The 55622-nt window shown below is 60.4% G+C and carries 60 protein-coding genes and 2 pseudogenes (1 of these 62 running past the window's edge); 24 read left to right on the top strand and 38 right to left on the bottom strand.

Annotated features, from left to right (window positions below; genetic code table 11):
* The first annotated feature begins 3 nt into the window (after positions 1 to 3).
* From OSJ75_RS13455 to OSJ75_RS13410, 10 genes are all read left to right on the top strand, one after another.
* Positions 4 to 864, top strand: coding sequence for a carbohydrate ABC transporter permease (locus OSJ75_RS13455; protein ID WP_267228426.1), 861 nt, complete (start codon positions 4 to 6; stop codon positions 862 to 864).
* Entirely contained in the window at positions 861 to 1709 is an 849-nt protein-coding gene (locus tag OSJ75_RS13450) for a carbohydrate ABC transporter permease (RefSeq protein ID WP_267228425.1), read from the top strand. The genes OSJ75_RS13455 and OSJ75_RS13450 overlap by 4 nt, the downstream gene beginning before the upstream one ends.
* Positions 1710 to 1721: 12 nt before the next feature.
* The gene (locus OSJ75_RS13445; RefSeq protein WP_250014991.1) at positions 1722 to 2537 is read left to right on the top strand and encodes an aldo/keto reductase; all 816 of its coding nucleotides are present in this window, start codon (positions 1722 to 1724) and stop codon (positions 2535 to 2537) included.
* A 23-nt stretch (positions 2538 to 2560) separates the two neighbouring features.
* On the top strand, positions 2561 to 3631 hold the full coding sequence (locus tag OSJ75_RS13440; RefSeq protein WP_256473323.1) for an ABC transporter ATP-binding protein: 1071 nt from the start codon (positions 2561 to 2563) through the stop codon (positions 3629 to 3631).
* A gap of 2 nt (positions 3632 to 3633) precedes the next feature.
* Positions 3634 to 4389: an SDR family NAD(P)-dependent oxidoreductase gene (locus tag OSJ75_RS13435; protein ID WP_267228424.1), complete on the top strand. Its 756-nt coding sequence runs from the start codon at positions 3634 to 3636 to the stop codon at positions 4387 to 4389.
* Between the two features lie 33 nt (positions 4390 to 4422).
* Positions 4423 to 5172: a ribonuclease activity regulator RraA gene (locus tag OSJ75_RS13430; protein ID WP_250014995.1), complete on the top strand. Its 750-nt coding sequence runs from the start codon at positions 4423 to 4425 to the stop codon at positions 5170 to 5172.
* A 30-nt stretch (positions 5173 to 5202) separates the two neighbouring features.
* Entirely contained in the window at positions 5203 to 5664 is a 462-nt protein-coding gene (locus OSJ75_RS13425; RefSeq protein ID WP_267228423.1) for a heme-degrading domain-containing protein, read from the top strand.
* Positions 5665 to 5726: 62 nt separating this feature from the next.
* Complete coding sequence (locus OSJ75_RS13420) at positions 5727 to 6224, top strand: 2,4'-dihydroxyacetophenone dioxygenase family protein (protein ID WP_267228422.1); 498 nt, start codon at positions 5727 to 5729, stop codon at positions 6222 to 6224.
* Positions 6202 to 6966, top strand: a complete 765-nt coding sequence (locus OSJ75_RS13415; protein ID WP_267228421.1) for an SDR family NAD(P)-dependent oxidoreductase — start codon at positions 6202 to 6204, stop codon at positions 6964 to 6966. Before OSJ75_RS13420 ends, OSJ75_RS13415 begins: the two co-directional genes overlap by 23 nt.
* A gap of 45 nt (positions 6967 to 7011) precedes the next feature.
* Complete coding sequence (locus OSJ75_RS13410; RefSeq protein WP_267228420.1) at positions 7012 to 7443, top strand: DUF5086 domain-containing protein; 432 nt, start codon at positions 7012 to 7014, stop codon at positions 7441 to 7443.
* A 69-nt stretch (positions 7444 to 7512) separates the two neighbouring features.
* Here OSJ75_RS13410 and OSJ75_RS13405 read toward each other — a convergent pair whose 3' ends face one another.
* The 7 genes from OSJ75_RS13405 to OSJ75_RS13375 all read right to left on the bottom strand — a co-directional run bounded on the left by OSJ75_RS13405 (position 7513) and on the right by OSJ75_RS13375 (position 13920).
* Positions 7513 to 8634: a LacI family DNA-binding transcriptional regulator gene (locus tag OSJ75_RS13405; RefSeq protein ID WP_267228419.1), complete on the bottom strand. Its 1122-nt coding sequence runs from the start codon at positions 8632 to 8634 to the stop codon at positions 7513 to 7515.
* 14 nt (positions 8635 to 8648) lie between these two features.
* Positions 8649 to 9656 carry a succinylglutamate desuccinylase/aspartoacylase family protein gene (locus tag OSJ75_RS13400; protein ID WP_267228418.1) on the bottom strand — a complete coding sequence of 336 codons (1008 nt, stop codon included), beginning with the start codon at positions 9654 to 9656 and terminating at the stop codon, positions 8649 to 8651.
* Between the two features lie 93 nt (positions 9657 to 9749).
* Positions 9750 to 10529: a transporter substrate-binding domain-containing protein gene (locus OSJ75_RS13395; RefSeq protein ID WP_250015007.1), complete on the bottom strand. Its 780-nt coding sequence runs from the start codon at positions 10527 to 10529 to the stop codon at positions 9750 to 9752.
* Between the two features lie 39 nt (positions 10530 to 10568).
* A complete protein-coding gene (locus OSJ75_RS13390) occupies positions 10569 to 11300 on the bottom strand; it encodes an amino acid ABC transporter ATP-binding protein (RefSeq protein ID WP_267228417.1) in 732 nt (243 codons plus the stop codon).
* Positions 11287 to 11937, bottom strand: coding sequence for an amino acid ABC transporter permease (locus OSJ75_RS13385; protein WP_250015012.1), 651 nt, complete (start codon positions 11935 to 11937; stop codon positions 11287 to 11289). Before OSJ75_RS13385 ends, OSJ75_RS13390 begins: the two co-directional genes overlap by 14 nt.
* A gap of 9 nt (positions 11938 to 11946) precedes the next feature.
* Positions 11947 to 12615 carry an amino acid ABC transporter permease gene (locus tag OSJ75_RS13380; RefSeq protein ID WP_267228416.1) on the bottom strand — a complete coding sequence of 223 codons (669 nt, stop codon included), beginning with the start codon at positions 12613 to 12615 and terminating at the stop codon, positions 11947 to 11949.
* A gap of 9 nt (positions 12616 to 12624) precedes the next feature.
* The gene (locus OSJ75_RS13375; RefSeq protein WP_267228415.1) at positions 12625 to 13920 is read right to left on the bottom strand and encodes an amino acid deaminase; all 1296 of its coding nucleotides are present in this window, start codon (positions 13918 to 13920) and stop codon (positions 12625 to 12627) included.
* Positions 13921 to 14050: 130 nt separating this feature from the next.
* Here OSJ75_RS13375 and OSJ75_RS13370 point away from each other — a divergent pair, with 130 nt between their 5' ends.
* Positions 14051 to 14446, top strand: coding sequence for a RidA family protein (locus OSJ75_RS13370; protein ID WP_267228414.1), 396 nt, complete (start codon positions 14051 to 14053; stop codon positions 14444 to 14446).
* 132 nt (positions 14447 to 14578) lie between these two features.
* On the opposite strand, the gene OSJ75_RS13365 is transcribed toward OSJ75_RS13370, so the two are convergent.
* Positions 14579 to 15268, bottom strand: a complete 690-nt coding sequence (locus OSJ75_RS13365) for a FadR/GntR family transcriptional regulator (RefSeq protein WP_267228413.1) — start codon at positions 15266 to 15268, stop codon at positions 14579 to 14581.
* Positions 15269 to 15429: 161 nt separating this feature from the next.
* Between OSJ75_RS13365 and OSJ75_RS13360 the strand changes: the two are divergent.
* From OSJ75_RS13360 to OSJ75_RS13345, 4 genes and pseudogenes are all read left to right on the top strand, one after another.
* Positions 15430 to 16223, top strand: a pseudogene (locus tag OSJ75_RS13360) (ABC transporter substrate-binding protein).
* Between the two features lie 56 nt (positions 16224 to 16279).
* Complete coding sequence (locus OSJ75_RS13355; protein ID WP_267228412.1) at positions 16280 to 16951, top strand: amino acid ABC transporter permease; 672 nt, start codon at positions 16280 to 16282, stop codon at positions 16949 to 16951.
* Positions 16951 to 17676, top strand: a complete 726-nt coding sequence (locus OSJ75_RS13350) for an amino acid ABC transporter ATP-binding protein (protein ID WP_323748401.1) — start codon at positions 16951 to 16953, stop codon at positions 17674 to 17676. Before OSJ75_RS13355 ends, OSJ75_RS13350 begins: the two co-directional genes overlap by 1 nt.
* A 24-nt stretch (positions 17677 to 17700) precedes the next feature.
* Positions 17701 to 18978 (top strand): cysteine desulfurase-like protein, encoded by a 1278-nt coding sequence (locus tag OSJ75_RS13345; RefSeq protein ID WP_267228467.1) that lies wholly within the window; start codon positions 17701 to 17703, stop codon positions 18976 to 18978.
* A gap of 28 nt (positions 18979 to 19006) precedes the next feature.
* On the opposite strand, the gene OSJ75_RS13340 is transcribed toward OSJ75_RS13345, so the two are convergent.
* From OSJ75_RS13340 to OSJ75_RS13275, 14 genes are all read right to left on the bottom strand, one after another.
* Entirely contained in the window at positions 19007 to 19945 is a 939-nt protein-coding gene (locus tag OSJ75_RS13340; RefSeq protein ID WP_267228411.1) for a dihydrodipicolinate synthase family protein, read from the bottom strand.
* Positions 19946 to 19985: 40 nt separating this feature from the next.
* A complete protein-coding gene (gene hydA, locus OSJ75_RS13335) occupies positions 19986 to 21395 on the bottom strand; it encodes a dihydropyrimidinase (protein WP_267228410.1) in 1410 nt (469 codons plus the stop codon).
* A gap of 30 nt (positions 21396 to 21425) precedes the next feature.
* Positions 21426 to 21839, bottom strand: a complete 414-nt coding sequence (locus OSJ75_RS13330; protein WP_256473325.1) for a DUF3830 family protein — start codon at positions 21837 to 21839, stop codon at positions 21426 to 21428.
* A complete protein-coding gene (locus OSJ75_RS13325) occupies positions 21836 to 22594 on the bottom strand; it encodes an HpcH/HpaI aldolase family protein (RefSeq protein WP_267228409.1) in 759 nt (252 codons plus the stop codon). The genes OSJ75_RS13330 and OSJ75_RS13325 overlap by 4 nt, the downstream gene beginning before the upstream one ends.
* Positions 22595 to 22646: 52 nt before the next feature.
* Positions 22647 to 23420 carry an amino acid ABC transporter ATP-binding protein gene (locus OSJ75_RS13320; protein WP_250015033.1) on the bottom strand — a complete coding sequence of 258 codons (774 nt, stop codon included), beginning with the start codon at positions 23418 to 23420 and terminating at the stop codon, positions 22647 to 22649.
* A 22-nt stretch (positions 23421 to 23442) separates the two neighbouring features.
* Positions 23443 to 24144: an amino acid ABC transporter permease gene (locus tag OSJ75_RS13315; protein ID WP_250015035.1), complete on the bottom strand. Its 702-nt coding sequence runs from the start codon at positions 24142 to 24144 to the stop codon at positions 23443 to 23445.
* A gap of 108 nt (positions 24145 to 24252) precedes the next feature.
* A complete protein-coding gene (locus tag OSJ75_RS13310; protein WP_267228407.1) occupies positions 24253 to 25092 on the bottom strand; it encodes an ABC transporter substrate-binding protein in 840 nt (279 codons plus the stop codon).
* A gap of 113 nt (positions 25093 to 25205) precedes the next feature.
* Positions 25206 to 25502, bottom strand: coding sequence for a DUF4286 family protein (locus OSJ75_RS13305; protein WP_250015040.1), 297 nt, complete (start codon positions 25500 to 25502; stop codon positions 25206 to 25208).
* Positions 25503 to 25512: 10 nt separating this feature from the next.
* Positions 25513 to 26457, bottom strand: coding sequence for a dihydrodipicolinate synthase family protein (locus tag OSJ75_RS13300; protein ID WP_267228405.1), 945 nt, complete (start codon positions 26455 to 26457; stop codon positions 25513 to 25515).
* A 17-nt stretch (positions 26458 to 26474) separates the two neighbouring features.
* On the bottom strand, positions 26475 to 26909 hold the full coding sequence (locus tag OSJ75_RS13295; protein WP_250015044.1) for a MaoC family dehydratase: 435 nt from the start codon (positions 26907 to 26909) through the stop codon (positions 26475 to 26477).
* 4 nt (positions 26910 to 26913) lie between these two features.
* Positions 26914 to 27327, bottom strand: a complete 414-nt coding sequence (locus tag OSJ75_RS13290) for a MaoC/PaaZ C-terminal domain-containing protein (protein ID WP_250015046.1) — start codon at positions 27325 to 27327, stop codon at positions 26914 to 26916.
* Positions 27328 to 27339: 12 nt separating this feature from the next.
* Positions 27340 to 28503 carry an acyl-CoA dehydrogenase family protein gene (locus OSJ75_RS13285; RefSeq protein ID WP_267228404.1) on the bottom strand — a complete coding sequence of 388 codons (1164 nt, stop codon included), beginning with the start codon at positions 28501 to 28503 and terminating at the stop codon, positions 27340 to 27342.
* 26 nt (positions 28504 to 28529) lie between these two features.
* Positions 28530 to 29750, bottom strand: a complete 1221-nt coding sequence (locus OSJ75_RS13280) for a CaiB/BaiF CoA transferase family protein (protein ID WP_267228403.1) — start codon at positions 29748 to 29750, stop codon at positions 28530 to 28532.
* Entirely contained in the window at positions 29750 to 30937 is a 1188-nt protein-coding gene (locus tag OSJ75_RS13275; protein ID WP_267228402.1) for a CaiB/BaiF CoA transferase family protein, read from the bottom strand. Before OSJ75_RS13275 ends, OSJ75_RS13280 begins: the two co-directional genes overlap by 1 nt.
* Positions 30938 to 31126: 189 nt before the next feature.
* On the opposite strand from OSJ75_RS13275, the gene OSJ75_RS13270 reads away from it, so the two are divergent.
* Positions 31127 to 32050 carry a LysR family transcriptional regulator gene (locus tag OSJ75_RS13270; RefSeq protein WP_267228401.1) on the top strand — a complete coding sequence of 308 codons (924 nt, stop codon included), beginning with the start codon at positions 31127 to 31129 and terminating at the stop codon, positions 32048 to 32050.
* Positions 32051 to 32144: 94 nt separating this feature from the next.
* On the opposite strand, the gene OSJ75_RS13265 is transcribed toward OSJ75_RS13270, so the two are convergent.
* Entirely contained in the window at positions 32145 to 33572 is a 1428-nt protein-coding gene (locus tag OSJ75_RS13265) for an MFS transporter (RefSeq protein WP_267228400.1), read from the bottom strand.
* A 120-nt stretch (positions 33573 to 33692) separates the two neighbouring features.
* Between OSJ75_RS13265 and OSJ75_RS13260 the strand changes: the two genes are divergently transcribed.
* The 4 genes from OSJ75_RS13260 (at position 33693) to OSJ75_RS13245 (ending at position 37843) form a co-directional block, all read left to right on the top strand.
* On the top strand, positions 33693 to 34592 hold the full coding sequence (locus OSJ75_RS13260) for a LysR family transcriptional regulator (protein ID WP_267228399.1): 900 nt from the start codon (positions 33693 to 33695) through the stop codon (positions 34590 to 34592).
* A gap of 273 nt (positions 34593 to 34865) precedes the next feature.
* Positions 34866 to 35498: a pyridoxamine 5'-phosphate oxidase family protein gene (locus OSJ75_RS13255; protein ID WP_267228397.1), complete on the top strand. Its 633-nt coding sequence runs from the start codon at positions 34866 to 34868 to the stop codon at positions 35496 to 35498.
* A 566-nt stretch (positions 35499 to 36064) separates the two neighbouring features.
* Complete coding sequence (locus tag OSJ75_RS13250; RefSeq protein WP_267228396.1) at positions 36065 to 36493, top strand: hypothetical protein; 429 nt, start codon at positions 36065 to 36067, stop codon at positions 36491 to 36493.
* Between the two features lie 15 nt (positions 36494 to 36508).
* Positions 36509 to 37843: an MFS transporter gene (locus OSJ75_RS13245; RefSeq protein WP_250015065.1), complete on the top strand. Its 1335-nt coding sequence runs from the start codon at positions 36509 to 36511 to the stop codon at positions 37841 to 37843.
* A gap of 30 nt (positions 37844 to 37873) precedes the next feature.
* On the opposite strand, the pseudogene OSJ75_RS13240 reads toward OSJ75_RS13245, so the two are convergent.
* The 9 genes and pseudogenes from OSJ75_RS13240 to katA all read right to left on the bottom strand — a co-directional run.
* Positions 37874 to 37986, bottom strand: a pseudogene (locus OSJ75_RS13240) (IS630 family transposase); the annotation flags it as partial.
* Between the two features lie 37 nt (positions 37987 to 38023).
* A complete protein-coding gene (locus OSJ75_RS13235; RefSeq protein ID WP_267228395.1) occupies positions 38024 to 38836 on the bottom strand; it encodes a YoaK family protein in 813 nt (270 codons plus the stop codon).
* A gap of 419 nt (positions 38837 to 39255) precedes the next feature.
* Entirely contained in the window at positions 39256 to 40812 is a 1557-nt protein-coding gene (guaA, locus tag OSJ75_RS13230) for a glutamine-hydrolyzing GMP synthase (RefSeq protein ID WP_267228394.1), read from the bottom strand.
* 103 nt (positions 40813 to 40915) lie between these two features.
* A complete protein-coding gene (locus tag OSJ75_RS13225; protein WP_250015072.1) occupies positions 40916 to 41245 on the bottom strand; it encodes a type II toxin-antitoxin system HicB family antitoxin in 330 nt (109 codons plus the stop codon).
* On the bottom strand, positions 41242 to 41502 hold the full coding sequence (locus tag OSJ75_RS13220) for a type II toxin-antitoxin system HicA family toxin (RefSeq protein ID WP_267228393.1): 261 nt from the start codon (positions 41500 to 41502) through the stop codon (positions 41242 to 41244). The genes OSJ75_RS13225 and OSJ75_RS13220 overlap by 4 nt, the downstream gene beginning before the upstream one ends.
* A 43-nt stretch (positions 41503 to 41545) precedes the next feature.
* The gene (locus OSJ75_RS13215; RefSeq protein WP_267228392.1) at positions 41546 to 42184 is read right to left on the bottom strand and encodes a 5'-methylthioadenosine/S-adenosylhomocysteine nucleosidase; all 639 of its coding nucleotides are present in this window, start codon (positions 42182 to 42184) and stop codon (positions 41546 to 41548) included.
* Between the two features lies 1 nt (position 42185).
* The gene (locus OSJ75_RS13210; protein WP_250015076.1) at positions 42186 to 42644 is read right to left on the bottom strand and encodes a TspO/MBR family protein; all 459 of its coding nucleotides are present in this window, start codon (positions 42642 to 42644) and stop codon (positions 42186 to 42188) included.
* Between the two features lie 36 nt (positions 42645 to 42680).
* Positions 42681 to 43970 carry an RsmB/NOP family class I SAM-dependent RNA methyltransferase gene (locus OSJ75_RS13205; RefSeq protein ID WP_267228391.1) on the bottom strand — a complete coding sequence of 430 codons (1290 nt, stop codon included), beginning with the start codon at positions 43968 to 43970 and terminating at the stop codon, positions 42681 to 42683.
* A 119-nt stretch (positions 43971 to 44089) separates the two neighbouring features.
* The gene (katA, locus tag OSJ75_RS13200) at positions 44090 to 45586 is read right to left on the bottom strand and encodes a catalase KatA (RefSeq protein WP_250015081.1); all 1497 of its coding nucleotides are present in this window, start codon (positions 45584 to 45586) and stop codon (positions 44090 to 44092) included.
* Between the two features lie 131 nt (positions 45587 to 45717).
* On the opposite strand from katA, the gene OSJ75_RS13195 reads away from it, so the two are divergent.
* Complete coding sequence (locus OSJ75_RS13195) at positions 45718 to 46647, top strand: hydrogen peroxide-inducible genes activator (RefSeq protein ID WP_267228390.1); 930 nt, start codon at positions 45718 to 45720, stop codon at positions 46645 to 46647.
* 4 nt (positions 46648 to 46651) lie between these two features.
* Here the strand turns inward: OSJ75_RS13195 and OSJ75_RS13190 are convergent, their stop codons facing one another.
* Positions 46652 to 47077, bottom strand: a complete 426-nt coding sequence (locus tag OSJ75_RS13190; protein ID WP_267228388.1) for an MAPEG family protein — start codon at positions 47075 to 47077, stop codon at positions 46652 to 46654.
* A 17-nt stretch (positions 47078 to 47094) separates the two neighbouring features.
* A complete protein-coding gene (locus tag OSJ75_RS13185) occupies positions 47095 to 48009 on the bottom strand; it encodes a LysR family transcriptional regulator (protein ID WP_267228387.1) in 915 nt (304 codons plus the stop codon).
* 97 nt (positions 48010 to 48106) lie between these two features.
* Between OSJ75_RS13185 and OSJ75_RS13180 the strand changes: the two genes are divergently transcribed.
* Positions 48107 to 49174, top strand: coding sequence for an SDR family oxidoreductase (locus OSJ75_RS13180; protein ID WP_267228386.1), 1068 nt, complete (start codon positions 48107 to 48109; stop codon positions 49172 to 49174).
* Here the strand turns inward: OSJ75_RS13180 and OSJ75_RS13175 are convergent.
* Complete coding sequence (locus OSJ75_RS13175; protein ID WP_267228385.1) at positions 49165 to 49698, bottom strand: DinB family protein; 534 nt, start codon at positions 49696 to 49698, stop codon at positions 49165 to 49167. The two genes, OSJ75_RS13180 and OSJ75_RS13175, sit on opposite strands and share 10 nt — an antisense overlap.
* A 17-nt stretch (positions 49699 to 49715) precedes the next feature.
* Complete coding sequence (gene guaB / locus OSJ75_RS13170) at positions 49716 to 51218, bottom strand: IMP dehydrogenase (protein WP_250015093.1); 1503 nt, start codon at positions 51216 to 51218, stop codon at positions 49716 to 49718.
* 301 nt (positions 51219 to 51519) lie between these two features.
* On the opposite strand from guaB, the gene OSJ75_RS13165 reads away from it, so the two are divergent.
* Positions 51520 to 52854 (top strand): chloride channel protein, encoded by a 1335-nt coding sequence (locus OSJ75_RS13165; protein WP_267228384.1) that lies wholly within the window; start codon positions 51520 to 51522, stop codon positions 52852 to 52854.
* Positions 52855 to 52872: 18 nt separating this feature from the next.
* Here OSJ75_RS13165 and OSJ75_RS13160 read toward each other — a convergent pair whose 3' ends face one another.
* Positions 52873 to 53856: an MBL fold metallo-hydrolase gene (locus OSJ75_RS13160; RefSeq protein WP_416362563.1), complete on the bottom strand. Its 984-nt coding sequence runs from the start codon at positions 53854 to 53856 to the stop codon at positions 52873 to 52875.
* Positions 53857 to 54064: 208 nt separating this feature from the next.
* On the opposite strand from OSJ75_RS13160, the gene OSJ75_RS13155 reads away from it, so the two are divergent.
* Complete coding sequence (locus OSJ75_RS13155) at positions 54065 to 55468, top strand: MFS transporter (protein WP_250015100.1); 1404 nt, start codon at positions 54065 to 54067, stop codon at positions 55466 to 55468.
* A 9-nt stretch (positions 55469 to 55477) separates the two neighbouring features.
* Here OSJ75_RS13155 and OSJ75_RS13150 read toward each other — a convergent pair whose 3' ends face one another.
* On the bottom strand, positions 55478 to 55622 hold the final stretch of the coding sequence (locus OSJ75_RS13150; RefSeq protein ID WP_250015102.1) for an RlmE family RNA methyltransferase. The gene runs 560 nt beyond the window's last position; only the last 145 of its 705 coding nucleotides appear in the window; the start codon falls outside the window, past its right edge — the gene reads right to left on this strand; it ends in the stop codon at positions 55478 to 55480.

The raw sequence follows: 55622 nt of genomic DNA, 5'->3' as shown, positions 1-55622 counted from the left end.
CGGATGCAGAAACAATCCACTGGCTATCTGTTCGTTCTACCCGCGCTGATGGTGCTGGGCATGCTGATCGCTTATCCGGTTGCCTATACCGGGTTGCTGAGCGTCACGGACAATGCCGGCAACTATGTCGGACTCGACAACTTCCGGCGCGTCCTGTCCGCGCGCGCCACGCCGACGGCGTTCTGGAACACTCTCTGGTGGGTGTTCGGGTCGATCGTCCTTCAGGTCGTTCTCGGCGTCCTGACGGCGATCCTGCTGAACCAGAACTTTCGCGGCAGGGCCATCGTGCGCTCCGTGACGCTGGTCCCCTGGGTGGTGCCGGGCATCGTTGCCGCGACCACCTGGGCATGGATGCTCCACACCGAATTCGGCATCATCAACTACATGCTCACGGCCCCGGAACTGATCGACGAACCGGTCGGCTGGCTGACGAATGGCCGCACCGTGATGCCGGTGATGATCGCGATCAACATCTGGAAGATGTTTCCCTTCGTCGCCATCATGGTCCTGGCCGGACTGCAGGCCATTTCCGACGATCTCTACGAAGCGGCCCGCATCGATGGGGCGAGCTTCTGGGAGGAGGTCCTCTACGTCATGCTGCCGCAGGTTCGGACGGTGATCGTCGCGGTCACGCTTCTCCTGGTCATCTGGGCGTTGAACCACATCACCATCATCTATGCCATCACCCGCGGAGGACCGGCGAACCGAACCCTGATCACACCGATCCAGATCTTCAGGACAGCCTTCGAGAGCGTCCAGTTCGGACAGGCGGCGGCTCTTTCCGTCATGTTCTTTGCGGTCGCGATCGTGGTGGTGTTCATCTACATCCGCACGCTGGCCTCCAACCCGGAGGAAACACGTTGAACAAGCTACCGACACTCAAGCGCCCGGGCCTGCCGGGCTGGCTGATCCTCTCCGGTTCGGTTCTGCTGGTCCTGGTCTGCCTGTTTCCTTTCTGGTGGATGGTGCTGTCTTCGGTGAAGACGCTGCGCGAGCTCTACACGGTTCCGCCGATCTGGTGGCCCGCAGCGCCCACATGGGAGAACTATCGGACGGTCCTGTTCGATTCGAACATCCCGCGCTACTTCCTCAACAGCATCATCATCTCGGTCGGATCGACTGGACTGGCGCTCATCCTCGCGATCTTTGCTTCCTACGGGTTTGCCCGCTTCAACTTCAAGGGAAAGCCGCTGCTCCAGTCCTTCGTGCTGGTGGGCCAGCTGCTGCCGACGGCCGCCATCATCGTGCCCCTGTTCGTCACGCTTCGGGTGCTGAACCTGGTCAATACCTACTGGGGCCTGATCCTCGTCTACATGATCATCACGCTGCCGCTGTCGGTGTGGATGCTTACCAGCTACTTCAAGAACATTCCCGTCGAACTGGAAGAAGCAGCGATCATCGATGGCGCCAGCTGTCTTGAATGCCTGTTCCGCATCACGCTTCCCCTCTCCTTGCCGGGTCTCGCCTCCGTCATGGTCTACGCCTTCGTCACGACCTGGAACGAGTTCATCTTCGCGCTCTGCTTTGCCACCGATTCCTCGGTGAAGACGCTGCCGATCGGCCTCGCGGAGTTTTCGACGGAGTTCAACACCGACTGGGGTGCCGTCATGGCAGCCTCCGTCGTGATGACCTTGCCGATCGCCATCCTGTTTCTATCCATGCAGCGGCTCTTTGTCGGTGGCCTGACCGCCGGCGCAACGAAGGGCTGAGAAAGGAATGCAATGACCTATACGTCCCCAATCCCCCAACTTGGCCTCGGTACATTCGGACGCACGGGCGACGCCGGGATCCAGGCGATCCTCTCGGCCATCGAGGTCGGCTATCGCCACATCGACACGGCCCAGAGCTATGATACCGAAAGCAGCGTCGGCGAAGCCATTCGCCGTTCCGGACTGCCGCGATCCGACTTCTTCGTCACTACCAAGGTTGCAGACACCAATCTGTCGAAGGCCGATTTCCTGCCGAGCGTCGAGAAGAGCCTCGAAACGATCGGCACCGACCAGGTGGACCTGCTGCTCATCCACTGGCCTTCGCAGAATGACGAGGTGCCGTTCGATGACTACATGCTGGCGCTGGCCGAAGCACGGCAACTCGGATGGGCTCGCCATATCGGCGTGTCCAACTTTCCGATCGCCCTGCTCGACAAGGCCTTTGCTCTTCTGGGCGACGATATGATCGCCACCGATCAGGTCGAGATCCACCCCTACCTGCAGGCTCCACGGCTCGTGAACCACTGCCGCGGCAAGGGGCTGGCGCTGACTGCCTACCAGCCCCTCTACAAGGGAGCCGTCAACGACGACCCGCTGCTGAAGGCCATCGCCGAGACGCACGGCGTTACCGCCGCTGCCGTTGCGCTGGCCTTTCTCATGGCGGAGGGCCATGCGGTTATCCCGGCGTCCTCCAGCCCGCAAAACCTGAAGAACAACTTCGCGTCGAAAGACGTGAAGCTCACCGCCGACGAGATTACGCGGATCCGCACGCTGGACCGCTCGGCGCGGCACATCAATCCGGCCAAATCACCCCGCTGGGATGATTGAGGCGCGCTGACAGGAGATCGCAATTGGCATCGGTAACGATCAACAACGTTCGAAAATCCTATGGCGAACTGGAGGTTCTGCACGGCGTGTCCATCGACATAGCCGACGGCGAGTTCGTGGTTCTCGTCGGTCCGTCCGGCTGCGGAAAATCGACCTTGCTGCGCATGCTGGCCGGGCTCGAGGACATCTCGGGAGGCGAGATCGCCATCGGCGACCGCGTCGTCAATGGCCTTCAGCCGAAGGAGCGCGACATTGCGATGGTTTTCCAGAGCTACGCACTCTATCCGCATATGACGGTCGAGAAGAACATGGGCTTTTCGCTGAAGCTTGCCCGCGCACCCAAGGAGGAGACCCGCGATCGGGTCGCCAAGGTTGCGGCCATGCTCAACCTCAGCGACTATCTCGACCGCTATCCGCGTCAGTTGTCCGGCGGCCAGCGGCAGCGTGTTGCCATGGGGCGCGCCATGGTGCGCAATCCGGAGGTCTTCCTCTTCGACGAACCCCTGTCCAATCTTGATGCGAAGCTGCGGGTGCAGATGCGGTCGGAGATCAAGCAGAACCACCATCGGCTGAAGACGACGACCGTCTACGTCACCCACGACCAGATCGAGGCCATGACCATGGCTGACAAGATCGTCGTGATGCATGGCGGGATCGTCGAGCAGGTCGGCTCCCCCCTCGATCTCTACGACAACCCGGCGAACCTCTTTGTCGCGGGCTTCATCGGCTCCCCGGCGATGAACGTCATCGGCGGCAAGATCCGCGGCGGCGGCTTCGTCGGCGAAGACGGCACCCGCATTGCCCTGCCCTTTGCGGCGACGGACTTCGAGGAAAGGAATGTTACACTCGGCATTCGGCCCGAACATCTCCTGCTCGATGCGAAGGGGCATGCCGCCGAGATCATCACGGTCGAGCCGACCGGCGCGGAGACACAGGTTCTCCTGCGGCTTGCCGGCCACGAAATCGTCGGTGTCTTCCGCGACCGCATCCTGCACAAGCCCGGCGAGACATTGCATGTCTCCCTCATCCCCGAGCGTATCCAGCTTTTCGACGGCAAGAGCGGGCAGCGCATCGACTTCCGGGAGGCGGCGTAGCGATGGCTATCTATCCGGACCTGAAGGGAAAGACGGTACTGATCACCGGGGGCGCAAGCGGTATCGGCGCAGCGCTGGTCGAAGCTTTCGCCGAGCAGGGAGCCAAGGTCGGCTTTCTGGATCGGGACGAGGCGGCTGGCACAGCTCTGGCCGATACACTGACGGCGCAAGGTCGTCAGGCTCGCTTCGTGCCCCTCGACCTGCGCGATACGGAAAAGCTGCGCGCCGGCATCGAAACTGTCAGGGCTGAGCTGGGCCCCATCACCGTACTCGTCAACAACGCCGCACATGACGAGCGCCATGCGACGGAAGAGGTGACCGAGGCCTATTTCGACGACCGCATCGCCACCAACTTCAAACACCAGTTCTTCGCGTCGCAGGCCGTTCTGCCCGACATGAAGGCGGCAGGCGGCGGCGCGATCATCTGCATGAGCTCGATCTCCTGGATGGCAGGATTTGGTGGCATGGCGCTCTATACCGCCTCCAAATCCGCGGTAATCGGCCTCATCCGGTCGCTCGCCCGGGATTTTGGCCCGTTCAACATCCGGGTCAACGCCATCTCGCCGGGCTGGATCATGACGCAGCGGCAGCTGGATCTCTGGCTGACACCGGAGGCTGACGCCATGCGGCAGGAGCGCCAGGCTCTCAAGCAACGGCTGATGCCGGCAGATGTCGCCAAGCTCGCTCTCTTCCTGGCATCCGACGACGCCCGGGTGATCACCAGCCAGAACTATATCATCGACGGCGGCTGGGTTTGAACGCCGCCAAATCCCTACATCGAGGTACATAACATGCAGTCTCCCGCAGATATCAACGACATCACCCGTCCGGCCCGCGAGCTGTGCGACGCTCTGGCTGTCATCGGCACCGCCACCGCCAGCAGCGAACTGAGCCTCATGGGAATCCGCGATCCGCAGATCCGCGGTCCGCTCCCCCTGAAACATGGCCGCTCGGTCGCGGGCCCTGCGCTGACGCTGCAATGTATGCCGAAGCGGGAGGACCTCTACGGCTCCAACGAATACGACAACCCCGAACTGCAGCTGCATCGCCACGTCCTCTATCCGGCCCAGACCGGCGACATGGTGGTCGTCGACGCCCGCGGCGACATGGCGAGCGGTATCTTCGGCGAGATGATGCTGACTTTCCTGGCCGGCCGCGGCGGCGCGGGCATCGTCGTCGACGGCTGCATCCGCGATTCCGCCAAGGCCAAGGAACTCGATCTCGGCATCTGGGTGCGAGGAGTGACACCCAACTACCATGCGCAGACAGGGCTGATCCCCTTCGCGGTCAACGTGCCGGTGGCGTGCGGCGGGGTTCTCGTCATGCCCGGCGACATCATCGTCGCCGATGATGACGGGGTGATCGTCGTACCGGTCGCGCTTGCAGCCGAAGTGATTGCGCGGTCTAGTGAGCATGCCGAATGGGAGGAGTTCGCCCGGTTCCGCCTGTCGCAGGGCGGCGATCTGCGCAAATACTACCCGCTCACGGAAGGGGTACAGGATGAGTATGTCGCCTGGCGCAATGCCCAGCCGGCCGACTGACCAACACATGTGCAAGGAAACGACATCACCATGGCAACGGCACCGACAATCGAAGAGCTGATAGCCGAAGAGGACGCCCACCAGCTTGCCGGCTTCGACTATGAACTGGCATGGCGTCTCGGCTGCGCCATTCGTGAGACGGCCGCGGCAGGGAGCTTGCCGATCGCCATTGAGATCAGCCACCACGGCACCGCCATCTTTTCCGCGCTGCTGCCCGGAGCCTCTCCCGACAACCTGGCTTGGGTGCGTCGGAAGCGGGCGGTGGTCGAACGGTTCAACCGCAGCTCGCTCTACATGCGCCTGCTCTGCGAACGCAATGGCACGGACTTCCACGCCCGCTATCGTCTTCCTGCCGCGGACTTCGCAGCCAGCGGTGGCGGGGTTCCCGTTCGCATTCGAAATGTGGGGATCGTCGGCACCGTCGCCATCAGCGGCCTGCCGGATGTGGAGGACCACGCCTTGGCCATGCGATCGCTGGAAAATCTCGCATGAAGCCGCTACCCCTTTTGCAGCGGCGGTAAGTGACTGGGACAGCCTGAAGAAAGGTTACGAACATGTACAAGTTCATGAAGGGCTCGACTCACGAGCTCGCCTCGACTGAAATCGCCATCAAGGCCATACCGGACGATCCGCGCGTGTGGGTACCTCAGGCGCCGGACGTCTTCTTCCGGCCAATGTTTCTCAACACGCTGACCGGGCAATGGTGCAACCTGCTGAAGGTGACGCGCTCGGGTATCCTGTCCCGGCATGTGCACCCAGCGCCGGTCTTCGGCATGGTGATGAAGGGCAAATGGCACTATTTCGAGCATGACTGGATGGCGGAGGAAGGTTCGTTCGTGTTCGAGCCGCCCGGCGAGATCCACACGCTGAATGTCCCCGAAGATTGCGCCGAGATGATCACCTTCTTCAATATTTCGGGCTGCATGGTTTATCTCGACAAGGACAACAAGCAGATAGGCTACGAAGACGTCTTCACCAAGATCGACATGTGTCGCGCACATTATGAAGAGGTCGGACTGGGGGCGGACTATGTCGATCAGTTCATCCGCTGACACCGCCGCGTGGGCACGCGGCTGGATGGAAGGTCGCTCGGTCCTCGTGACCGGAGGCACCGGCGGCATCGGCGGGGCCATCGCCGAATGCTTTCGTGACGCCGGGGCAATCGTTCACGCCACCGGCGTCACGGACGCCGAATGCGCCGAGGCACGAAGCAACGATCCCTCCGGCGCGATACGCTACGGCGTTCTGGATGTACGGTCCAATGATGCCACCCGGGCCTTCATCGCGACACTCGACGACCTCGACGTCGTCGTCAATTGCGCCGGCATCATCCGCCGGGGACAGGAGCGTGATCCGGAAGTCTTCGACACGGTCGTCGACATCAACCTGAACGGCACGATGCGCGTCAGCGAGGCATCGCTCGACCGGCTGGCGGCAAATAGCGGTTGCATCATCAATGTCGCCTCCATGCTGAGCTTCTTCGGTGGCGGGCTGGTACCCGGCTATTCCGCCTCCAAGGGCGGCATCGCCCAGCTCACCAAGTCCCTGGCGATCGCCTATGCCCCAAGGGGCGTGCGGGTGAACGCCATCGCACCGGGGTGGATAGCAACGCCGCTGACCAAGGCGCTACAGGACGATCCCGCACGGGCCGGGCCGATCCTGGCGCGAACGCCGATGGCACGCTGGGGCATGCCGGAAGATCTGCAGGGCCTTGCGCTCTTCCTCGCAAGTCCGCACGCTGCGTTCATCACCGGCACGGTCATCCCGGTCGACGGTGGTTACGCCGTCTCCTGAAAACAGGCCTGCCAAGGGAGGCGACGATTGATGCAAAGGAAATGAATGCCGAAAGCTTTGAGATTCGTTGCGTTGCTGACATTTCCTGGCGTTCTCGCGGCCGGTTCGGCTTCGGCCCAGGAGCAACAGGAAAGCATGATCCTGTCCGTCTCACCTAAGTTGGTCCGGTGGGCCGATGTCTACAAGGTTCGGCCGGAGCGTCCGGATGACCCCTATTATCATGTGCGCGTCATTGAACGGCAAAAGAACTGGAAGGTCTGGCAGTTCAACGAACTGGCCTCTCATATGGCCGTCACCCCGAAAGCGCTGGAAGCGAGCCGCATCGACAAGAACGCGAAAATCTACAATTACAAGGACGTGGAAATTCGCAGCGCATATCATCGCTGGCTCGATGAGCCGGCAACACGGTCCGAAGTGCCCGTTTGCGATACGGACATTCTGAGCTGCATCAAAAAACTGCCGCCAGCAACGGAATAGCGGCCCGGCAAGGCTCTCGATCAGAATCGAGCGAGGGACCCTGCCTAAATATTCAAACGATAAATGGGTCTAGATGCTGCCGCGGTGCGTGACCAATAAATCCAGGCGCCTGATCGGGGCCGCGACTTCGCCCTTCGACAGACGATCCAACAGCATTTCGCCGGCGATCCTTCCCAATTGGGCGCTATCTATCCCGACAGTCGTCAGGCCCGGCGGTATTTCAGCGGCAATATCGCTCTCGCCGAAACCGATCACACCGAAATCCTCGGGGATGGAACGCTTCCTGCGCCGCGCTTCCATCAGCGTCCCCAATGCGAGCAGATCATTCGCGCAGAAGACCGCGTCCACGCTCGCTCCGCTTTCCAGGAGTGCGGACAGGCAGCGGCGCCCGTCCGAGGGGCCGACGACCTCATCACTGAGGAATTCCCCGACGAATTCGAGCCCGAGATCCCTGCAGCCATCACGAAAACCCTTGAGGCGGAGGGCACCACGCCCTCCCCTGCGGCCGATAAAACCGACCTTTTTATATCCACCCTCGGCCAGAGCCTCTGCCGCCAGGCGTCCGGCCTCCGTATTGGAAAAGCCGACGAGCATGTCGATCGGGTCCCGCGGGAGCGCCCATGTCTCCATGATCGGAATACCGAGATTCCGAAGCGTTTCACGGTTCTGCTCAAGTTCGATGACGCCGGTGAACATGACAGCCGCAGGCTTGAGGGCCTGCAGCGACCGGATCGCCGCCGTCTCCCGGTCGTAGGAATAGGACGTCTGGCCGACCAGGAAAAGATAACCGGCCTCCTCGAGCACATTCGCGCAAGCATGAAGAGCGAGCGCGAACTGCTCGCTGAACATATTGGATGCGAAGGCCATCACCACATTGGAACGACCGCTTCTCAAGGCGCTGGCGAAAGGATTGACCCTGTATCCGGTACGTTCCACCGCTGCCTGAATCCGGGAGCGTTTTTCAGCGCTCACCTTGTCCGGGTTGCGCAGTGCCCTGGACACCGTGATGGGCGCAACGCCGGCAAGACGGGCAACATCGCCGATGCTGGCAGTTTCGAGCGAGGCACCGTCCTCGGCAAGGCCAGGGGCCGCCTTTTGCGGCCCGGCCGGAATACGCACCACCTCGTCATAGATGAAGCTGCCGGTTTCGTTAGCTGCCCCGTTGGCCATATGCGCCCTGTCTTGCCCCATCGTGCATTGCACCATCAATCGTTGATTAGTCTGCCCACCTGAATCAGGCAATCGCCGTTCTGGCTCTGCGTGTGCAGGCGTCTGGAAATCACTATGCCGGAAACTGCAAACCGCAGCTCTTCTTCAACTTCCGAAAGCTGTTCGAAATTGTGGTACCAGCCCGCGACATCGCCGGCGTCGACTTCGCTGCCGACATCCACCGCCGGTTCGAACCATCCGGTCCGTGTGGCATAGATCGCCTGGTCATGGGAATTGAGACCGAGCAACCGGGTCTTCTGCGACCGGGAACTGCTGGGCAGAAGAGGCTTCGATGTCAAACCCGAGGCATGGAGGAGGTTGTTGATCGCAAGTGCCGTGATCGACATGGTATCGGGCGTCACACTGCCGCCACCGCCGAACTCGCCGCTGATCCCGATCGCACCGGCCCTGGCCGCCGCCGCCATCGATGTCGGCGCATCGATGCCATTCCTGGCGATGAAGGCATAGGGCATGCCGAGTGCGTTGAGCAGCGACACCGCCTTGGCGTGGCGCGCTTCGTCCTCGCACTCCTCGATGAGGCCCGTCGGCAGATGCGCCATCGAGGTTCCGCCCGAATGCATATCGAAAACGATATCATAACCGGGGAAGAGTTCACGCTCGAGAAAATTCGCCATGCGGCTCGTCGGGTTGCCCTCCATGCTGCCCGGAAAGGCACGATTGAGATTGCCGCCGTCCAGCGGCGAGCAGCGGCGTGCGGACATCACTGCCGGCATGTTTGCGAATGGGATGATCGTCAACCTGCCCTTGATATCGGCTGGTTGGACGCTGTGAATAAGGCGCTTGAGGTTTATCTCTCCCTCATATTCGTCGCCGTGGTTTCCAGCCATCAGCAACACCGAGGGGCCATCACCGTTCCGGATCGTGCAGATGGGGGTCCGGACGTGAAAATATGGGGAACGATCGACGGAGAACGGCGCCGATAGCCAGCCGAACTGCTTGCCCTCGGCGTTGAAGTCGATCGAATGGAATAGTCCGGTATGCATGAAACACCTTATGGTCGCGTCGGTTTTGTCGGGCGCGTATCAATCTCAATCTGGATGGGACCCGCTGGCCGGCGGGTCCCGGACGCATTCGTATCACATATGCGGAAGGGTCTGCTCTTCCTTGAAGAACGTCATCTGCAGCTTGGCGAGATCGCCATTCATGTTATGGAAGAACAAGAAAGTATTGATCCAGTTCAGGAAATTTTGTTCGCCCTGCTTCACGCCGATATGGGCCGGCGACAAGCGGATGCGATAGGCAATGGCAACGTTCTTTCCGGGATTGTCGTCTGCCACCTTGACTGCAATCGCGCTGTTTTCGGCAAAATACTCCGCCTGTCCGGCCAGGAATGCGGCGATGGCGGATGGGGTGTCTTCAAAACGAACGAGTTCTGCCTCTGGCGCATTGTCCGTCAGCCACGTATCGAGGGTCGACCCCTTGGCAACGGCAATCTGCTTGCCCGCGAGGCCCGAGACATCTTCTATCTTCTCTCCCTTGCCGCCGAAAACGCCAAGGCTGACGGCAGCGTAAGGCTGGGAGAACATGACCTGCTGGGCGCGCTCCGGCGTCGCACCGGCAGCAGCGATGAGAACGTCGACCTTGTCGGCGAGCAGGCTTGGAACACGGCTTGCGCCGGTCAGCGGGACCATCTCAAGCTCCGCATTGAGATCCTTGGCCATCATGCGCGCCAGCTCGACATCGAGCCCGGTGTCGTTGCCTTCCGCATCCTTGTAGCCCCAAGGTGCGGCATCGAGCAGGACGCCGACGCGGAGCTTGCCATTTGATGTGATGTCGGCCAGCGTGTCAGCCAGAGCGGGCGTAGCAAGCGCCGCGGCGATGGTGGCCGCGGCAATGATGCGCTTGAACAGTTTCATGTCATTCCCCTTTTGTTGCGATTGGATTTTCTCCACCGGTTACCGTGCGTGGTGACCGATGAAACTCTTGAGTTCCGGCGTTTGCGGATTGGCGAAAAGCGTCTTGGGGTCGCCCTGCTCCCAGACGCGACCCTGGTGCATGAAGACCAGCTTCGTCGCGACATTGCGGGCAAAGTTCATCTCGTGGGTGACGAGAACCATGGTCATGCCCTGAGCTGCCATTTCCTCCATCACCTTGAGCACTTCACCGACCAGTTCCGGATCGAGTGCCGAGGTTACTTCGTCGAACAGCATCAGATGAGGCGACATTGCCAGGCAGCGGGCAATGGCGACCCGCTGCTGCTGCCCGCCCGAAAGCTGCTCCGGATATGCCTTCAGCTTGTCGGCAAGGCCGACGCGCTCGAGAACCGACAGGGCCAGTTTCCGTGCCCCCTGCTTGTCGGTCTTTCCGGTCAGGATCGGTGCAAGCGTGACGTTCTTTTCGATCGTCATATGGGGGAAGAGATTGAAGGCCTGGAAAACGATGCCAACCTTCTGTCGCATCTGTCTGAGGCCGTCCATTTTAGCGGAAACCGATTGCCCTTCGAGCAGTATCTCACCCGAATTGATCGTTTCGAGCGCATTGATACATCTCAGAAGCGTGCTCTTTCCCGATCCGCTGCGCCCGATAATGGTGACGATCTCACCTTTCTCGACATCGAGCGAAACGCCCTTGAGAACTTCCAGCGTTCCGTAGTTCTTACGAACATTCTTGATTTCAACGAGCGCCATTGAGCCGCGCCTCCAGGGTCCGGGACCAGGTGGTCAGTGGGAAACAGATGGTGAAGTAGATTGCCGCCACCAGCGTGTAGACGAGAAGCGGCTGAAAGGTCCCGGCGCTGATCATCTGCCCGGCACGGGCCAGTTCGACCAGGCCGACGACGGAAGCGAGCGAGGTGTTCTTGATAAGCTGAACCAGGAACCCGACCGTCGCCGGCAGCGCGATACGAAACGCCTGCGGAGCAATGATATGGACGAATTGCTGTAGCCAGGAAAGGCCGAGGCAGGCGCCCGCCTCCCACTGCGCCTGACGCACGGCCTGAATGCCACCGCGCCAGATGTCGCCGAGAAAGACCGCGGTATAGATCGTATACGCGGCACCGACCGCAACGACGGTTGGCACATCTTTGCCGACAAGCACCGGAATGCCGAAATAGAAGAACATCAGCAGGCCCAGGAGCGGGATGCCCTGGATGAGTTCGATCAACGCCGTGGCGACAGTGCGCAAAACCGCGGATCCGCTGGTCCGCGCCAGAGCAAGTGCGAGCCCCACGGGCACTCCAAAGGCAAGCGCGATCGCTGCCATGAGGAAAGTCCATTCGAGCGCGGTTGCGAGAAAAAGCAGGTCGGAGAAGGAGAACTGACGCATGGTCTGGACCTATCGGCGCGTTGGCCAGCGGAAGGCTGCCCGCCCGACAAGCGCGAAGGCAATCTTGGAGAGAACAACGAGAGTGAAATAGATGCCGCAAGTCAGCGCATAGACTTCAAAGCTGCGATAGGTGCGACTGTCGATAAAGCCTGCCGCATGGAACAACTCATCGGCAGAAACCTGCGAGGCGATCGAGGTGCCAAGCAACAACAGCACGAATTGCGACGTGATCGACGGATAGATGTTGCGGATTGCCGGAGGCAGTACGATCCGCGACAGAACCTGCCAGCGGGTAAGGCCGAGGCACAGACCCGCCTCGATCTGGCTGGCCGGAATGGAATTCAGTCCGGATCGCAGGATCTCGCTGGCATAGGCGCCGAAATAGATGGACAAGGCCACGATCGAAGCCTGGATCGGCGAGAACTTCAGGCCGATGGTCGGGGGGACGAAAAAGATGATGAATATCTGCAGCAATGCCGGCGTGTTGCGGATGATCTCGATATAGGTGCGTACGGCGATGCGGGCGGGTTTCGGCCCGCCGCGCAGCACGATCGCACCGATAATCCCCATGATGAGCCCGATCATCGTCGCAGAGACCGTCAGCAACAGCGTCGTCAGAACGCCATCGATGAATTGGTCCGAGTAGCGCCAGAGCGGGCGAAAATTGAAATTAGGCATCGGCCGGTCCTAGTGAAAGAAGGTTCGATAGGATCGCTCGATCCGGCCCGACGCATCGATTCCGTAGAAGACGCGCCAGCGGTCAAAGCAGGTGCAGGGATGCGAAATGCCGAACTCCATGACATCCCCGATCGCCAGCTCGGCGTCGTTCCCGAAGGTCACGAATGCGTGCTGATCATTGAGCTTGCTGACCTTGATGGATGAGGCGAGGTCAGCCTCGATCATTCGGCCATCCCGGTAAAGGCTGAGCGCCACGGGCAGATCCTGGTCGAATGACACGTCCCGCATCCCCATGCCGACGATCGCCAGCCCTGATTCCGGAACGGAAATTACCTCTGCCCAGATACGCATGGCAGGCTTGAAAGCCTTGGAGGCGATGAAGGCAAAACCATCTGGCATCAGCAGCCTGCGAGCGTCAATGGATTCGAATCCGCGCTTATAGACGCCGTGGTCGGCGAAGAATATCGCCCCGCTCCGAAGCAGCAGCGTGGCATTGCCATCGGCATCGCATACGGGGGCAAGGGCTGCGATGACGCGATCGAAATGGATAGAGCCACCGGCCGAAATGACCAGCGCGCGCTCGGGATGCTTCCGCCGGATGATGGCGAAAGTCTCGGCAACAAGATCGAACAGAGCGCCCATATTCGCATCGAGTACGTCAGACGTTGCTCCGACAACCGAGCCTTCATAGGTCGATACGCCGGCCAGCATGATTTCCGCCCCCGTCGAAAGGGTCTCGACGATCTCGGCGGCAACATCCTTCGTGCGGGCACCGGTTCGGCCGGCGCCAACTTCAACGAAGACCTTGAACGGATCGCCCGCGCGACCCGCGAAAGCCTGCACGAGATTGGCCGCCGCCTGTTCGGAATCGACGCAGCAGGCGATTTCGGCGTGCGGAAATGCGTCGGCGAGCACACGCAAACGCCGAGCGGATGCCACGCCACCGATCTGGTTGGCGATGAGGACGTTCGTCACGCCTGCTCCAAGCAGCACCTCCGCCTGGAAGAGGTCGGCGACAGTTGCGCCCCATGCTCCGGCGCCGACAAGATCGATCGCAATCTCCGGACACATCGGGGTCTTTGCATGCGGCGCCACCTTTGCCCCATAGGCAGATGCAAGCCTCAGAAAATGGTCGCGATTGCTGCGATAAGTCGCCAGATCGACAGTCAAGAGCGGCAGTAGAAGCGAACCATCCGCAGGATTGGCGCCGATGGCATTGGTTTGGGCACCACATTCCGGTCTATCGCCGGATGCCTGCCGAATGGGCGAATTGGGCTGCATTGATTCCGATGGTATCGTTGTCATTGACATTGCTGGTAACATCTGATGGTAACGTTGTCATCCGATTTTTTCAGTGCTGAGGGTAAAATCCGATGTGCGTTGCCGACCAGATCGGAAGAGCGAAGTCCATTGTGATAGCGAAAGGAACATTGACATGACCGATAGAGAACTGATCCGCTATGCCGTCGCCGATGCCCAGGCGGGCGGGCAAAGGCGCCCTTTCGCCAAAGCCGTCCGCGCTGGCGATTTCGTCTATGTTTCTGGCCAGGTCCCCACGGTTGACGGCGAAGTCATCGTCGGCAATATCGTTGCGCAAACGGAACAGGTTATCGCAAATCTCATAGACGTGCTGGCGCTTGCCGATTGCACATTGGCCGACGTCGTCAAGGTCAATGTCTGGCTCGACGACGCGCGCGATTTCTCTAGCTTTAACGCCGTGTTCCAGAAATACTTCATCGATCACCCACCGGCGCGTTCCACCGTCCAGTCTCCGATGATGGTCGACGTCAAGGTGGAAATGGACGTGATTGCCTACAAACCGCAGAGATAGCATGCAAAAGCGTGAGCGGCTTCAGCGCCTTGATAAGATCGAACCGCGGTTCCCATCGTTTCTGGGCGCCGGATAGCCCCTGCTCCTTCAGGATAGGCGCTGGTCCACCCTGACTTGGGGATCTACGCCCGCTTACGGTTGCAGCCCTGCGCATTGGGCGGTGTTCCGTATGTGGGTCTCCATCTCGAATTTGGCTTTCGCGCCATTATTCGTCGCCAGCGCCGCAATGATGCGTCGGTGCTCGGCGATCGATGCCTTCATGCGTTCCTGATCTGTCATGGGAATCGGCTGACGTTGCGTTTCTGTCACCTGGTCGCGCACCGTCTCATAGAGCGCCCGCAGCATCGCGTTCGCACAGGCCGAGACGATAATGCCGTGGAACTCGAGATCCGCGTCAACATTGGTCAGAAGATCCTGTCGGGCCCAGCAATCTTCCATGGTTCGCGTCGCCTCCTCCAGTTTTTCCAGCTGGCGTTGGGTGAGCCGGCCAGCCGAGAGCCGCGCGATTTCCCCTTCCAGCAGGATACGGGTCTGAAACACGTCGAAGACGGGATAACTGTCGGAATAACGCCAGGGTGCAATGTCGCCGGAAGCGCCGTCGGGATGACCCACGACGAACGTGCCGCGGCCGGGCTCGGTCTTGAGGAGGCCTAGCGTTTCCAAAGTGAGCAATGCTTCCCGAAGCGAGGCCCGACTAATGCCAAATTTTTGCGAAAATTCCCGTTGCGACGGAATCTTTTCCCCTGTTTTCAGGGCTCCGCTGTTGATCATCGTCTGGATTTCACGCGCCACCGATTGTGGGACAAGCGTCTTGTTCAGCATGCGCACTTTTATCCCCCGTCGGCCAGCAATAGGCCCAATCTATTTTTTCAAGGCGACTCTTGCAAATCCGAAGGAGTCGTGTTGTTCTGGCTAAACTGGTCCGACCGGTTCGACCGGAAACCAGAATTAATGAAGTCGCGTTGAAAAATCAAGGGGAACTCATGGCACGCGAATCCACATTCAAGACAACATTTCTTTCGGCTATTTTCGCCGTCGTCGGCGCGATGACTGCGGAGGCTGCCGACCTCACCGTCGGCGCCAATATCGGCAATGTCCCGTGGGAATTTCAGGATGCAGGCGGGAAGGTCGTCGGCTTCGAGGTCGATCTGGTGAACGAGGTCGCAAAGCGTCTTGGCAAGACGGTAGAATTTGTCAACACGCCGTTCAATGGCCTGTTTTCAGCCGTCCAGTCAGGCCGCATCAATATCGCGATCTCTTCGATCACCATTACCGACAAACGCCTGCAATCGGTGACATTTGCGCAGCCGTACTATGACAGCGATCAGTCGCTCACGGTCACGGCGGCTTCGGGCATAGCCGGGCTCAAGGGCATGGAGGGCAAGACCGTTGGCGTCGATACCGGCTCGACGGGCGACATGTGGGTGGAGAGTCAGAAGGACAGCCTCAAGCTTGGCGAGATTCGCCGCTTCGAGGGTCTCTCTCCATGCTCGATCTGGTTGCGGGGCGGGTGGACGGCTATATCAGCGATATTCCGGCGCTGCTGTACTACGTCAAGGACAAGCCTGACCTGAAGGTGGTTGAGCGTATTCCAACCGGTGAAAAATATTCGATGATGTTCAACAAGGGTGACCCTCTCGCCAAAGAGGTCAACGATGTCATCACGACCCTGAAGGGTGAGGGCTTCATCGCAAAGCTGCACGAGACCTGGTTCGGCGCCAAGGCAGAAGACACCACGTCCTCCGTCGTCGTGCTGGATATGCCCGTCGCCAAGTAACGTCACGCTCAGGCGGGGCGCGACTGCCTCGCCGGGTCACCCGGAGCCGGATCGGCATGAATCTGATTAACACCTTCTTCAATGTCGGGGTCCTGCTCGACAGCCTGCCCCAACTGCTATGGGGGCTGGTCGTAACTCTCCAGATTGGCATCACCAGCATTCTATGCGGCCTCGCCGCCGGCCTGTTTCTCGCCGTTGCGCGGCTCTATGTGCCGGCTCTCGGCCAGGTTCTCATTCGCATCTATGTCGACATCTTCCGGTCGATACCACTGCTGGTTCTGCTGATTATCGTCTATTATGCGCTGCCCTTCGTGGGCATACGCCTGTCACCGTTTCTGTCGGCGGTGACCGCCCTCAGCCTGGTTTCGGCCGCCTACACCGCAGAGATATTCCGCGCCGGCATCGAGGCAATTCCGCACGGGCAGTTTGAGGCATCTGCCGCGCTTGGCCTCTCCAACCGACATACGATGGTCGATGTCATTCTGCCGCAGGCAATCCGCATCGTTATCCCACCGCTCACCAACAATTGCATTAACGTGCTCAAGGACACCGCCCTCGCCTCCGTCGTCGCTATGCCGGACCTCCTTAAACAGGCAACGCAGGCCCAGGCGCTGGCAGCCAATCCCACCCCGCTCATTGGGGCTGCGATCTTATACGTGATGCTGCTCTGGCCCATGGTCACAATTGTCGCGAAACTCGAGAAGCATTTCAGCCGGGGGAAACGATGATGGCCGCCCTGATTTCCATTCGCGGGCTTAAGAAGGCCTTCGGTGACTATACCGTACTGCACGGCATCGATCTCGATATCGCAGAAGGAGAGGTAGTTTGCGTCATCGGGCCATCCGGTTCCGGCAAATCGACGCTAATTCGCTGTATCAACCGCCTTGAACCCTTTGATCCAGATAGCACCATCACGGTGGACGGCATCAAGGTCGAGCAGGGTGTCGCCCTTGCCAAAGTCCGGGCCGAGGTTGGCATGGTGTTTCAGTCGTTCAATCTCTTCCCGCATATGACGGTGCTGAGCAACGTGATGCTGGCGCCAATGCGCGTACGTGGAACGATGCCGGCAGCCGCGGAGCAAAAAGCACGTGACCTGCTCGCGCGTGTTGGCATTTCCGAGCAGGCGGAGAAGTTCCCGGCTCAATTGTCCGGCGGCCAGCAGCAGCGCGTTGCAATCGCCCGCGCCCTGGCCATGGAGCCGAAAGTGCTCCTGTTCGACGAACCGACATCTGCGCTCGACCCGGAGATGGTCGATGTCATGCGCACGCTGGCGGGTAGCGGTGTGACCATGGTGGTAGTGACCCACGAAATGGGCTTTGCCCGGCAAGTTGCTGACCGGGTTATCTTCATGGACGGTGGGCGTATCGTCGAAGAGGGACCGCCCGCACAGATTTTCGACACGCCCCGGCAAGAACGGACACGCGGCTTTTTGCGCGCCGTTCTCAATCATTGAAAAACAGGCAGATCAAAGGATATCATCATGACCAATGCACAATTGGACCTCGACTTTGTGCGCAGCCAGTTTCCCGGTCTTGATCGCGGCTGGACCTTCTTCGACAACGCCGGCGGATCGCAGATCCTCAAAGGGGCATTGGAGCGCATAAACACGTTCTTGATAGGGAAGAACGTGCAGATCGGCGGTTCCTACGCCGTTTCCCAGGATGCGGCCAAGGCGCTTCATGAGGCGCGTATGGCGGCCATGTATCTCGTCAACGCGCACCGGCCGGAAGAAATCGTGTTCGGCAACTCCACGACGGCACTTCTACAGAATCTCGCGCGTGCAATGGCAAGCCAACTGGCACCGGGGGACGAAATCGTCGTGACGGTCAGCGATCACGAATCCAACATCGGGCCATGGGATAGGCTGCAGGCTGCGGGCGTAATTCTCAAGATCTGGCCGTTAAATGTGCAGACGCTGGCACTGGATATCGCCGATCTTGAGCCCCTGCTCAGCGAGCGGACCAAAATGGTCTGCATCACCCATGCGTCGAACATTCTTGGCTCGATCAATCCGATCCGTAAGATCGCCGACTTTGTCCACGCGCGCGGCATCAAACTGTGCGTCGATGCCGTGGCCTATGCGCCGCACAGGGCAATTGACGTCCAGGCTTTTGACGCTGACTACTATGTCTTCAGCCTCTACAAGACGTTCGGCCCGCACTACGCTGTAATGTATGGCAGATACGACTTGCTGCTGCAGCTCGACACTCTCTATCACTACTTCTACGGCAAGGATAAAGTGCCCGGCAAGCTCGAACCCGGAAACCCGAACTACGAACTGGCCTATTCGACCTGCGGTATTGTCGATTATCTGTGCGAGCTCGGCTCCCGCCTCGGGAAAACTGGCGGCACTCGCGAGAAGATCGAAGGCGCCTTCGAAGCGATCACGCGGCAGGAAGATGCGCTCACAGAAAGGCTGCTCTCCTATCTGCGATCACGCAACGACTGTCGGATAATTGGGCAGCCGTTCAACCGCGATAGCCAGCGCGTGGCAACCATTTCGTTCCGCTTCGACGGGCGTGATGCAGCTGAAATCTGCAAAGCGATCGATGAAGAGAAGATCGCCGTTCGGTTCGGCGATTTCCACTCCCGCCGTCTCGCCGAATACCTGGATATTACAGATCGGGGCGGCGTGCTGCGCGTTTCGATGGTGCACTATAACACCCTCGAGGAGGTAGACCGTCTGACCGCTGCGCTGGATCGCATCCTGTCTACCGGCGACGGGACAAATACGGAACTCCATCGTGCCGGATGAGAAGCCGCTACATTGAGGCCGGCTCAATTCATCCGTTTAGAACGCCTGCAGCGTCAAGTGCGTCAGCAAGCGCGGCCCTCTCGGCGGGATCGAGCACCGCTATGGGTATTCTCGACGTGACAGACTGGAGCCGGCCGAGAATCTGAAGGCAAGTCTTGATCCTCAGAGCCGCGAGATGACCCGGCGCACCGTAGATCGTACGCCCGAGACGGTAAAGCCGGTCGTGAATCTGGCGGCCGGTCGAAAGATCTCCCCGGATGACGGCTCGATCGAGTTCAACGATCATCTCGGGAACCACCGCTGCAAGGCTGACAAGGCTCCCTTCGCTTCCGATCGCAAAGCAGGGAAAGAGGTGCTCGTCGCCCGATGCCATGACAGCGACATCCGGCCGCAACTGCCGGGAAAGCCTTCGTGTGGCGTCATAGGCGGCGGTTTCCCAGCTTCCTTCCTTTATTCCCACGACGCTCTCGATTTCCAGCAGTCGCGCCAAAACCCTCTCGGAGAACGCCGTCTTGCCGGCACTGACCGAACCCTGGAACAGGAACAGCGGCAGACCACTTGCCTGCGCAACCGCGCGATGATGCTCCACCACCAGACGCTCGTCGGCGCCAAGCGCCCATGAAAATGGTGGAAACACCATCACCGCGTCGGCCCCGGCGCGGGCGGCATCCGCAGCCATTGCAGCAGCGATGTCGGTGCGCTCGCAATTGATCCCGGCAACGACCAGGCTGTCGCCGCACACCGCCTTCGCCGTTTCGATGACGAGCACACTCTCGGCCCGGTCGAGCGCCAGATTTTCGCCGGCATGGCCATTGACGAGCAGACCTCGCATCCCATCCGTGCCGGATACGAACGCCAGGTGCGCTGCGAGTTGGTCCGTGTCAATCTCACCGTCGCCGATCATCGGGCATATGGTCGAGGCAAACACGCCACCGAACGCGTGGCTTCGTTCCGCTGTCTGCACCATGGCGCTTCCTGTACTTTCCTGGCATTGGATGTCCGGCATGTCAGTTGCCCACATATTCGCTGACACCGCGCGAGATAATCTGACCATGGCCCGGTTCTCCAAGCACCTGTCCATCGCGGTAGACGAGTTTGCCACGGACAAAGGTAGCAACCGGCCAGCCCTTGACCTCGAAACCTTCCCACGGGGTGTAGTCTGCGCCGTGATGCAGGATCTCCTGTCGCAGCGTCTCCTTGCGGTTCGGATCCCAAAGGCAAATGTCGGCGTCAAAACCAATGCCGATCGAGCCCTTGCGCGGATAGAGCCCATACATGCGTGCATGGTTGGTCGCCGACAGAGCAACGAAAGCCTGTGGCGTGATCCGCCCTTTCGATATGCCTTCCGAAAACAGGATGGGCAGCCGCGTCTCTACACCGGGTATGCCATTCGGCACCCAGCGGAACGAGGACCGGGCCTTGGGATTGAGCTTGCCTTGCGGTGAATCGTATCGAAAGGGGCAATGATCCGATGAAAATGTCTGGAACACGCCCTGCGACAGGCCTTCCCAGATCGCCTTCTGGCTCATCACATCGCGAGGTGGCGGCGAGCACACATATTTGGCGCCCTCCATATCGAGCCCATCGAGGTCTTCCGCGGTAAGCGTAATGTATTGCGGGCAGGTCTCGGCATAGACCTTGAGACCCCGCTGCTGTGCCCAACGAACCTGTTCCATGGCCTCGGCGCCCGAGACATGGACGATCATGATCGGGACATCGACCAGTTGTGCATGGCTGATCGCGCGATGCGCAGCTTCGCGCTCGACGACTTCAGGGCGCGAGACGGCATGGTAGAACGGCGCAACCTTGCCCTCCTGTTCCAGGCGTTCGGCCAGGAAGCGGATGGTATCGTAGCCCTCGCAATGGACCATGACGAGTGCTTTCTCGCGTCGCGCAACGTCGAAGACGGCCAGCAGTTCGCGATCGTTGAGCACGAGGTCGTCATAGGTCATGAAGACCTTGAACGAGGTATATCCATCTTTGACCAGTGCCGGCAGTTCCTGGCCGAGCACCGCTGGCGTCGGATCGGAAATGATGAGATGAAAACTCGTATCGACGAAACACTGGTTCTCCGCCAGCTTGCGGTAGTCCTCGACAGATTGCCGCAGCGACTGGCCGCGCTTCTGCAGCGCGAAGGACATGACGGTGGAATTGCCCCCTGCCGCCGCCGAGGCGGTCGCGGAAGCGAAGTCATCCGCCATAACGATATCGGGCCCGGAATCCTGGGCGATATGCACGTGACTGTCGATGCCCCCGGGCATGACCCAGAGGCCTTCGGCATCGATCTCCTGCCGCGCACCGGTGATCTCGTTCGAGATGGCGACGATCCGGCCATCGGCAATACCGACGTCGCCCCTGTACATGTCGCTCGCAGTGACGATCGTCCCGCCGCGGATCGCAAGATCCAATTCGCTCATGGCACACTCCCCGTTGTCTATCCAGTTTACTCAGATGCGTTCGAAGGCAATCGATTGGGCGCCTTCCCACAAAACCTTGGTTCCGATGTTGATCAGGCGTTCCTGCCCTTCAATGATCGTCAGAAAGTGGTTGCCGGCGAGCTGCCCCGCCATGCTGGCGAAATTGACCCGGCCATAGGCCAGCAGAATTTCCGTTTCACTGACGCCGCCGGGATAAAGAATGATTTCACCGGGCGACGGATAGCTCGTGGCGTTCTCGAAGGGAACATCGAAATTCATGTCGCCCAGCGGCATCCAGACCCCCTGCCCGCTCCAGCGCACATGAATGACGCGTTCGGCAAACGGCAATCGGGACAGGAAACTCCCGCAAGTGGCGGGCGCCTTTTCCATTTCCAGCCGGGCGGGAAACACCTCTCCGGCAATGGTGATCTTCAATTCGGTCAAGATATTCTTCCTTGTTCCAACAGATGTCGGGTCGCTCTGGCGCAGTCGGTCGCTGCGTCGGTCAGCAGGTTGATTTCGTTGGTTGCGACGATCAATCCGGCGCCGAGCGAGATGGCATGCGAGGACAGCAACGCGGCCGGCACGCCCATGACCCCGAACTCCTTGCCTCCCCTTGAGGCGGCCGCAGCCACCCGCGCAAAAGCGCCGATGACCTCCGGGTGCGTGAGATCGGCGGTATGGCCGAGGGACTGGGCAAGATCCTGCGAACCAATGATCAGTCCGTCCAGGCCATCGATTGCGCCAATGTCCTCGACGTCCGCCAGCGCCTGCGCGCTTTCGATCATTGCGTAAATCCTGAACTCGCGCTCGCAAGCCTCGATCAGATCCGTTGCCGGTATCGGCCGGAAAGACGCTGCGATCACCGGGCTCGGCAGCGACCGGTTGCCTTTCGGCGGAAACCTCAGCCTGTCGACGATCGCTCGCGCCTCGGCCAGACTATCGACATGCGGGACGATGATGGCCTGGGCGCCGCAATCTGCGGCCCGCGTGAGGTGGTCGGAAGATCCCTTCGGCACCCGCACATGAACGGGAAAACCAGACATGCGGCCCGTAACGCAAAGGGTCGCCACCTCGCCGAGAGACATGGCGCCATGTTCCATGTCGGCGACCAGGAAATCGAAGCCCGCCTCGCGGGCAACCGCCAGGATCTCAACGCTTCGAAACACGCAGGCGGCCATGCCGAGCGCTACACTCATCTGCTTTTCCCCGTCAAATGCTTCATTGCAAGAATGCGGACGCAGCCCGCCATTAGTGGATGATCTGATCAAGGAAATGACGGGCCCGTTCGCTCTGCGGCGCGGTGAAGAACTGTTCCGGCGGCGCCTGTTCGATGATGCGTCCCTTGTCCATGAACACGACACGGTCGGCGACCTCGCGGGCAAAGCCCATTTCATGCGTCACACAGATCATCGTCATGCCGTCACCCACAAGGGCCTTCATCGTTTCCAGCACTTCCTTGACCATTTCAGGATCGAGGGCCGAGGTGGGCTCGTCGAACAGCATGACCTTCGGCTGCATGCACAGGGCGCGGGCGATAGCCACGCGCTGCTGCTGGCCACCGGAGAGCTGTGCGGGAAACTTGCCGGCCTGGTCCGCGATGTGAACGCGCTCGAGCAGCGCGTGTGCACGAAGCTCGGCATCCTTGCGAGACAGACCATGCGCCGACATCGGCGCAAGAACGCAGTTTTCCAGAATGGTCATGTGCGGAAACAGATTGAAGCTTTGGAAGACCATTCCTGTCTCGCGCCGCACCCGATCAATCGAACGGGCGTCATGCTGCAGTTCGATACCATTGACGAAAATCAGGCCGTCATCATGCTTCTCGATGTGATTGATACAGCGGATCAGCGTGGATTTTCCGGAGCCGGAGGGTCCGCATATGACGATACGCTCGCCCTTTTCCACCGTCAGGTCCACTTCCGTCAGCGCGGTAAAATCACCATAGCGCTTGTAGACGGCTTCCATGCGCAAGGCGTAGCGGTCGGTTATCACCGGGCTTTCGGGTCGAGTAACGGAGTTCATCGCAAACCTGCCTTTCTGAAAGTCAGCGCCGTTTGGCGGGAGTGGATTTGGCATTACGGTCGAGCGACCGTCCGAAATGATGTTCCAGGCGCTGCTGCACCAGATCCCAAATAGAAACCAGGAGCAGGTAGTAGACGGCAGCCGCGGCATAGACTTCGAGGATCTGGAAATTCTCCTGCATCAGCATATCGCTACGCCGCATGATCTCCTCGACCGAGATGACGGAAGCCAGCGATGTTGCTTTCAGCAGTGAATTGACCGAATTGCCGAACGGCGGAATCATCAGTCGAAACGCCTGAGGCAGCATCACGCGCCAGAAGATCGTGCGCCGCGGAACGCTGAGTGCCCAGGCAGCCTCACGCTGTCCCTGCGGCACCGACATGAAGCCGCTGCGAATGATTTCAGCGAGATACGACGCCTCGTGCAGGATAAGCCCCACCAGAGCCGAGCCGGTGACGCCGAGCTTGATGCCAAGCTGCGGCAGACCGGTGTAGATGACGACCAGCTGGATCAGAAGCGGTGTGCCCCGGAAGAACCAGATGTAGAAACGCGCAAAGCCGTAGAGCAACAAGTTCGGCGACATTCGCATCAGTGCGATAATCATGCCCAATATCAGGCCGCCGACGACACCGGCCAGGGCCAGTCCGATGGTGACGCGGACGCCACCCAATAGGAAATAGTTGAAGAGGTAGTCGACAAATGCCGCCGGATCAAAATAGCGCATGTACAGCTCCTGTAGGGCACGCGGCACGAAAGTTCGATGCCGTTGAAGGCCTCAAATCCGCGCGTCTCGCGGTGGTTGATTACCGGGACGCGCGGGAGCGGATTGCGATCAAGTCGGACCGGGGCCGGCGATCTCGACCGGCTCGTCGTCGTTGAGCGGCGTCAATCCGAACTTGTCGAAAAGCGCCTTGTAGCTGCCGTCGGCCCGCATTTCGGTCGTGGCCTTGACGACAGCTTCGGCCACGGCCTTGTTGCGGAAGGACATTGCCGTGCGGGCCGCACCGAGGCCGGACAACACTTCCTTCACCCTTCCCTTGCTCACCAGATCGCGCGCCACACTGTCCACCAACAGCGCATTGTCCGTCTGCCCCGCAAGCAGGGCGCTGACAACATTGGTGGCGGTCGGGAACGTGCGCATTTCAACCGCCGTCGTGCCCTTGGCGACACTTTCGTCGCTGAACTTCTTGAGCCAGTTCATCTGGTAGGTGCTGACTTCGACTGCCGAGGACTTGCCAAGCAGTTCCTCGGGGCTGGAATAGGTGGTGGCGCTATCCGGTGCGACGACCACGGAGACCGACTGGCGACCATTCGGAACCAGATACATCAGCTTGGAACGTTCCTCGGTCCAGAACATGCCGGTGTTCATCCCGTCGATGCGGCCGGCGGCCATGCCCGGGATCATCGCCGGGAAGTCCATCCGGACGAGTTCGACCGGCATGCAGAGGCGTTTCGACAGCTCGGCCGCCATCTCGACATTAAGGCCCTGCAGCTTGCCATCCTTGTCGACGAACTGCTGCGGCGGATTGGTCGGGTTGATCGATAGCTGCAGCTTGCCTTTTTCGACAAGGTTTTCATCGCTGATGACCGGCGCAGTACAGGCTGCGTTGGCGGCGACTGGTGAAAGTAACAGGGCGGCGAAGGCACTTGCCAGCATTAGGGATTTCATCATGTTCTATCTCCGGAGTTGTGAAACCTTGAATTCAGGTCTTTTCTTGTTTTTATTCCTTGTTCCGTGGCCACTCTCCCCAAGTGGCAACGGCCTAAGCACGTGGCACCCGCCGCTCAGTCGATCGAACGAAGCTGGATGCGGGTAAAGTTCCTGACATGAGGCTCAAAGGGACCGAAGCCCTTGACCCTGAGAAATTCGGGGGTCTCGAAGGCCCACCGGCCTGCCACTTGGTAGACTGCAGCGTAACGAGGCCCGTCCCCGACGGATATATAGCGCTTGGCGGATAGCCAGCCGGGACAGGCGAGCAAATCCGGGAAATGCGTCTCGACATACCAGTTGTTGAATGCAACCTCGTGTTCAGGATCGATATCGACCCGCACGATATGGGTGAAAGCCTCCTCGTCCGTCATCGTCATCTCGTCAGCACACGCGTATGTCGCCGGCCCTGCGGGCGGCTTCCACGACAGTTGCGATATTTGCAGCGATATCCACCTCGGTCGGCATCATCGGCGGCCTCGGCGCGGCATTCTGGATCACCCCCAGTGCTTTGAGACCGGCCTTCATGCGGGTATGCATGTCGATCAACGGCGACGGTCCGTAGATGGCGCGAACGATCGGGTAGAGCCGTTCGTTGACTGCCCGCATCGAGGCAAGGTCGCCGGCAGCGCTTGCCTGCCACAATTCAGCGAAAAGGTGCGGCGCGAGGCTGCCGAGGCCCGAGAGAATCCCGTCGGCGCCGACAGCCATCTGCGGCAGGAACCAGTTATAGTTCGATGCAAGGACCGACACATCCGGGCTTGCCTTTTTCACGGCCCGCCAGTTCTCGTCATAGGCAAGCATCGTGTCGCTGCCTTCCTTGATGGCGATCACGCCCTCGATCGCCGCCAGTTCACACAGCGTTTCGGTCGAATAGCCGTAGCCGGAAGCAACGGGATACTGAAACAGCGAGACCGGTATGCCGATCGCTTCGGAAACCGCGCGTACATAGGCAACCGGTGCCCGCGAAGTGGCTGAAGCGCCGCCGCCGAGCGGACCCGGCGGGAACAGGACGGCACAATCTGCCCCGGCGTCCTCGGCCATCTTCGCCTCTGCGATCGCTTCGGCGGTGGAGGTCGCAATGATACCGGCCAGGAGCGGCTTATGCGGAATATGTGCACGGGTGCGCTCCACCACCTCACGGCGCTCGGCAACGGTCAGCAGGCCGCCTTCGCCAGCGTGGCCATTGACGAGTGCGGCGGTCACCCCGTCCGGCGCCACGCAATAGTCGAGCACGTATGAATAATCGTCCCAATCGATCGAAAAATCTTCGCGATAGGGCAGAAGCGTCGCGACAGTCAGGCCTTTCAGATCCGGTATCTTCATCATCGTCCTCATGCTGCTTCTCAGGCCCCCGTTTTCTTGCGGGGGAATTTCAGCGTTGCTTCGGCTTTCAGCACTTCCAGCCCCTCGGTGTTGCGGGCACTCGCCTGCCAGATGATCGTGCGGTTCTCCTCCCGTTTCTCGGCGATCCAGACCTCGAAGGTGATGGTGTCGCCATAGACCACGGGCCCCGTAAACCAGAAGCGATCTTCGATGGAGATACCGACCACGCCGACAAGTTCGCTCGTCAATATGCTGGTGCAGAGGCCCGCGACCATGATGCCGGGCGCCAGGCGTTTGCCGAAGCGGGTTGCGCCCGCATAGACCTCGTCGACATGAACGGGACCGAAATCACCGGTCGCCGCGATATAGAGCGCACCATCGGCCTCGGTGATCGTCTTGGATATCGCTGTCCTGTCTCCGACATTCAGGTCGTCGAAGGATTTGAAATCGTACATCGGCTCAACCCCTGGCCGCGAAGGGAACGAGGCGTGCAGCGCCGGAGATGATTTCCTCACCGGTTCCGCTGTTGATACAGGAGACCTTGCAGATGGCGTCGTCGCCCTCGATCGCGGCAATCTCAGCACTTGCCTGCACGGACTGGCCGATGATGACGGGAGCGAGGAAAGACAGTTCAATGGAGCCAATGCGACGATCGGGGCCACCGAGACGGTTGAGGCAGGTGGTTGCAAGAGCGCTGACGGCAAGCTCGAAGGATACCATGCCCATGGCGCCCGCCTTTTCTGCAGCGCGCGCATCGACATAAAGCGGGCCGAGATTGCCGCTGATACCGGTGAACATTGCCTGTTCGGCGACCGTCATCGTCTTTCGGAAGGAGAAGGTCGCACCGACCGTCAGGGGAGATTGCGTCGTCATCAGAAGTCTTCCTTAGAGATTGAGGCCGTTCTTGATCGTGCTGCGGGCAATCAGCATGCGATGAATTTCGGACGTTCCGTCATAGATGCGCGTGACGCGTGCATCGCGATACATCCGCTCCAGGGGCAGTTCCTTGGTAAAGCCCATCCCGCCGAACACCTGGATGGCGCGGTCGACGACACGGCCCTGCATTTCGGATGCCGCAACCTTGATCATCGACACCTTGTCGCGTGGCTCCATGCCCTGATCGATTTCCCATGCGGCGTTGAGCACCATCATCTTGACGCCAAATATCTCGATGGCGCTGTCTGCAATCAGCTTCTGCACCATCTGGAAATCGCCTATCGCCTGGCCGAACTGCCTGCGCTCGCTGGCATAGGTACGCATCATTTCGAGCGCACGGGTCGCCATACCGACAGCGCGGGCGCCGATATGCGCAAGTCGAATTTCGAGGACGCTCTTCATGATCAGTCTAAAGCCGTTTCCGACCTCGCCGAGCACGGCGGATGCTGGAATGCGGCAGTTCTCGAAAGCGAGTTCCGCATGACCGTAGCCCCTATGCCCCATCATCGGCTGGGTGCGGGCGACCTTGAAGCCGGCCGAGCCCTTGTCGACCAGGAAAAGCGTGATGCCGCCGCGAGCCCGCTTTTCCTTGTCCGTCAGCGCCATGACGATCACATAGTCGGCAATATCGCCATCGCTGATGAAATGCTTGGTGCCATTGAGCACCCATTCATCGCCATCGAGCTCCGCCGTCGTGCTGATCGAGGCCGCATCCGACCCCGCGCCCGGCTCGGTGATCGCCATGGCGCAAATCTTGTCGCCCCGCACGGTCGGCAGAAGATATTTCTCGCGCTGATCGCCCTCGCAGGCCAGCAACATCGGATATACCTGCCCGAACACGCGGCGGATCAAGGCATCCGAGGTCTTGCCGAACTCTTCTTCGACCAGGCAATGATCGATGCAGGAAAGGCCGCCGCCACCGACATCTTCCGGCATGTTCATCGCATAAAGGCCGAGCTGCTGCGCCTTGGCTTTGACGCGTGCCAGCTTCTCGGGCGGAATGCGGGCGTCGTGTTCCGTCGCTTCCTCAAGCGGCTGAACCTCGGTCTCAACGAATTTGCGGACAGTATCGACCAGCAGCCGGCTATCGTCCGTCAGCGAAAAGTTTATCATCTTGTCTTCCAATCGGCCCGAAGGCGTTATCCCTGATGTGATCGACCCGTTTCGGCCTGTCCGATCACACCCATTTCGATCAGCCTGTCCTGCCTCTCGGCCGACATGCCCAGTTCCGTCATGATCTCCCGACTGTCCGTTCCGGCATAAAGCGGCATGCGCCGCATCGCTGGCGCCGCCCCCCCGTCATAGCGCAGGGGATGGTTGATCAGTGTCGCCGTCTTGCCGTTGACCTCGATCTCGCCGAAAACGCCCATATGCCTTGCCTGCGGATCGTCCAACAGATCCTCGTAGGACTGCACGCGCTCAAACCAGACACCGTGGCTATTGAACAGGCTCTCGACATCGGCAAAACAGAGCGGTGCAAGGATCTCGGCCAGGACCGCCGCATAACGGTCCCGCTCGGCATAGCGGTCGATCGAGCGCAACTGCCGCAATATGTCGCTGTCAAGCGCATCGGCAAGCTTCGTGGCATCGTTCATCGACAGCACGATGCGCGCATCGGAAAGCGTGTAGAGCCCGTAAGGCGCATCATGATACCAGCTGCCGCAATTGCGACCGCGCTTGAGCTTGCTCGCCCGATCAGGCGCTGCATAATATTTGGTCAGCGCTTCCACCTGAAGGTCGATCGCAGCCGCAAACAGGCTCGATTCCACTCTGGCTCCCTCGCCTGTCTGCAGCCGGCGCACATAGGCGCCGAGCACGCCCATGGCGAGCAGCGAGCCGCCATGCTGGTCGATTACGGCAGCGCCAACGACCGAGGGACCTTCCTCCCCGCCGCCGGTTGCCGCTACCAGTCCCGAACGCGCCTGCATCAGCAGATCCTGGCCCGGCCGCCTGGCTGCCGGCCCGGTTGCCCCAAGCCCGGAGGCAGACGCATAGATGATCGTCGGATTGAAGGCGCGCACCGCCTCGTAGCCAAGACCCAACCTATCGAGCACCCCGGGCCGGTAGTTCTCCACCAGCACGTCGGCGTCCGCGATCAATGCGCGTGCGATCGCCAGGCCTTCTTCGGATTTCAGGTCGATGGCGATCGACCGCTTGTTGCGGTTTACCGCCAGTGAAAAGGCACTGACATCGGTAACCCAGGAATTGCCTCCGGACCAGTGCCGCTCGAAGGCGCCTTTGAGCGGCTCGACCTTGATGACATCGGCCCCCATATCGGCAAGGTACTGGCAGCAGGCCGGTCCCTGCAGATAGTGGCAGAAACTGATGACCTTCATCCCGATCTTCATCGACCCCGCCATCATTGCACTCCGACGGCGGATGCCGCGAAAAGCGCCTCGATCTCGGCGTCGCTGTAGCCTGCCTCGCCAAGGACCTCGCGGGTCTGGGCGCCGAGGCGCTGCGGCACAAGCTTGATTTCGGGAGACTTGCCGTCATAGCGGGCCGGGTGCATGACCATCGTCACGTTCTGGCCGTAAGCGCCTTCGACGGTCTTGAAGGCTTGCATGTGCTCAAGCTGCGGGTCGGCCCGCAGGTCTTCATAGTCCTGAACCGGCGCATGCCAGATCTTGCCGGCCTCGAGCCCGGGCAGCCAGTCTGAAGTCGCCTTTTCCTTGAGCGTGTCAGCGACGAGACGGGTAATCTCCTCGCGACGGGCGAAACTGTCGGCATCCGTGAAAGCTTCGAGCGCCTTTATGCCGAGCGCCGCAGCAAGCGCCCTGGGCGCCGCCATCGACAGGGCGAGATGACCGTCGGCTGTCGCGTGGATGCCATAGGGACCGGGGGAAAACCACGACGCTATGCCGGAAGGACCGCGCGAAGTGGGTGACGCGGCACCATTCAGCCAGGCCGTCAGCGGCTCGACCTGCAAGTCGATTGCCGCGAGGTAGAGATTCACCTCGACAAGTCGGCCAGCTCCTGTCTTCGCCTTGGCAAACAGAGCGGCCAGGATCGCCATCGCATAGAGCGAGGCTGCGTGCTGGTCGACGATCACGGCCCCCACGGGCGTCGGCGCTCCATCTGCCCGGCCGGTACGAGCAGCTAGACCGGACATCGCCTGCAGGAGCAGGTCCTGGCCCGGCCGGTCGCGATAAGGACCGTCGCCGCCGAAACCCGTCGCGACCGCATATATGATGCCGGGATTGATGGCTTTCAGCACTTCGTAACCGAGACCGAGCTTTTCCATCGTGCCGGGCCGAAAATTCTCCATCACCACGTCGGCCGTCGCAACCAGCTTCTTCACGGCCGCGAGCCCTTGCGGGTTCTTCAGGTCGACTGCAATGCTGCGCTTGTTGCGGCCAGTCGCCAGATGATTGACGCTGTCTCCTTCGACGAAACGGTTGGCAACAGCCCAATTGCGCTGGAAAGCGCCCTCGATAGGCTCCACGGCGATGACATCCGCCCCCAGATCGGCAAGCGTCTGGGCAGCGAGCGGACCTGCCAGGAAGTGATTGAAGCTGAGGATCTTAACGCCGCTCAAGAGAGTCATCGACACACGCACGCCTTCTAGCTCTGACTATTTTTTACTCAGAGGCAAGCGGTGCCGCCGAATGAGGCAATTATAGGAGCGCGAATTCATACATGACAATATCGACGTCAATTATATTATTCATTGAATTCATATTCTCGTTGAATATATTTCATTGAAATAGCTGCCTTTTTCGAGGATCGCGTTGCGATGAACTTACGTCAATTGGAAATTCTGGCGGCTGTGGTGCGGACCCACTCGACCATCGCGGCGGCGCAGGATCTCGGAATGTCCCAGCCGGCCGTCTCCAATTCCATCAAGAGCGCCGAAGCCTCGCTCGGGTTCCTTCTGTTCGAGAGGGTCAATAATCGCCTCATACCGACGCCCGAGGCGCAGGTTCTGCTCGCCGATGCAGAACATCTCTTCCTGATGCGCGATGCAGTGATGCAGACAGCCAGTTACCTGAAGGCGGGGCGCAAGGGGAGCATCCGGGTGGCGGCGACCGCCGAACTTTCGGAATCGCTCATGCCCCAGTTGATATCGCGGTTTCTGCAGAATCACCTCGGTGTCGATGTCTCGCTCGAGACGCACCGCTTGGACACGGTCCTCAACTATGTAGAGACAGGCGTATCGGATATCGGCTTCGCCATGGAGCCCTATCCACGACCGACCCTGGACCAGACCCCGCTCGCCACGCTCGACATGGTCTGTGCGTTCTCCGCAAAGAGCGAACTGGGCAGGCTGCAGTTCGTCACGCCCGTCGATATCGACCAGATGCCGATGCTGAAGGCCGGCTCAGGCAGCCGCATCAACAAACTGATCGAGGAGGCCTTTCAGAAAAGCCGCGTGGCTTTCAACCCCAGCGTCGACGTCCGCTTCATGAACGTGGCCGGTTACTGCGTCGAGCAGGGCGTCGGCGTCGCCATCATCGATGAATTGACCGCGTCCTGCCGGCCTCACACTGCAATGCGCACCCTGCCATTTCGACCGCGCGTCCAGATCACCCTCGCCGCTGTCAGCTCCAATTCGCGTCCTCAACAACGACTGGTAAAATCATTGGTGAAATACGCGCGAGAGGAGATATCGCAGCGCCTGCGACAAGTGTCAAAAGAACGCTCCTTGAAGGGAACGTAGCTCACATTTCCCCATCGCCTTTGAAAACTTGGCCCTTGTAGTCATGTCGAACCTCTTCAGCGGCGTCGGCCTGAATTGCGAGATGCGTCTAAAGTCACTTGAACCCACCACCCTTCCGTTGCTTCGTGGAAGCGTAGATGTCTCCCAGGTGTCCCGCCAGTTCGTAACGGGCCCGGCTTAGGCTGACCAGGCCGGCAGTCGCCGCGCAGCCGGCAGAAATGGCCACCGCAGATTCCAGTGCTGCGGAGAGCGGCAGCGTTGCGAAGATGATTGACATCGAGATTCCACCCAAGGTCTGGCCGAGAAGCCGCGCGGTGCCCTGCATAGCGCCGGCCGCGCCGTTTCTCGCTTTCGGTGCGGAGAGAAGCAGAACCCGGTTGTTCGGCGTCTGGAACAGTCCGAATCCGAGGCCGGCAATCACCGTGCCGGCCAGAAATGCGATACCTTTCGGATCGGCCGGGCTGAAAGCGGCAACAAGGAGGCCGACGCTCATCAGCATCCCGCCTGTGGCGCAAAGCCATGCGGTCTTGACACGGTTTGCCAGACGCCCCGAAACCGGTGCGATGATCGCGGTCGCAATGGGCCAGGGCATCATGTAGAGCCCGGCCGAAACTGGTGTCATGTGCATTGTGTGCTGAAGATAGAAGGGGAGCGCGATGTAACTCAACATCTGGCCGCAGAAGCAGGATATCGAGGCGATGACCGCCACTCGGAATGCCGGTGCCGCCAGCAGATCCGTCGGAATGATCGGCGCCTCGCTACTGCGTTCCAGGCGCAGCAGGATAAGAAGGCAAGCGACCGAGGCGGCGACGAGGACCGCACCGCTGACCGGCGCGGTCGCTATCTGGTCGGCACCGCAGAAGAACAGGATGAACATCAGTGTGTTGGCCAGCAATGCCTTCGCGTTCAACTTCCGCTTTTTGCCCTCGACTTGCGCCAGCAAGCCGCCGCCGATGAGAACGATGGCGCCAAGAGGTATATTGACCGCAAACAACCAGGGCCAGGTCGTGACGGAAAGGACGGCGCCAGCAATTCCGGGGCCTGCCGCGGAAGAAATGGCAATAACCATGGCGTTGACGCCTATGATCGGACCAAGCATGTGCTGCGGCAACACCGAACGCAGGTTCATCATGGCGAGCGCCATGATCGCGCCCGCGCCAAGACCCTGCACGAAACGAGCCAGGATTAGGACGGGAAGGTCGCCCGCGAAGGCGCAGGCCGCGGAAGCTGCAGTGAACAATGCGACGCCAATCAAGAAGACCCGCCGCGGGCCGTAGATTTCGCCCAGCGCGCCACACGGAAGAAGGGCCACCAGCACGGCCAACTGATAGGCCGAGACCACCCATACGGTGCTTTCCGCCTGCGCGTGCAGCGAGAGCGCGATAGACGGCAAGGCGACGTTGGCAATGGCTCCGTCCAGGACGACGAGGACGGCCGCTAAAAGTATGAATATTGTGGCCAGGTACCGTCGAGGCGATGCCAGGCCGTCATTTGAAAGCGGCGCAGTGGAGGTGATGGACATTGAGAAACTCCCAGTCGTTGCCGGATGGCCGACTAATTAGCGCCAATCGGGTGATGGCGCCAGACGCAAAGAAGTCAACTGACAGTTGCGTACAACGCCATACTTGAGTAAATGAGCAATATGTCCGATCTCGACCTCAACCTTTTGGTGGCGCTGGATGCGTTGCTGCAGGAAAAAAGCGTGACTGCCGCCGCGCGCCGGCTTGGCCTCAGTACGTCCGCCATGAGCCGGACGCTGTCGCGGTTGAGGGCGAGGCTAGGCGATCCGATCCTGGTACCGGCCGGGCGTGGCATGGTTGCGACCCAGCATGCCTTGGCGATTGCCGCCGACGTGCATTCGTTGAGGGCCGCCGTGCAAACCGTGCTCAGTCCAGCATCGACCGTCGATATCCGGGACGTGCGGCGCCATTTCACCATCCGTGCCAATGAGGCATTCGTGCTTATCTTCGCCGCCGACCTGAGCGCCGCTGTGGCCGACGCGGCCCCAGGAATAAAGCTTCGGTTTGCGCCGAGGTCGGACAAGGATGTTCAATCCCTGCGAGACGCCGCAGTGGATCTGGACATCGGCGTCCTCCCGTCGGAGAGTGGAGAACTGCGTTGCCAGACCCTTTTCGAAGACCGCTACGTCGGTCTCGCAAAGACAGGTCACCCGATTTTCGATGCCAAGCAGATCACGGTCGGAAGCTATGCCGCCTGGGGGCACGTGGTCTTTTCACCGCAGGCGGATTTTGCCGGTCCGGTTGACAGGGCGCTCGCTGAACTCGGCGTTTACCGCGATGTCAGGCTGATAGTGCCAAGCTTTCCAGCGGTGATCGCCGTCGCGGCGGCATCCGATTTGATCGGCGCGATTCCGAAGTCGTATCATAAATCCGCCGCCACCAGCCAGATCAGGACGTTCGAGCTGCCGGTCGCCGTTCCGAGTTTCGACATCGTACAGGCGTGGCACCCGCGTATGGATGCGGACCCAGTTCATCGTTGGCTGAGGGCGTTGATTTTTGAGACGTTCAAATCGATGAAATGAGTACACCTCGCTCATGACGGCTATCGACGCAAACCTGAAGTCTGCGCCGAACGCGCTTTGCAAGGCGCAGCCGGTTGATTTGCGGCACCAACCAACCCGGTCGTCCACCTGGCCGTGATGAGTTACTCGACCTTAAATTCCTGGAGGCACACGAGGATGCACTTCAATAGGGTCTGCGAAACGGAAAATGGTTCCATCCGCGTCAGCGCTTGACAAGATTGATGTACGCACCTCATCTTGAGGCATTCATGAATGCCCCTTGGGAGGAGAGGTATGGACCCTAAATTCGTCATCGACAGCGAAGAAGCGTTGCGCGACCTTTACGCAGCCACGCATGACCTCGCCATACAGAAGTTTCAAGAAAGCCTTGGGGTACATGCGCAAGCATTTATCCGACGTTCGCCGTTCCTTTGTCTGGGCACGCAGGATCTAAACGGCCGGGCAGATGTGAGCCCACGTGGCGACCCGCCCGGTTTCGTGAGTATTCTGGACGACAGGACATTGGCGATCCCTGACCGTCCAGGCAACAATCGGTTGGACAGCCTTACCAACATCATAGCAAATCCCGCTGTGGGACTCTTGTTCATGATCCCAGGCTTCGACGACACCCTGCGCGTCAATGGAGTAGCACGCATCGTCACTGACCCGACTCTTCTCGGAACCATGTCTGTCAAAAACCGTGTTCCCACCCTCGCGATAGTGGTGCATGTCCGCGAAGTCTTTCTGCATTGCGCAAAGGCCCTCAGGCGCTCGCATATCTGGGATACAGCCTACCATCAGGATCGCAAACAGATGCCGTCGCTGATCAAGATGATACTTGATGAAACGACCGGAGCACCGGGAGAAGACGAAATGCGAAAGATCGATGCGGGTTTGGAGGAGGACTACAAGCAGACGATGTACTAGAATCATCCATCTGCGAGTCCCGGTAAGGTCAATGTCCCTTTATACAAAATCATGGCTGTTCATGGCTTGGGCAGTTCTTCTGCTCCTGACTTTCGATAGCTGGCTGCCACTCTTCCAGACCGTCTTTGGAACGAGCGGGACATATCCTGCAATGGTGTTCTGGGCCGGTCACGGCCTCGTCATGTTATTCTTCTTCGTCTGCCCGAACTGCGGGTTTTCCCTGTTCAGAAGCGAGACTTCGTTCTTGTGGATCACCCACCCATGGCCAAACAAGAAATGTTCTCGCTGCGGACGAGACCATACCAGCTGAGTTGGCGCGGTATGCCGCAGCATTCGTCAAGCAAAATTACCTCAAAGTAAAGTTTACGATGCCCTCACCGTGGGGGCTTCAAAGACGACAACGCGATCTTTTTATTCCTCCAAGCTATAGCTGTATCCATTCTTCTCAGTAGTCAACGAACGAACTGTCTCTTATGCCTTTGAAAGGCAGCACTCCTTTCGAATGCGCTGCAACATCATTCGCGCTCTAGATGCGAAGAGACGAAGCAGTACAGGGATTGTTCTGAATGGTGCTTCTCAATTATCTGACACGGATCCAATTTGGCTTTGGATCCTTGGCTCTGCTAAAGGGGAAGTGCGATATTCTCGGCATGCGCCGGCCCTTGATCGTAGCCGATGCGGGCGTGCACAAGGCAGACATCCCTGACCCGGCTCTTGAACAGCTTTCGCCGCAAACGGTCGTCACCGTTTTTGATGCCACGCCGCCCAGTCGAAACGACGTTCTTTTGCCCGCTGCATTCAACAATGATGGCGCCTCGGCTGTGCAGGAGCAGAAGATCGAGCGCCTTGCTCATGTGACGGGCATAGCCAGGACGCCCGAAATCGACATCCAACACCAGTCCGCGCCAAGCCTCGCAGGACGATCTGGGTCACCGTTGTACCGACCGGCCGGCGCGACGGAAGCACATCTTCGCGCATACAACAAAAAAACATAATAGGAGGAATAGTTGATGATACCGGGAAATTCCGCAGCACAGCCGATTGTCTCAGAGGCCGCGGCGGCCGTGCTTCGCAAGGCCACGTGGCGCATTGTGCCGCTCTTCGTCGCCTGTTTCGTAATGTCCTATCTCGATCGCGTGAATGTCAGTTTCGCCAAGCTGCAAATGCAGAGCGAATTGGGGCTCTCCGAAGCCGCGTATGGCTTGGGCGCCAGCATCTTTTTTGTCGGATATCTTTTGTTCGAGGTCCCGAGCAACATCATCCTCGCCAGAGTGGGATCACGGCGCTGGATCGCTCGCATCATGATCAGCTGGGGCATCGCTTCGGCTGCCATGATGTTCGTACGCTCCGAAACGGTGTTCTACCTATTGCGCTTTCTGCTGGGCGTTCTGGAAGCGGGCTTCGTCCCAGGCGTGGTATTTTGCTTCATGCACTGGTTCCCGGCCAGCCTGCGCGGCCGTATCAATTCCTGGTTCTTCATGTCCATCGCGCTCTGCGGCCTCATCGGCGGTCCAATCTCCGGCGCCATCATGAAATACATGAATGAGATTGGCGGCTTGGCGGGCTGGCAGTGGCTGTTCCTGCTTGAGGGCATTCCCTCGGTCCTTCTCGGCCTGCTGGTCCTGATCCTGCTCGACGACCGCGTCGACGACGCCAAGTGGCTAACCGCCCACGAAAAGGAGCTGCTGAAGGCCCGTCTTGCCCAGGATCCGAAGGTCAGCGATAACCATTCCTTCAGCGCCGCGCTCAAGGAGCCGTCCACCTACGTCTTTTCGCTGATCTATCTCGGTCTTGCCATGGGCATTTACGGCATCATCTTCTGGATGCCGCAGCTTGTGAAAACTGCGGGCACCACCGACACCTTCGTCATCGGGCTCATCACCATGATTCCCTATGTGGTGGCGTTGGCTTTGATTCCGTTGATCGCCCGCAGTTCTGATCGTATGGGCGAGCGCCGCTGGCATCTCGTGGGCTGTGCGGTAGCGGGAATGGTGGGCTATGTGATGTGCGGAGCGTTCGGCAACAGTCTGTTCGCGTTGCTGATCGGCCTCTCCGTGGCGGCCACCGGCATCATTGGCTCTTTCGGCCTGTTCTGGATGCTGCCGGCGCGGGTGCTCAGCGGCATGGCCGCAGCGGCAGGCATAGCGCTCATCAATTCCATCGGCCAGATTGGCGGCATCATCGGCCCCTACGCCGTCGGTCTGGTGAAAGACGCCACGGGCAGTGCGGATATGGCCCTTTACGGCATCGCGGCAGTATGTGGCATCTCCGGCGTGTTGATCGCCTGGTGCTTGCCGCGCAACCTCTATCAGCGCGACCATCGGGTGACGGCATTGTCAGGTTGATTTCCGTCAACCGTTGTGCGCCAGGCTTGAGGGGCCATCGAAGACGCACGGCGCGGTCGGCCGGTCGCAGCGCAAGGCGCCGAGGAAGGTGAGCGTGCGCCAGCGGCCGTGCGGGTAAAGCCGCGCAGCCGCTTGCCCCTCGGCCAGCGAAGCTCCACCTTCGAACAAGCTATTGCTTGATTATTCTGTTCTCACGCGTTGACTGCGCGTCTTCAAAACACCAGGAACTGCGAGGACGTACAAAATTCCAGCAGCGATGAACAGCAGAGCGGCTTCGAATTCGCGATAGATCGCAACGCCGATAAGACCGCCCAACAAGAACGATGCGACAATATTCAAATGCAGCAGCAGCTTGCTGGCAGTTTCCCCCGAGTCGATCTTCCGTTCGTGTCCTAATGCGATATCGCATAGCATACCGATCCCAATGCCAATGTCGGTTGCCATGCCAGAGACATGGGTAGTCCGTATCCGGGCATTTGAGATTCGAGTGACAATCGCATTCTGGAGACCCATGAGGAAACTCAATCCAAAGACCAGAATGGACGTCCGAACGCTGGCGTTGGCAAAAATATCGACGAACCCAAGGCCAACCAGCAAAGACGCTTCGAGCAAAATACTATAAGCGTATATGCCCGCTATCTTCCGTCTCCGTCCGGCATTGACCAGCAGGGTAGAGAGAGCCGCCCCACAAACAAACGAGACGACAATAAGACCTGCGAAAAGCCCCAGTGAAAAGTCTCCTGTGGCCAGATGGTCGGATACCAAGGACACATTACCTGTCATGTTGGCTGAAAAGAAGCCTACCGCATGGAACGCGGCTGCATTCAATGCGCCTGCAACCGCAGCGAGCGTATTTCCAAGTTGAAAATCAACACCGATGCGACGAGCTTCTCCAACATTCACAAGCATTTCGAAGGATCCGGTTTCATGTTTTCCGATGATAAAGCATGACGACTGGATTGGCGTCAAAGGAGTTCTGACTGTAAGCTCCATGCGCGCGTCCCCGGCAAAGTCGGGGTGACAAAATGAACGGGCGGTTGGATCCTTTGCGTCGACTCGCGCATAATCTAAGCTGGCATGCTTGTGCTCGCCTGGAATTTCTCGGCAATGACGGTTTCCCGCGTAGCCGCGCAGCCGGGCATGGGAAAGTCCCACTCTTTGGCGCCAGGTTCCACTGCGGGAATAATGGGCGTGATTGCAACGGGTCAGTTCAAAAAAGTACCGTCGCGAGCCTCATTTCTCATGACGGTACTTTCGAAATCGGCAATATGAGCAAGGGTCGTCAACCGTGACGGTACGTGTGATCTGTGCCCACCGATAGGTGTCGATAGGCACCGTCAAGAAAATTATATTGTTTCAGTGCGTTATGTCGTACCGCAGCGTAAATTCAGCGGCGTTCGGATGGGCCTGAATCATTCCCACTCGATCGTGCCGGGGGGCTTGGAGGTAACGTCGTAGACGACACGGTTGATGCCCTTCACCTCGTTGATGATGCGCGTTGCCGCCTGGCCGAGGAAGCTCATATCATAGTGATAGAAATCGGCGGTCATGCCGTCGACCGAGGTCACGGCCCGTAGCGCGCAGACGAATTCATAGGTCCGGCCATCGCCCATCACGCCGACCGTCTGCACGGGCAGGAGCACGGCAAAGGCCTGCCAGATCACGTCATAAAGCCCGGCCTTGCGGATCTCGTCGAGATAGACTGCATCGGCTTCGCGCAGGATTTCCAGCTTCTCGCGCGTCACGCCGCCGGGGCAGCGGATGGCGAGGCCAGGACCCGGGAAAGGATGACGGCCGATGAAATGATCGGGCAGCCCGAGTTCCTTGCCAAGGACGCGCACTTCATCCTTGAAGAGCTCGCGCAGCGGCTCGACGAGCTGCATGTTCATGCGCTCCGGCAGGCCGCCGACATTGTGATGCGACTTGATCGTCACCGAGGGTCCGCCGGTGAAGGAAACGCTCTCGATAACGTCGGGATAGAGCGTGCCCTGGGCGAGGAAATCGGCACCGCCGAGCTTCTTTGCTTCCTCTTCGAACACTTCGATGAACAGCCGGCCGATCGTCTTGCGCTTCTTCTCCGGGTCCGCCTCGCCTTCCAGCGCATCGATGAAACGATCTTGCGCGTTCACCAGCACCAGCGGCAGATTGTAATGTTCGCGGAACATCTCCACGACGTCGGCGGCTTCATTCTTGCGCATGAGGCCATGGTCGACGAGGATACAGGTCAGCTGGTCGCCAACGGCCTCATGGATGAGCAGCGCCGCAACGGAGGAATCGACGCCGCCGGAGAGCGCGCAGATGACCTTCTTGTCGCCCACCTGCTTGCGGATGAGTTCGACAGCCTTCTCGCGATAGGCGGACATCGACCAATCGCCCTCGATGCCGGCGATGCGATGCACGAAATTCTGCAGCAGCTTGGAACCGTCCGGCGTATGCACCACCTCCGGGTGGAACTGCACGGCGTAATAGCGCCGCTCCTCATTGGCGATGGCGGCAAACGGCGCGCCGGTCGACGTACCGACGACCTTGAAGCCTTCGGGTATCGACACGACGCGGTCGCCATGGCTCATCCACACCTGATGGCGGGTGCCCTTGGCCCATACGCCCTCGAACAGCGCGCATTCGGCCTGGATGTCGAGAAATGCACGGCCGAACTCGCGGTGATGGCCGCCCTCGACCTTGCCGCCGAGCTGGGCGCACATGGTCTGTTCGCCATAGCAGATGCCGAGCACCGGAATATCGGCCTCGAATATCGCCTGCGGTGCACGCGGGGACCCGATGTCGATAGTCGAATGCGGGCTACCGGAAAGGATGACGGCCTTGGGCTTCAACTGCCGGAATGCTGCTTCGGCGGACTGAAACGGAACGATTTCGGAGTAAACGCCAGCCTCGCGGACGCGCCGCGCGATCAGCTGCGTTACCTGGCTGCCAAAATCGATGATAAGAACGGTGTCGGGAGGAGTGCTCATGGCGGGCCTTTAAAGCAAATCGAAGACAGGTGCAATGGATAGTCGAGCCCTGCGACCAAGTCATCCAGTTCCTGATAAAACGCGACAGGCCGGCCCGGAAAATTCAGCGGATGGAACGCTCGAGAGCGGCAACCACCCATTTGTTCAAACTTACGCCGGCACGCCGCGCGGCAGTCGAAACTGCCTTGTGCAGGACCGGCTCGGTGCGGATCACGAACTGCCCGGAGAACGGCTTCTCGGGCTCTTCGCCCCGCTCTTCACAAAATCGTAGATAGTCTTCGATCGAATCGGCAAAGGCCTGCTTCAGGCCCGACGCCGATTCTCCCTGAAACGTAATCACATCGCGAAGATTGATGACTTCGCCGTGAAAAAGCCCGGCATCCTCGTCGAACTCAATGATGGCTTCATAGCCCTTGTAATGCATCGTCGTCATGGCCGTATCTCTGCTTCCTGTAAGAACCGCCGCACCGATTTAACCGCGCCCTTGTCCGTTTCCTTCTGCGGATGAGGACGATGGAACACCGCCCGAACATTCTTCAACGCCACTCGAACGCGGGATCCGCTTCCTTCGCTGATCTCGGCGCCACAGGCGATGAACAGGGCTTCGATGTCCCGCCAGGCGATTGTCGCACGAACCGGATCAGCGAAAATCCCTGCAAGCGTCTCGGCGTGTCTTTTGCTCAAATTCATATAATAGTATCATATTCTAGTATCAATATACAAGATTGCGAATTTAAATAGAGGTAGTCCCGTCCTCGATTGCGCTTGCCATCAATTCCACGGCCTGTGCCAATTTCTCGTCGATGACGTGCAGATATTCCGTCCAGTCGTTGAGGTGCTGGAGTTCCCTCGCACCATCCGAGATGCCGCGCAGGCCGATCAGCGGAATCCCGAAGCGCTGGCAGGCCCGCAGGATCGAGAACGTCTCCATTTCCACCATGTCGGCATCGACAAGGTCATAGGCCGGGCCGGACACGATATTGGCGCCGGACGAGAGCGAGGCCTCCTTGATGCCGGGAATGCGATGCGGCAGCGGCACCTTGACCGGAAGGTCGAGGAAGGGCGTCGCACCCTTGACGAAACCGAGTGGCGAGGCATCCATGTCCCGGTAGGACACGCTCGTCGCCTGGTAGATTTCCGTCTGCTCGAGGCTGCGCGAACCCGCCGAACCGAGGGAGACGACCAGATGCGGCAGCGACGCATTGGCGGCGAGGCTGGCGAGGGTCGCAGCGATGCTGACGGCCGATTCCACCGGCCCGACGCCGGTGATCAGCGGCTTGAACAGCCGCTGCAGATGGGGACCGTATTCCGCATCGACCGCCATGACGAACAGCACCCGCCTGCCCGCGATCATCACTATGTCTTCAAGCATGTCAGGCACTGCCATTGAGGTAAAGGAGGGAGGCGTTGAGCAGCGTCGCGAAGGCGACCCAGAGCAGATAGGGCAGGAAAAGCGCGGCTGCGGTACGTTCGGCGTTCCAGCTGGCCTTGATGAAGGCCACTATGGCGACGAGGAGCAGGATTATGACGGCAAGCGCCGTCGCCATGCCCTGGAAACCGAAAAAGGCCGGCGACCAGAGGAAGTTCAGCACCAGTTGCGCCCACCAGAGCTGCTGCGGCCGCGCCAGGCCGCGATCCCAGACCCGCCAGCCGGCAATGGCAATGAGAACGTAAAGCACGGTCCAGACGGGCGCGAATAGCCAGTTTGGCGGGTTGAACGGCGGCTTGGCCAGGCCCGCATACCATTCGCCGGGAAGCGTGATGTAACCAATCGCCAGGCCGCCGCCGACGACGAGAACGAGAAACAGCAGGAACGCCACGGAACGGGACATGTTGAGACCTCGTCTACACTGGCGGCTGTTGTAGCCTTATTTGCCGCGCCTGAGAACCGAAATGAAAAAGCCGTCGGTAGAGGTGGCCAGCGGCGACAGGATTGCGGCGCCGTCGCGGAACAGCGGCCGCAGCGAGGGGTCGGCTTCCACCACCTCGTCCCATCGCGGCTGCGTATCCACCGGCGTGAAATCGGCATTGTTCTCAAGGAAAACGCTCACCTGCCGTGCATTCTCGGCTGCGAACAGCGAGCAGGTGATGTAGACGAGGCGGCCGGAGGGCTTCACATAGGCCTTTGCTGCCTCAAGTACATCGCGCTGTTCGACCATGCGCCGCTCCAGTTGCTGCTCGCTGAGGCGCCATTTCGCATCGGGCCGCCGCCGCCATGTGCCGGACCCCGTACAGGGCGCGTCGACGAGAACGAGGTCCATCTGCCTTTCGAACTGGGCAAGATCGCCGATGCTCGCATGCGGCTGCGTGTTGCGCACGCCGGCGCGTTTCAGGCGGTCGAAGATCGGCGCGAGGCGTGCGCGCTCCGCGTCGAAGGCATGGATCTGGCCCTTGTTGCCCATATCCGCGGCCATGGCCAGCGTCTTGCCGCCGGCACCGGCGCAATAGTCGAGCACCTGCTGGCCGGGCTGCACATTCGCCAGCTTCGCGGCCAGCTGCGAGCCGAGGTCCTGTACTTCGAAAAGGCCGCGCTGGAAGGCAGGCTCGGCCTGCACATTCGGATGGCGGCCCATGGCGCGCAGCGGCGCTATGCGCATGGCCGATCCAAGCAGCGGCGCGGCGACGGCGCCGGCCCGGGCGAGTTCCTTCAGCACCTTGTCGCGGTTGGCCTTCAATGTGTTGACGCGCAGATCGACGGGCGGCCTGTCGCCGAGGGCGGCAGCCTCGGCAATCCAGTCGTCGCCGAATACAGCCTCGAAATGCGGCACGCACCATTCCGGCACGTCCGCGCGGACGAAATCCGGCGCCTGCGACAGCTGCCGGGTCTGCCAGTTTTCGAGCTGAACGGCCTCGATGGGCGCCGGCGCGAACTTGTCGCCCGCCAGCATCTCCTCGATGGCTTCATTGCTCAGTTCCGCATCGGAAAGCAGGACGCCATAGGCGATGTGGCGCGCCGAATCGCTATCCATGCGCCAGGCGAGCGATTGCCTGCGGCGCAGCGCATCATAAACGATATTGCCGATCACCGCCCGATCGCCGGCGCCGGCGAAACGATGCGAGAGACCCCAATCCTTTAACGCGTCGGAAGCCGGCCGCTTGCGGGTCTCGATATCTTCCAGCACTTCGATCGCGGCCTGCAGGCGTCCACCAAGTCGCATATACGTTCCTTTTGCTAATCCTTGCCCGTCGCATACATGGCAATGAGCATAAAAGAAAGCCGGGGCACGAGACCCCGGCTTTCGCGTTCAATCTGTCGCAGTGGAAACGGTGCGCGTTCCTACTCGGCGGCGACGTTCTTCTCGTCGTTCGAAATGGCATTGGCCTCGTAGCCATGCGCCTCTTTCAGCGCAGCGCGGACACCTGCTTCATAATCGGGATGGACGCGGCCGAAATGGACGAGCTGACGCTCGATGATATTGCCCGGAACGCCGCCCATCGCAGCGGCGATGTTGGAGAACAGGCGCGCGCGCTGTGCCTCGTCGAAGAGGTTGAACAGAGCCGTGACCTGGCCGTAATCATCATTGCCGACGCGGTGGTTGTAGCGGTCCGCATCACCTGACAGGCGCAGCGGCGGCTCCTTCGCGGCCGGCTGCTCGGCAGCGCCCGAGAAGCTGTTGGGCTCGTAATAGGCGTCGACATTGCCGGTCTTCTGGCCGAAGAAATTCATCGAGCCGTCCTTGTGGTAGTGATGGACCGGGCATTTCGGCGCGTTGACCGGCAGGGCTTCGTAATGCGTACCGAGGCGATAGCGATGCGCATCGGCATAGGAGAATACCCGGGCCTGCAGCATCTTGTCCGGCGAATGGCCGATGCCGGGAACGATATTGGACGGCGAGAAGGCAGCCTGTTCGATCTCGGCGAAATAATTATCGGCGTTGCGGTTGAGTTCGAGCACGCCGATCTCGATCGGCGGGAATTCGCCATGCGGCCAAACCTTGGTGAGATCGAACGGATTGTAGCTCGTACGTTCCGCTTCGGCCTCGGTCATGACCTGCACCTGAACGGTCCATTTCGGATATTCGCCGCGCTCGATGCCGCCGAAGAGTTCTTCCTGGTAGGTTTCGCGCGACTTGCCGATCAGTTCTTCCGCTTCCGCATTGGTATAGAAGCGGTGCCCCTGCTGGGTCTTGAAGTGGAACTTGACCCAGAAGCGCTCGCCCGCATCGTTCCAGAAGGAATAGGTGTGCGAGCCATAGCCGTTCATGTACATCGGCGCGACCGGCAGGCCGCGGTCCGACATCAGGATCGTTACCTGATGCAGGCTTTCCGGCGAAAGCGACCAGAAGTCCCACATGGCGGTAGCCGAACGCAGGTTGGTGCGGGGGTGACGCTTCTGCGTGTGGATGAAATCCGGGAATTTCAGTGGATCGCGGACGAAGAAAACCGGCGTATTGTTGCCGACAAGGTCCCAATTGCCTTCGCTCGTATAGAACTTGATGGCAAAGCCGCGCACATCGCGCTCGGCATCGGCTGCACCAAGCTCACCGGCCACGGTCGAGAAACGCAGCAGCAGCGGCGTCTCGGCGCCGGGCTGAAGCGCCTTGGCCTTCGTGTAGCGGGAAATGTCCCCGGTGATCTTCAATGTGCCATAGGCACCCCAGCCCTTGGCGTGAACGACGCGCTCCGGAATACGCTCGCGGTTCTGGTGGGCAAGCTTTTCGAGCAGCTGATAATCGTCGAGCAGTACGGGACCGCGCTCACCAGCAGTCTTGGAATTCTGGTTATCGGAAACCGGCGCACCGGCGGTCGTCGTCAATGTTGGACGGTCGGCCATGAAGCTCTCCCCTGATTTACGTTCGTGATAAATGGATAGGCGCCGCATGGGCTCCTCTCGCCAACCATAGAACAGTTCTAATCATAGTTTCCAATTGTATTTAGAATTATTATTGATAGGATAAACCTATCATGTTTTCCGTCCGCCAGATGCGCTATTTCGATGTCCTCGCGACGACGCTGCATTTCCGCAAGGCAGCCGAAGCGGCGCGGATTTCGCAGCCCGCGCTCTCGGCGCAGATCGCGGAGATGGAGACGAGGCTCGGCATGCCGCTCTTCGAGCGCACACGCAGGAACGTGGTGCTGACGGAGACCGGACGACGGCTGCTGCCGAAAATCCGCAATATTCTCGACGAGATCCGGGCGCTGGACGATTTCGCCTCGGAGAAGCGTGGCATATTGCGCGGCGAATTGCGGCTCGGGATCATTCCGACGATTGCGCCCTATCTCCTGCCGGTGCTGATACCGGATCTGCGCGCCTCCTATCCGGATCTTTCCATGGAACTGCGCGAGGCGGTGACATCGAAGCTCGTGGAGGATCTGCGCCTCGGCGAACTCGACGTTCTTCTTGTTGCGCTGCCGATCGATCATGAGGGCCTGCACACCGAGCCGCTCTTTCGCGATCGCTTCCTCATTGCGACCTCGAGCAATGACCGCGACATACTCGCCTCACCGCTGACGCAGGAAAGCGTTGCGCTGGAACGACTGCTGCTGCTGGAAGAGGGGCACTGCCTGCGCGATCAGGCGCTGGCAGTATGCGGCAACGTCAAGCAGCGCCAATTGGTCAATTACGGTGCGACGAGCCTCGCCACGCTGCTGCAGATGGTGAGCCACGGCATGGGGCTGACGCTCATTCCCGAGATCGCCGTTCGCACGGAAGCAACGCGGTCCGACGTGCGGATCGCGTCCTTCGCCGCGCCTGAACCGGCACGAGAGATCGGCCTGGTCTGGCGCAAGCAGAGCGCGCGAAAGGATGATTTCGAAGCGCTGGCGAAGGCGATAGCCAGTTGCAGCAAGCAGCTTATCCTGTCAGAGTCGGAGCTCGGCCAATTGGCCGCCTGACATCTCACGCCGCCGGCGGCAGCAGCAGCTGCAGCGCAAGCAACAGCCATAGCAGGCCGTTCAGAATGAAACCCAGCGCAAACAGCACCTGGCGATAACGCAGGCGGTTGGTCGTCGTGTGGACAAGCGTATGGGCGAAACGGGTGCCGACGAACAGCCAGGCGACGATGACTGCGGCCATATCCGCTCCACGCGTCATATAGAGCGCGAGGCAGACCACATAGAAGAGCACCGGCAGTTCGAACAGATTGACGAGATTGCGGATCGTCGTCGCGCTGGCTTGCGGATCGGCAAGCGGAATCCTGAAATCGCTCGGCTTGGCCTGCCCTGCCCGCACAGCGATGGCGCGGCGGACGAGCAGCAGGCCATAGACGGCGTAGATCAATGCGGTGAGCGCAATCATCGGCCAGAATATCGCTGTTTGTGCCATTGTTCCCCCAATTGGTTCTATGCGCTGCGGCCAGCCTTTATACCCGGTATGCGGGACAGCGCCAGTGCGAGAAACTCCACGAACAGGCGGGTCTTGCGCGGCACGAAGCGGCCGCTTGGGTAGACGGCATGAATCTCGAGCGGCGCATATGAATAGGCCGGCAATATCCGCACCAGCCGGCCATCATCGAGATCGGACTGGACGAGCGGCAATTGCGCCCCGCCAATGCCGAGGCCAGAGAGCAGTGCCTTGTTGAGCACGAAGGCATTATTGGCAAGAAATACCGGCCGCACCGGCACGTCCACCGGCCCCTCAGGGCCGAGCAGCGGTATGCTGTCGCCCCGTGGCGACCAGATGAAGCCGACATGCGGATGCTGGTCCAGTTCTGCCGGCGTCCCGGGTGAGCCGTTCGCCGCAATATAGCCGGCGGATGCCACCAATATGCGATCGAAACTGCCGAGCTTTCGCGCCACCAGACCGGAGGACGGCATGGAGCCGAGCCGGATCGCCACATCGATCCCCTCTGCGATCAGGTCGGAATATCGATCGTCGAGCAGCAGTTCGACGACAAGGCCGGGATAGTCCCGCCGAAACGCGATCAGCGCATCCGCCAGGTCAGTCTGCCCGAGGCCGACCGGCCCGCTCACCCTGAGCACGCCATGCAGTTCGCTTGTCTGCGCCCTTACCGCGTCTTCCGCCTCTTCCAGCGCCTGCACGATCTGCTGCGCCTGCCGATAATAGGCAGCACCACTGTCGCTGAGCGTCAGGCGCCGGGTCGAACGGTGAAACAACCGCGCGCCGAGATGGCGTTCGAGCGCCGCGATCTGCTGGCTCACAGCCGGTTGGCTCAACCCAAGCTCCCGCGCCGCAGCCGAAAACGTTCCCCGTTCGGCGACGCGCATGAAGGTAGCCATGACAGCAAGCTTGTCCATATCGCTCCTCAAAGTATTACTTATATATGCTATTGAATTTTGCCGCCTGTGCAAAGCATGCTGAATGAATGATGTTCAGGGCCAAAGGAGATGGCACATGGACAACAATCAAAAACACGCCGTGGTGGTTGGAGCCAACGGCATTATCGGCCGCAACCTCATCCGGCATCTTGAAGCGCTCGGCGATTGGCAGATCACCGGCCTGTCGCGACGTGGCGGCGAGAATTCACCGAGGATCACTCATATCGCGGTCGATCTTCTCGATGCGGATGAGAGCCGGGCGCGGCTCGCGCATCTGACCGATGCGACCCATATCTTCTATGCCGCATACCAGGACCGGCCGAGCTGGGCGGAGCTGGTTGCACCCAATCTTGCAATGCTCACCAATGTGGTCAATGCGATCGTCCCGGTCGCCGCAGGGCTGCAGCATATCAGCCTGATGCAGGGCTATAAGGTCTATGGCGCTCATCTCGGCCCCTTCAAGACTCCGGCCAGGGAGACCGATGCCAATCACATGCCGCCGGAATTCAACATCGACCAGCAGGACTTCCTCGAGGCACTGCAGAAGGGAAAGGCCTGGAACTGGTCGGCGCTGCGTCCGTCAGTCGTCGTCGGCGTCGCGCTTGGCAACCCCATGAACCTCGCCTCGGTCATCGGTGTCTACGCATCGATGTCGAAGGAGCTCGGAATCCCCCTGCGTTTCCCGGGCAAGCCCGGCGCCTATGATTCGCTGATCGAAATGACCGATGCCGACATGCTGGCGCGCGCCACCGTCTTCATCGCCACCAACCCGCAATGCGCAAACCAGGCCTTCAACATCAATAATGGCGACCTGTTCCGCTGGAACGAGATGTGGCCGAAGATCGCCGATTATTTCGGGCTCGACGTGGCGCCGCCGCTTCCCATGTCGCTTGAAACCGTGATGAGCGACAAAGGGCCGCTATGGGAGCGAATGGTGGAAAGGCACGCCCTCGCGCCCAGTTCCTATGCCGACGTCTCGTCCTGGCGGTTCGGCGATGCGGTGTTCAGCTGGAACTACGACTTCTTCGCCGATGGCAGCAAGCTGCGCCGCGCGGGTTTCCATGAATTCATCGATTCGGAGGCCATGTTCATCCGCGTCTTCGATGAAATGCGCCGGCAGAAGATCATTCCCGGTCAGGCATAGGGTTCGCCCCGGCGGCGGGGAATATCGTAGTCGAGGAAGTATTCGTCGAGCTGCGGCGGCGGCACGTCGGTTCCCGCCAGCATGGCATGGGCCTGGCCGCGATGATGGATCTGATGCACGAAGAGGTGCGAGAGCAGGCGATCGATGCGCTCGCTGGAGCTTTCGCCAGTGCGCCAGTGGATCAGCACCCGGCGCTCCAGATCCGCATCGCTCAGGTCGTCGCAGAACAGGATCAGCTTGCGGTCGAACTCGTCCTGCGCCTGTTTCAGATCGGCCGCCCGCGGAAAGGGAATATCGCCCTGAAGCGCGATGTTCCTGCGACCGATGCCCATCATGTCGGCCATGTAGATATGATCGACGATCAGGATATGGTTGAGCGTCTCCTGCAGCGAGGGGAAGAAACTCGTCCTCTCGCGCGCGAATTCCTCGTCGGTCAGCTGGAGACAGGCACCCAGCAGGCGATCGTTGGACCAGGCGCTGTTGCGCGCCATCGCCGAGAAATGAGCGCGCAATGTTTCAGGCATCGCACGCTCCGGCTCGATCAGTTGCCGCCGGGATAATTCGGGCTTTCGCGGGTGATCGTGACGTCATGGGTGTGACTTTCGCGCAAACCTGCATTGGTAATGCGCACGAATGTAGCTCTTTCGCGGAATTCTTCCAGGTTTTTCGCCCCGACATAGCCCATCGAGGCCCGAAGTCCGCCGGCAAGCTGATGCAGCACGCCGGAAACCGGGCCCTTATAGGCCACCTGCCCTTCAATCCCTTCCGGCACGAGCTTCAGTTCGTCGCGCACCTCGGCCTGGAAATAACGATCCGCCGAACCCCTCGCCATGGCGCCAACCGAGCCCATGCCGCGATAGGCCTTGAACGAACGGCCCTGGTAGAGATAGACCTCGCCGGGGCTTTCCTCGGTTCCCGCCAGGGCCGAACCCGCCATGGCCGCCGAAGCGCCGGCGGCAAGCGCCTTGGCGAAATCGCCCGAATATTTGATGCCGCCATCGGCGATGACCGGAATGTTGGACTTATGCGCCGCTTCGACGGCCGACATGATGGCGGAAAGCTGCGGCACGCCGACGCCGGCGACGATGCGGGTCGTGCATATGGAGCCCGGGCCGATGCCGACCTTCACCGCGTCGGCGCCAGCATCGATCAAAGCCTGAGTGCCTGCCGCCGTCGCCACATTGCCGGCAATGATGCGCACGGCGTTGGAAAGCTTCTTGGCGCGGGTCACCGCGTCGAGCACGCGTTGCGAATGGCCATGCGCCGTATCGATGACGAGAACGTCGACACCGGCGGCGATCAGCCGTTCGGCGCGCTCGAAACCGTCTTCGCCGACGCTGGAGGCGGCCGCAACGCGCAGGCGGCCCTGCGCATCCTTGGCGGCATTGGGGTTGAGCTGCGACTTCTCGATGTCCTTGACGGTGATCAGGCCGACGCAATAGCCCTTGTTGTCCACGACCAGCAGCTTTTCGATCCGGTGCTGGTGCAGCAGGCGCTTGGCTTCGTCCTGCTCCACATTTTCGCGCACCGTGATCAGGTTTTCGCGGGTCATGAGTTCGTAGATCTTCTGGGCCGGATCCGAGGCGAAGCGCACGTCGCGATTGGTCAATATGCCGACGAGGCGGCCCGGCTTGCGGCTGCCCTCGCCGGCATTCTCGACGACGGGAATGCCGGAAATGCCATGGGCCCGCATCAGCGCCTGCGCATCGGCAAGCGTCGCGTCAGGACCAATGGTCACCGGATTGACGACCATGCCGGATTCGAATTTCTTGACCTGGCGCACTTCCTCTGCCTGCAACTCCGGCGAGAGATTGCGGTGGATGACACCCATGCCGCCGGCCTGCGCCATGGCGATGGCGAGGCGTGATTCGGTCACGGTGTCCATCGCCGCCGAAAGCAGCGGCAGGTTCAGCTCGATATCCGGTGCAATGCGCGTGCGAATATCTGTCTGGCCCGGCATGACTTCGGAATGTCCGGGTTGCAGCAAGACATCGTCAAATGTCAGTGCGAGTGCGCCTGTAGCGGATTCAACGATTTTTGCCATGACCAATTCCTTGCAAAACGAACTAATACGTCCAAAGGGCGCACCACATGGGGTGGGGCGCCGATGACGTTCTCTTCAGGTGAATTGGCACGGGCTGGTAACACGTATATGTCGACTTGAAAAGCCGTAAACGCAACTACTGGCCCAATTGGCGCGCCGAGACGCAGAATATTGTGGTCGGGCGGGCAGGAGCCGACAAAATGCCGCCACTGTCTGGCCATCGCGGCGTTGCTCCTGTAGTGATCTCGACATAACAGGCACAAACAGGTCTTCCGTGCATCCGATTTACCGAAAAAGCTCGATGCTGCGCCGTTCACGGGCGTTGTGGTGGAGCAAGCGAGTCTGGCGCCCGCGTCTGATCTTCTGGGCAGGCGCGGTGGCGATCGGCATTGTGAGCGTTGCATTCGCAAGGATGGCTGACCTCGCCCAGCAGCAATTTCATGCCATGATCGGCACCGGCGGAGCCTCGGCCTACCTCCCGCTCATCGTCACGCCCGCCGGTTTCGTCCTTTGCGCCTATCTGGCGATGCGATTCTTTCCGAATGCTCAAGGAAGCGGTATTCCGCAGGCGATCGCCGCCAGGCACCTGAAGGATGATACGGACCGGGTGCAACTCCTTTCGCTCCGGATGGTTTTCGGCAAGATCCTGCTGACTGTCGTCGGGCTGTTTTGCGGAGCCTCGATAGGGCGCGAGGGCCCGACGGTGCAAGTCGGCGCTTCGCTCATGCTGCAGGCGGCGCGCTGGGGTGGAATGGCGCATGCCCGCGGCCTCATCCTCGCGGGCTCGGCGGCGGGCGTTGCGGCCGCCTTCAACACGCCGCTCGCGGGCATCGTTTTCGCCATCGAGGAGATGGGCAAGTCGTACGAGTCGCGCGCCAATGGCCTGGTATTGACGGCGGTCATCCTTTCCGGGCTCGCGGCCATAGGGCTCGTCGGCAATTATACCTATTTCGGCGAATCAGACGTGACTTCGAACGGCTATTCCGATGCCGCGCTCATCGTGGCATGCGGTGTCGGCGGAGGAATACTTGGCGCCCTGTTCAGCGCCGGCGCCCTCAAGGCTTCGCGCCGCATCCGCCGCTGGGCCTCGCCCCGCCCCATGAAACGAATGCTGCTGCTCGCCGGCTCCTGTGGCCTGGCGGTCGCGATCATCGGCATCCTCTCAGGTGGCGCCACGTTCGGCACCGGATATGAACAGGCGCGGAGCGCGGTCGAAGGCAACGCCCTGCCCCCATACTATTTCATAGAGAAATATGCCGCCGGTTTTCTTTCGATGGCTTCCGGCATACCGGGAGGAATATTCGCGCCGTCGCTCTCCGTCGGGGCGAGTTTCGGCAGCGCCGTCGGCCAACTTCTCGGCAGCAACCTCGCGCTTGCGGCCTTGCTCGGAATGGCCGGGTATTTTGCCGGTGTGGTTCAAGCGCCGATGACAGCTTTCGTCATCATCCTCGAAATGACGGGCAGCAATAATAGCGTGATCGCACTGATGTGCGCCTCCATGCTGGGTTATGGCAGCGCAAGGATGATTTCGCACGAACCGCTCTACCACGCGCTTTCGCGTGTCTTCGTCGCGGACGCTATCCGCCGCAAGCGTGCGGAAGCATCGCTCGAACAGGCCTTCCAGACCGAGAAATAGACCGTTGCCCTCTCCGCCTCAGACGTCGAACTGATAGGTCGCCGGAACGAAGCGATAGCCTTCCTCCAGCTTTTCCACATAGCCGACGCCCGGGAACGGCATGTGATAGCCGATGAAAGGCACCCGATCGGCGGCAATCCTGTCGAAAACGCGTTTGCGCGTCTCGGCAGCCATGCCCTTGTCGGTATCGAAAGTGACTTCCCAATCCGGCCGTTGCAGCGAGGCGACGTAATGATTCGCGGTATCCGCCGTCAGCACCAGCTTTTGCCCGCCCGATTCGACGTTGAAGATCATGTGGCCGGGCGTGTGGCCATAGGCTGCTTCGCTGGTGATGCCCGGGACGACCTCGTCGCCCGCTTCGATGAAGGTGAATTTCTCCGCCAGCGGCTTGACCTTCCCGGCCACTGCCTTGGCATTGTTTTCCGCCGGCGTTCCGGCTCTGGCCGGGTCGGTCCAGAATTCGTATTCGACCTTGCCGCCGACATAGCGTGCATTGGCGAAGGCCGGCTTGTCACCATTCATCAATCCGCCGATGTGGTCGCCATGCATGTGGGTAATGAGGACGATCGTCACCTGGTCCGCCGAATAGCCGGCCGCTTCGAGATTGGCCGAAAGTTGTCCGAGGCCATTTGCCTTGCCGCCCTCGCCGAACCCCGTATCGACAAGAATGACTTCCGATCCGGTATTGATCAGCACCGGGTTGAAGCCGTTGACGAATTTGGTCTCGGGCAGGAAATTGGCGCGCATCAGTTCCGCCACCGCTTCCTGGCTCTGGTTCGCGCCGAAGGTCGGATATGGACCATCGCCTGGCCGCAGGCCGTCCAGCAGAACGGTGAACTCGAATTCGCCGAGTTTGAACCGCTTGAACCCTGGCGACTTCACCTCTGATTTCGGCGCGGCGGCTTCGGCCTGGCCGGTCATGGCCGACTGTACCGCAAAAGTGCCTGCCATGGCGCTCGAGGCGATGAAAAGGTTGCGCCGGGAAATCTCCAATCTGTCCATGGTGTCGTCTCCTTGGGCTTGCAGCGCCGCGTTCATTCGTTTGCCGGGCGCAGTCTCTTACTCCGCACGGGCCAAGACAAGCACAGGTACATCACATCTGTTTGATCGGCGCTTGAGTAGAAAGGGCGCGAGTGATAATCGCATCGCATCCTGAATGGTGATGCGGTGCCGCCCGGCCCGATCATACACCGCGAAATGGAATTTCAGCGTGAACCGTGTCGTTCCCCTCGTCCTTGCCGTTGCCCTCTTCATGGAGCAGATGGATTCGACCGTCATTTCGACGTCGCTTCCGGCGATCGCGGCCGATATCGGCAGCAGTCCGATCGCCCTCAAGCTCGCGCTCACCGCCTATCTGGTCTCGCTCGCGGTCTTCATCCCGGTAAGCGGCTGGATGGCCGACCGGTTCGGGGCGAAGAACGTCTTTCGCGCCGCCATCGTCGTTTTCGTCGCCGGCTCGGTCGCCTGCGCGGCTTCTGGCTCGCTGCTCGCCTTCGTCGTCTCGCGCTTCCTGCAGGGCGTCGGCGGCGCCATGATGACACCGGTCGGGCGCCTTGTCCTGGTGCGCTCCACGCCGCGCAGCGAACTCGTCGGCGCCATGGCGTGGCTGACCATGCCGGCGCTGGTCGGGCCACTGCTCGGCCCGCCCGTGGGCGGCTTCCTGACCACATATTTCAGCTGGCACTGGATCTTCCTGATCAATGTCCCCATCGGCGTCATCGGCATCTGGTGCGCCACGCGCTATCTGCCTTCGATCGAAACCCTTGTTCGGCGCCCGCTCGATATTGTCGGCTTCTTTCTCAGCGGCATTGCCGCATCGGGCGTGGTCTTCGGCCTGTCCGTCGTCAGCCTTCCCGCGCTGCCAAGCTGGGTCGGCTTCACCACGCTTGCCGTCGGCCTCGTCTCCACGGTGCTATACCTGCTGCATGCCCGCAGGACCGCAGAGCCCCTGCTCGCGCTCGACCTGTTCAGAAACCAGGTGTTCCGCGCCTCCATCATCGGCGGCAGCCTGTTTCGCATCGGCGTCGGCGCCGTGCCGTTCCTGCTGCCGCTGATGTTCCAGATCGGCTTTGGCCTTTCGCCGTTCCAGTCAGGCCTGATCACATTCGTCTCGGCGGCGGGCGCCATGAGCATGAAGCTCGTCACGAAATGGTTCTACCGCAAGACCGGCTTCCGCAATTCCCTGGTCTATGGTTCGGTCGTCGCCGCGGGCTTCATCGCCGTAAACGGCCTCTTTACGCCGTCCACGCCGTACTGGCTCATGATCGTGCTTCTGCTCGCCGGCGGGTTCTTCCGGTCGCTGTTCTTCACCGGCACCAATGCCCTTGCCTATGCGGAAATACCCAATGAACAGACCAGCCAGGCAACGCCCATCAGCTCCGTCGCGCAGCAGATTTCCATTGCGCTCGGTGTCGCCGTCGCCGGCGGAATATTGGAAATCTCGACCAATATGCACGGAGGCCCGCTGCAATTGGCGGATTTCCACGTCGCATTCTTCATCGTCGCCGCGATATCGAGCCTTGCCTGCATTTCATTCTGGGGCCTTAGTCCCGATGCAGGGTCGGAAGTCTCCGGCCACCGGACCCGCCCGGCAGCAACGGCAGCAGCCGAATGAAAGCGCTGCTCAGCCCTTGAAGTCGCGCGCCAGCAGGTAGAGTTCCACCGATTCGGCCCGCGAGGCCGGCGGCTTGACGTGGTGGACAGACTTGAAATGCTTCTTGAGCAGCGTCAGCACCTCGTTTTCCGTGCCGCCCTGGAAGGTCTTCGTC

The organism is Phyllobacterium sp. 0TCS1.6A (assembly GCF_026420825.1).
GTDB lineage: Bacteria > Pseudomonadota > Alphaproteobacteria > Rhizobiales > Rhizobiaceae > Phyllobacterium.
This window is presented reverse-complemented; position numbering and strand designations above follow the sequence as displayed.

Bases quoted from the DNA above. Each gene is read 5' to 3' on its own strand.
- OSJ75_RS13455 (WP_267228426.1), top strand. From the start codon at position 4: ATGCAGAAACAATCCACTGGCTATCTGTTCGTTCTACCCGCGCTGATG.
- OSJ75_RS13445 (WP_250014991.1), top strand. From the start codon at position 1,722: ATGACCTATACGTCCCCAATCCCCCAACTTGGCCTCGGTACATTCGGA.
- OSJ75_RS13435 (WP_267228424.1), top strand. From the start codon at position 3,634: ATGGCTATCTATCCGGACCTGAAGGGAAAGACGGTACTGATCACCGGG.
- OSJ75_RS13430 (WP_250014995.1), top strand. From the start codon at position 4,423: ATGCAGTCTCCCGCAGATATCAACGACATCACCCGTCCGGCCCGCGAG.
- OSJ75_RS13425 (WP_267228423.1), top strand. From the start codon at position 5,203: ATGGCAACGGCACCGACAATCGAAGAGCTGATAGCCGAAGAGGACGCC.
- OSJ75_RS13420 (WP_267228422.1), top strand. From the start codon at position 5,727: ATGTACAAGTTCATGAAGGGCTCGACTCACGAGCTCGCCTCGACTGAA.
- OSJ75_RS13415 (WP_267228421.1), top strand. From the start codon at position 6,202: ATGTCGATCAGTTCATCCGCTGACACCGCCGCGTGGGCACGCGGCTGG.
- OSJ75_RS13410 (WP_267228420.1), top strand. From the start codon at position 7,012: ATGCCGAAAGCTTTGAGATTCGTTGCGTTGCTGACATTTCCTGGCGTT.
- OSJ75_RS13405 (WP_267228419.1), bottom strand. From the start codon at position 8,634: ATGGGGCAAGACAGGGCGCATATGGCCAACGGGGCAGCTAACGAAACC.
- OSJ75_RS13400 (WP_267228418.1), bottom strand. From the start codon at position 9,656: ATGCATACCGGACTATTCCATTCGATCGACTTCAACGCCGAGGGCAAG.
- OSJ75_RS13395 (WP_250015007.1), bottom strand. From the start codon at position 10,529: ATGAAACTGTTCAAGCGCATCATTGCCGCGGCCACCATCGCCGCGGCG.
- OSJ75_RS13390 (WP_267228417.1), bottom strand. From the start codon at position 11,300: ATGGCGCTCGTTGAAATCAAGAATGTTCGTAAGAACTACGGAACGCTG.
- OSJ75_RS13385 (WP_250015012.1), bottom strand. From the start codon at position 11,937: ATGCGTCAGTTCTCCTTCTCCGACCTGCTTTTTCTCGCAACCGCGCTC.
- OSJ75_RS13380 (WP_267228416.1), bottom strand. From the start codon at position 12,615: ATGCCTAATTTCAATTTTCGCCCGCTCTGGCGCTACTCGGACCAATTC.
- OSJ75_RS13375 (WP_267228415.1), bottom strand. From the start codon at position 13,920: ATGACAACGATACCATCGGAATCAATGCAGCCCAATTCGCCCATTCGG.
- OSJ75_RS13370 (WP_267228414.1), top strand. From the start codon at position 14,051: ATGACCGATAGAGAACTGATCCGCTATGCCGTCGCCGATGCCCAGGCG.
- OSJ75_RS13365 (WP_267228413.1), bottom strand. From the start codon at position 15,268: ATGCTGAACAAGACGCTTGTCCCACAATCGGTGGCGCGTGAAATCCAG.
- OSJ75_RS13355 (WP_267228412.1), top strand. From the start codon at position 16,280: ATGAATCTGATTAACACCTTCTTCAATGTCGGGGTCCTGCTCGACAGC.
- OSJ75_RS13350 (WP_323748401.1), top strand. From the start codon at position 16,951: ATGGCCGCCCTGATTTCCATTCGCGGGCTTAAGAAGGCCTTCGGTGAC.
- OSJ75_RS13340 (WP_267228411.1), bottom strand. From the start codon at position 19,945: ATGGTGCAGACAGCGGAACGAAGCCACGCGTTCGGTGGCGTGTTTGCC.
- hydA (WP_267228410.1), bottom strand. From the start codon at position 21,395: ATGAGCGAATTGGATCTTGCGATCCGCGGCGGGACGATCGTCACTGCG.
- OSJ75_RS13325 (WP_267228409.1), bottom strand. From the start codon at position 22,594: ATGAGTGTAGCGCTCGGCATGGCCGCCTGCGTGTTTCGAAGCGTTGAG.
- OSJ75_RS13320 (WP_250015033.1), bottom strand. From the start codon at position 23,420: ATGAACTCCGTTACTCGACCCGAAAGCCCGGTGATAACCGACCGCTAC.
- OSJ75_RS13315 (WP_250015035.1), bottom strand. From the start codon at position 24,144: ATGCGCTATTTTGATCCGGCGGCATTTGTCGACTACCTCTTCAACTAT.
- OSJ75_RS13310 (WP_267228407.1), bottom strand. From the start codon at position 25,092: ATGATGAAATCCCTAATGCTGGCAAGTGCCTTCGCCGCCCTGTTACTT.
- OSJ75_RS13305 (WP_250015040.1), bottom strand. From the start codon at position 25,502: ATGACGGACGAGGAGGCTTTCACCCATATCGTGCGGGTCGATATCGAT.
- OSJ75_RS13300 (WP_267228405.1), bottom strand. From the start codon at position 26,457: ATGATGAAGATACCGGATCTGAAAGGCCTGACTGTCGCGACGCTTCTG.
- OSJ75_RS13295 (WP_250015044.1), bottom strand. From the start codon at position 26,909: ATGTACGATTTCAAATCCTTCGACGACCTGAATGTCGGAGACAGGACA.
- OSJ75_RS13290 (WP_250015046.1), bottom strand. From the start codon at position 27,327: ATGACGACGCAATCTCCCCTGACGGTCGGTGCGACCTTCTCCTTCCGA.
- OSJ75_RS13285 (WP_267228404.1), bottom strand. From the start codon at position 28,503: ATGATAAACTTTTCGCTGACGGACGATAGCCGGCTGCTGGTCGATACT.
- OSJ75_RS13280 (WP_267228403.1), bottom strand. From the start codon at position 29,750: ATGGCGGGGTCGATGAAGATCGGGATGAAGGTCATCAGTTTCTGCCAC.
- OSJ75_RS13275 (WP_267228402.1), bottom strand. From the start codon at position 30,937: ATGACTCTCTTGAGCGGCGTTAAGATCCTCAGCTTCAATCACTTCCTG.
- OSJ75_RS13270 (WP_267228401.1), top strand. From the start codon at position 31,127: ATGAACTTACGTCAATTGGAAATTCTGGCGGCTGTGGTGCGGACCCAC.
- OSJ75_RS13265 (WP_267228400.1), bottom strand. From the start codon at position 33,572: ATGTCCATCACCTCCACTGCGCCGCTTTCAAATGACGGCCTGGCATCG.
- OSJ75_RS13260 (WP_267228399.1), top strand. From the start codon at position 33,693: ATGTCCGATCTCGACCTCAACCTTTTGGTGGCGCTGGATGCGTTGCTG.
- OSJ75_RS13255 (WP_267228397.1), top strand. From the start codon at position 34,866: ATGGACCCTAAATTCGTCATCGACAGCGAAGAAGCGTTGCGCGACCTT.
- OSJ75_RS13250 (WP_267228396.1), top strand. From the start codon at position 36,065: ATGGTGCTTCTCAATTATCTGACACGGATCCAATTTGGCTTTGGATCC.
- OSJ75_RS13245 (WP_250015065.1), top strand. From the start codon at position 36,509: ATGATACCGGGAAATTCCGCAGCACAGCCGATTGTCTCAGAGGCCGCG.
- OSJ75_RS13235 (WP_267228395.1), bottom strand. From the start codon at position 38,836: ATGGAGCTTACAGTCAGAACTCCTTTGACGCCAATCCAGTCGTCATGC.
- guaA (WP_267228394.1), bottom strand. From the start codon at position 40,812: ATGAGCACTCCTCCCGACACCGTTCTTATCATCGATTTTGGCAGCCAG.
- OSJ75_RS13225 (WP_250015072.1), bottom strand. From the start codon at position 41,245: ATGACGACGATGCATTACAAGGGCTATGAAGCCATCATTGAGTTCGAC.
- OSJ75_RS13220 (WP_267228393.1), bottom strand. From the start codon at position 41,502: ATGAATTTGAGCAAAAGACACGCCGAGACGCTTGCAGGGATTTTCGCT.
- OSJ75_RS13215 (WP_267228392.1), bottom strand. From the start codon at position 42,184: ATGCTTGAAGACATAGTGATGATCGCGGGCAGGCGGGTGCTGTTCGTC.
- OSJ75_RS13210 (WP_250015076.1), bottom strand. From the start codon at position 42,644: ATGTCCCGTTCCGTGGCGTTCCTGCTGTTTCTCGTTCTCGTCGTCGGC.
- OSJ75_RS13205 (WP_267228391.1), bottom strand. From the start codon at position 43,970: ATGCGACTTGGTGGACGCCTGCAGGCCGCGATCGAAGTGCTGGAAGAT.
- katA (WP_250015081.1), bottom strand. From the start codon at position 45,586: ATGGCCGACCGTCCAACATTGACGACGACCGCCGGTGCGCCGGTTTCC.
- OSJ75_RS13195 (WP_267228390.1), top strand. From the start codon at position 45,718: ATGTTTTCCGTCCGCCAGATGCGCTATTTCGATGTCCTCGCGACGACG.
- OSJ75_RS13190 (WP_267228388.1), bottom strand. From the start codon at position 47,077: ATGGCACAAACAGCGATATTCTGGCCGATGATTGCGCTCACCGCATTG.
- OSJ75_RS13185 (WP_267228387.1), bottom strand. From the start codon at position 48,009: ATGGACAAGCTTGCTGTCATGGCTACCTTCATGCGCGTCGCCGAACGG.
- OSJ75_RS13180 (WP_267228386.1), top strand. From the start codon at position 48,107: ATGGACAACAATCAAAAACACGCCGTGGTGGTTGGAGCCAACGGCATT.
- OSJ75_RS13175 (WP_267228385.1), bottom strand. From the start codon at position 49,698: ATGCCTGAAACATTGCGCGCTCATTTCTCGGCGATGGCGCGCAACAGC.
- guaB (WP_250015093.1), bottom strand. From the start codon at position 51,218: ATGGCAAAAATCGTTGAATCCGCTACAGGCGCACTCGCACTGACATTT.
- OSJ75_RS13165 (WP_267228384.1), top strand. From the start codon at position 51,520: ATGCTGCGCCGTTCACGGGCGTTGTGGTGGAGCAAGCGAGTCTGGCGC.
- OSJ75_RS13160 (WP_416362563.1), bottom strand. From the start codon at position 53,856: ATGGACAGATTGGAGATTTCCCGGCGCAACCTTTTCATCGCCTCGAGC.